General features: G+C 64.8%; 51 protein-coding genes and 2 pseudogenes (1 of these 53 cut by a window edge). 26 read left to right on the top strand and 27 right to left on the bottom strand.

Translation table 11 applies throughout. The annotated features are described in order from the left end of the window. Positions 1-198, bottom strand: partial view of a zinc-binding alcohol dehydrogenase family protein gene (locus LXM55_RS30605; RefSeq protein WP_233323843.1) — the start only. It extends 837 nt beyond the left edge of the window; 198 of the gene's 1,035 nt are visible here — the first part of the coding sequence; it begins with the start codon at positions 196-198; its stop codon lies beyond the left edge, outside the window. A 106-nt stretch (positions 199-304) separates the two neighbouring features. Between LXM55_RS30605 and LXM55_RS30600 the strand changes: the two genes are divergently transcribed. The 3 genes from LXM55_RS30600 to LXM55_RS30590 all read left to right on the top strand — a co-directional run bounded on the left by LXM55_RS30600 (position 305) and on the right by LXM55_RS30590 (position 2,656). Further along, positions 305-658: a winged helix-turn-helix transcriptional regulator gene (locus tag LXM55_RS30600; protein ID WP_233323842.1), complete on the top strand. Its 354-nt coding sequence runs from the start codon at positions 305-307 to the stop codon at positions 656-658. A 32-nt stretch (positions 659-690) separates the two neighbouring features. Continuing rightward, entirely contained in the window at positions 691-1,059 is a 369-nt protein-coding gene (locus tag LXM55_RS30595) for a hypothetical protein (RefSeq protein ID WP_233323841.1), read from the top strand. 130 nt (positions 1,060-1,189) lie between these two features. Then, entirely contained in the window at positions 1,190-2,656 is a 1,467-nt protein-coding gene (locus LXM55_RS30590; protein WP_233323840.1) for an ArnT family glycosyltransferase, read from the top strand. Positions 2,657-2,711: 55 nt separating this feature from the next. Here LXM55_RS30590 and LXM55_RS30585 read toward each other — a convergent pair whose 3' ends face one another. Beyond that, positions 2,712-3,047, bottom strand: a complete 336-nt coding sequence (locus LXM55_RS30585; protein ID WP_041115848.1) for a lipoprotein — start codon at positions 3,045-3,047, stop codon at positions 2,712-2,714. 213 nt (positions 3,048-3,260) lie between these two features. Here LXM55_RS30585 and LXM55_RS30580 point away from each other — a divergent pair, with 213 nt between their 5' ends. After that, positions 3,261-3,809: a hypothetical protein gene (locus tag LXM55_RS30580; protein ID WP_233323839.1), complete on the top strand. Its 549-nt coding sequence runs from the start codon at positions 3,261-3,263 to the stop codon at positions 3,807-3,809. Positions 3,810-3,896: 87 nt separating this feature from the next. Next, positions 3,897-4,355 (top strand): hypothetical protein, encoded by a 459-nt coding sequence (locus tag LXM55_RS30575; RefSeq protein ID WP_233323838.1) that lies wholly within the window; start codon positions 3,897-3,899, stop codon positions 4,353-4,355. A gap of 42 nt (positions 4,356-4,397) precedes the next feature. On the opposite strand, the gene LXM55_RS30570 is transcribed toward LXM55_RS30575, so the two are convergent. Beyond that, positions 4,398-4,955 carry a pesticin C-terminus-like muramidase gene (locus LXM55_RS30570; protein ID WP_233323837.1) on the bottom strand — a complete coding sequence of 186 codons (558 nt, stop codon included), beginning with the start codon at positions 4,953-4,955 and terminating at the stop codon, positions 4,398-4,400. 168 nt (positions 4,956-5,123) lie between these two features. Between LXM55_RS30570 and LXM55_RS30565 the strand changes: the two genes are divergently transcribed. From LXM55_RS30565 to LXM55_RS30555, 3 genes are all read left to right on the top strand, one after another. Continuing rightward, positions 5,124-5,507: a hypothetical protein gene (locus tag LXM55_RS30565; RefSeq protein ID WP_016965010.1), complete on the top strand. Its 384-nt coding sequence runs from the start codon at positions 5,124-5,126 to the stop codon at positions 5,505-5,507. Positions 5,508-5,590: 83 nt separating this feature from the next. Continuing rightward, positions 5,591-6,262, top strand: a complete 672-nt coding sequence (locus tag LXM55_RS30560; RefSeq protein WP_233323836.1) for a DUF2589 domain-containing protein — start codon at positions 5,591-5,593, stop codon at positions 6,260-6,262. Between the two features lie 75 nt (positions 6,263-6,337). Next, entirely contained in the window at positions 6,338-6,916 is a 579-nt protein-coding gene (locus tag LXM55_RS30555) for a DUF2589 domain-containing protein (protein WP_233323835.1), read from the top strand. A gap of 63 nt (positions 6,917-6,979) precedes the next feature. On the opposite strand, the gene LXM55_RS30550 is transcribed toward LXM55_RS30555, so the two are convergent. Continuing rightward, a complete protein-coding gene (locus LXM55_RS30550; RefSeq protein ID WP_233323834.1) occupies positions 6,980-7,600 on the bottom strand; it encodes a histidine phosphatase family protein in 621 nt (206 codons plus the stop codon). A 416-nt stretch (positions 7,601-8,016) separates the two neighbouring features. Between LXM55_RS30550 and LXM55_RS32865 the strand changes: the two are divergent. From LXM55_RS32865 to gliR, 3 genes and pseudogenes are all read left to right on the top strand, one after another. Next, positions 8,017-9,033, top strand: a pseudogene (locus tag LXM55_RS32865) (methyl-accepting chemotaxis protein); the annotation flags it as partial. Positions 9,034-9,075: 42 nt separating this feature from the next. After that, on the top strand, positions 9,076-9,939 hold the full coding sequence (locus LXM55_RS32860; protein ID WP_371920251.1) for a methyl-accepting chemotaxis protein: 864 nt from the start codon (positions 9,076-9,078) through the stop codon (positions 9,937-9,939). 628 nt (positions 9,940-10,567) lie between these two features. Next, positions 10,568-11,596: an AraC family transcriptional regulator GliR gene (gene gliR, locus LXM55_RS30540; protein WP_233323832.1), complete on the top strand. Its 1,029-nt coding sequence runs from the start codon at positions 10,568-10,570 to the stop codon at positions 11,594-11,596. Positions 11,597-11,602: 6 nt separating this feature from the next. Here the strand turns inward: gliR and LXM55_RS30535 are convergent, their stop codons facing one another. From LXM55_RS30535 to LXM55_RS30500, 8 genes are all read right to left on the bottom strand, one after another. After that, on the bottom strand, positions 11,603-11,971 hold the full coding sequence (locus LXM55_RS30535; RefSeq protein WP_233323831.1) for a glyoxalase superfamily protein: 369 nt from the start codon (positions 11,969-11,971) through the stop codon (positions 11,603-11,605). A 116-nt stretch (positions 11,972-12,087) separates the two neighbouring features. Beyond that, positions 12,088-13,554, bottom strand: coding sequence for an N-acyl-D-amino-acid deacylase family protein (locus LXM55_RS30530; RefSeq protein WP_233323830.1), 1,467 nt, complete (start codon positions 13,552-13,554; stop codon positions 12,088-12,090). Between the two features lies 1 nt (position 13,555). Next, entirely contained in the window at positions 13,556-14,416 is an 861-nt protein-coding gene (locus LXM55_RS30525) for a MurR/RpiR family transcriptional regulator (RefSeq protein WP_233323829.1), read from the bottom strand. Then, on the bottom strand, positions 14,417-15,766 hold the full coding sequence (locus LXM55_RS30520; protein WP_233323828.1) for a GntT/GntP/DsdX family permease: 1,350 nt from the start codon (positions 15,764-15,766) through the stop codon (positions 14,417-14,419). Positions 15,767-15,956: 190 nt separating this feature from the next. Continuing rightward, a complete protein-coding gene (locus LXM55_RS30515) occupies positions 15,957-17,402 on the bottom strand; it encodes a SulP family inorganic anion transporter (RefSeq protein WP_233323827.1) in 1,446 nt (481 codons plus the stop codon). A gap of 212 nt (positions 17,403-17,614) precedes the next feature. Beyond that, positions 17,615-19,282: a gamma-glutamyltransferase gene (gene ggt / locus LXM55_RS30510; protein ID WP_233323826.1), complete on the bottom strand. Its 1,668-nt coding sequence runs from the start codon at positions 19,280-19,282 to the stop codon at positions 17,615-17,617. A gap of 97 nt (positions 19,283-19,379) precedes the next feature. Beyond that, on the bottom strand, positions 19,380-20,291 hold the full coding sequence (locus tag LXM55_RS30505; protein ID WP_233323825.1) for a LysR substrate-binding domain-containing protein: 912 nt from the start codon (positions 20,289-20,291) through the stop codon (positions 19,380-19,382). Positions 20,292-20,366: 75 nt separating this feature from the next. Next, positions 20,367-20,957, bottom strand: a complete 591-nt coding sequence (locus LXM55_RS30500) for an NAD(P)H-dependent oxidoreductase (RefSeq protein ID WP_233323824.1) — start codon at positions 20,955-20,957, stop codon at positions 20,367-20,369. A gap of 204 nt (positions 20,958-21,161) precedes the next feature. Here LXM55_RS30500 and LXM55_RS30495 point away from each other — a divergent pair, with 204 nt between their 5' ends. Then, a complete protein-coding gene (locus LXM55_RS30495; protein ID WP_233323823.1) occupies positions 21,162-21,476 on the top strand; it encodes a putative quinol monooxygenase in 315 nt (104 codons plus the stop codon). Between the two features lie 9 nt (positions 21,477-21,485). Here LXM55_RS30495 and LXM55_RS30490 read toward each other — a convergent pair whose 3' ends face one another. Next, positions 21,486-22,250: a sulfite exporter TauE/SafE family protein gene (locus LXM55_RS30490; RefSeq protein ID WP_233323822.1), complete on the bottom strand. Its 765-nt coding sequence runs from the start codon at positions 22,248-22,250 to the stop codon at positions 21,486-21,488. A 137-nt stretch (positions 22,251-22,387) separates the two neighbouring features. Between LXM55_RS30490 and LXM55_RS30485 the strand changes: the two genes are divergently transcribed. From LXM55_RS30485 to LXM55_RS30475, 3 genes are all read left to right on the top strand, one after another. Further along, complete coding sequence (locus LXM55_RS30485; RefSeq protein WP_233323851.1) at positions 22,388-23,269, top strand: LysR substrate-binding domain-containing protein; 882 nt, start codon at positions 22,388-22,390, stop codon at positions 23,267-23,269. Positions 23,270-23,325: 56 nt separating this feature from the next. Beyond that, complete coding sequence (locus LXM55_RS30480; protein ID WP_233323821.1) at positions 23,326-23,901, top strand: NAD(P)H-dependent oxidoreductase; 576 nt, start codon at positions 23,326-23,328, stop codon at positions 23,899-23,901. 64 nt (positions 23,902-23,965) lie between these two features. Beyond that, entirely contained in the window at positions 23,966-24,337 is a 372-nt protein-coding gene (locus LXM55_RS30475) for a MerR family transcriptional regulator (RefSeq protein WP_233323820.1), read from the top strand. Here LXM55_RS30475 and LXM55_RS30470 read toward each other — a convergent pair. Further along, positions 24,334-25,762 (bottom strand): annotated as a pseudogene (locus tag LXM55_RS30470) (amino acid permease). The gene LXM55_RS30475 and the pseudogene LXM55_RS30470 sit on opposite strands and share 4 nt — an antisense overlap. Positions 25,763-25,872: 110 nt before the next feature. After that, positions 25,873-27,123, bottom strand: coding sequence for a kynureninase (gene kynU / locus LXM55_RS30465; RefSeq protein ID WP_233323819.1), 1,251 nt, complete (start codon positions 27,121-27,123; stop codon positions 25,873-25,875). Between the two features lie 188 nt (positions 27,124-27,311). On the opposite strand from kynU, the gene LXM55_RS30460 reads away from it, so the two are divergent. Next, positions 27,312-27,785 (top strand): Lrp/AsnC family transcriptional regulator, encoded by a 474-nt coding sequence (locus LXM55_RS30460; RefSeq protein ID WP_233323850.1) that lies wholly within the window; start codon positions 27,312-27,314, stop codon positions 27,783-27,785. Between the two features lie 30 nt (positions 27,786-27,815). Here LXM55_RS30460 and LXM55_RS30455 read toward each other — a convergent pair whose 3' ends face one another. Then, entirely contained in the window at positions 27,816-28,829 is a 1,014-nt protein-coding gene (locus tag LXM55_RS30455) for an AraC family transcriptional regulator (protein ID WP_233323818.1), read from the bottom strand. A 337-nt stretch (positions 28,830-29,166) separates the two neighbouring features. Between LXM55_RS30455 and antA the strand changes: the two genes are divergently transcribed. From antA to LXM55_RS30430, 5 genes are all read left to right on the top strand, one after another. After that, positions 29,167-30,555 carry an anthranilate 1,2-dioxygenase large subunit gene (gene antA / locus LXM55_RS30450; protein ID WP_233323817.1) on the top strand — a complete coding sequence of 463 codons (1,389 nt, stop codon included), beginning with the start codon at positions 29,167-29,169 and terminating at the stop codon, positions 30,553-30,555. Between the two features lie 2 nt (positions 30,556-30,557). Next, complete coding sequence (gene antB / locus LXM55_RS30445; protein ID WP_233323816.1) at positions 30,558-31,049, top strand: anthranilate 1,2-dioxygenase small subunit; 492 nt, start codon at positions 30,558-30,560, stop codon at positions 31,047-31,049. Positions 31,050-31,066: 17 nt separating this feature from the next. After that, positions 31,067-32,089: an anthranilate 1,2-dioxygenase electron transfer component AntC gene (gene antC, locus LXM55_RS30440; protein ID WP_233323815.1), complete on the top strand. Its 1,023-nt coding sequence runs from the start codon at positions 31,067-31,069 to the stop codon at positions 32,087-32,089. Between the two features lie 79 nt (positions 32,090-32,168). Further along, a complete protein-coding gene (locus tag LXM55_RS30435) occupies positions 32,169-33,569 on the top strand; it encodes an amino acid permease (RefSeq protein WP_233323814.1) in 1,401 nt (466 codons plus the stop codon). A 195-nt stretch (positions 33,570-33,764) separates the two neighbouring features. After that, on the top strand, positions 33,765-34,973 hold the full coding sequence (locus LXM55_RS30430; RefSeq protein ID WP_233323813.1) for a benzoate/H(+) symporter BenE family transporter: 1,209 nt from the start codon (positions 33,765-33,767) through the stop codon (positions 34,971-34,973). Positions 34,974-34,987: 14 nt separating this feature from the next. Here LXM55_RS30430 and pdxR read toward each other — a convergent pair whose 3' ends face one another. The 3 genes from pdxR to kynB all read right to left on the bottom strand — a co-directional run bounded on the left by pdxR (position 34,988) and on the right by kynB (position 38,277). Next, positions 34,988-36,487, bottom strand: coding sequence for a MocR-like pyridoxine biosynthesis transcription factor PdxR (gene pdxR / locus LXM55_RS30425; RefSeq protein ID WP_233323812.1), 1,500 nt, complete (start codon positions 36,485-36,487; stop codon positions 34,988-34,990). Between the two features lie 190 nt (positions 36,488-36,677). Continuing rightward, positions 36,678-37,529, bottom strand: coding sequence for a tryptophan 2,3-dioxygenase (gene kynA, locus LXM55_RS30420; protein ID WP_233323811.1), 852 nt, complete (start codon positions 37,527-37,529; stop codon positions 36,678-36,680). A gap of 106 nt (positions 37,530-37,635) precedes the next feature. Further along, positions 37,636-38,277, bottom strand: a complete 642-nt coding sequence (kynB, locus tag LXM55_RS30415; protein ID WP_233323810.1) for an arylformamidase — start codon at positions 38,275-38,277, stop codon at positions 37,636-37,638. A 286-nt stretch (positions 38,278-38,563) separates the two neighbouring features. On the opposite strand from kynB, the gene LXM55_RS30410 reads away from it, so the two are divergent. The 3 genes from LXM55_RS30410 (at position 38,564) to LXM55_RS30400 (ending at position 40,033) form a co-directional block, all read left to right on the top strand. Next, complete coding sequence (locus LXM55_RS30410; RefSeq protein ID WP_233323809.1) at positions 38,564-38,908, top strand: cupin domain-containing protein; 345 nt, start codon at positions 38,564-38,566, stop codon at positions 38,906-38,908. 124 nt (positions 38,909-39,032) lie between these two features. After that, positions 39,033-39,518 carry a type II RES/Xre toxin-antitoxin system antitoxin gene (gene parS / locus LXM55_RS30405; protein ID WP_233323808.1) on the top strand — a complete coding sequence of 162 codons (486 nt, stop codon included), beginning with the start codon at positions 39,033-39,035 and terminating at the stop codon, positions 39,516-39,518. Continuing rightward, a complete protein-coding gene (locus LXM55_RS30400) occupies positions 39,515-40,033 on the top strand; it encodes an RES family NAD+ phosphorylase (protein ID WP_233323807.1) in 519 nt (172 codons plus the stop codon). Before parS ends, LXM55_RS30400 begins: the two co-directional genes overlap by 4 nt. Positions 40,034-40,133: 100 nt before the next feature. Here the strand turns inward: LXM55_RS30400 and mmsB are convergent, their stop codons facing one another. Together mmsB and LXM55_RS30390 are read right to left on the bottom strand one after the other, a co-directional pair. Further along, entirely contained in the window at positions 40,134-41,021 is an 888-nt protein-coding gene (mmsB, locus tag LXM55_RS30395; protein ID WP_060837406.1) for a 3-hydroxyisobutyrate dehydrogenase, read from the bottom strand. A 10-nt stretch (positions 41,022-41,031) separates the two neighbouring features. After that, positions 41,032-42,558, bottom strand: a complete 1,527-nt coding sequence (locus LXM55_RS30390) for a CoA-acylating methylmalonate-semialdehyde dehydrogenase (protein ID WP_233323806.1) — start codon at positions 42,556-42,558, stop codon at positions 41,032-41,034. A gap of 148 nt (positions 42,559-42,706) precedes the next feature. On the opposite strand from LXM55_RS30390, the gene LXM55_RS30385 reads away from it, so the two are divergent. Together LXM55_RS30385 and LXM55_RS30380 are read left to right on the top strand one after the other, a co-directional pair. Then, positions 42,707-43,657, top strand: coding sequence for a LysR family transcriptional regulator (locus LXM55_RS30385; RefSeq protein ID WP_016965434.1), 951 nt, complete (start codon positions 42,707-42,709; stop codon positions 43,655-43,657). 38 nt (positions 43,658-43,695) lie between these two features. Beyond that, positions 43,696-44,133: a hypothetical protein gene (locus tag LXM55_RS30380; RefSeq protein WP_233323805.1), complete on the top strand. Its 438-nt coding sequence runs from the start codon at positions 43,696-43,698 to the stop codon at positions 44,131-44,133. A gap of 38 nt (positions 44,134-44,171) precedes the next feature. Here the strand turns inward: LXM55_RS30380 and LXM55_RS30375 are convergent, their stop codons facing one another. The 6 genes from LXM55_RS30375 to recC all read right to left on the bottom strand — a co-directional run bounded on the left by LXM55_RS30375 (position 44,172) and on the right by recC (position 55,878). Further along, positions 44,172-44,666, bottom strand: coding sequence for an OmpA family protein (locus LXM55_RS30375; protein WP_233323849.1), 495 nt, complete (start codon positions 44,664-44,666; stop codon positions 44,172-44,174). Positions 44,667-44,680: 14 nt separating this feature from the next. Then, positions 44,681-45,949: a diguanylate cyclase domain-containing protein gene (locus LXM55_RS30370; RefSeq protein ID WP_233323804.1), complete on the bottom strand. Its 1,269-nt coding sequence runs from the start codon at positions 45,947-45,949 to the stop codon at positions 44,681-44,683. Beyond that, positions 45,946-46,527, bottom strand: coding sequence for a YfiR family protein (locus LXM55_RS30365; protein WP_233323803.1), 582 nt, complete (start codon positions 46,525-46,527; stop codon positions 45,946-45,948). Before LXM55_RS30365 ends, LXM55_RS30370 begins: the two co-directional genes overlap by 4 nt. A gap of 116 nt (positions 46,528-46,643) precedes the next feature. Further along, on the bottom strand, positions 46,644-48,725 hold the full coding sequence (recD, locus tag LXM55_RS30360; RefSeq protein ID WP_233323802.1) for an exodeoxyribonuclease V subunit alpha: 2,082 nt from the start codon (positions 48,723-48,725) through the stop codon (positions 46,644-46,646). Then, positions 48,722-52,429: an exodeoxyribonuclease V subunit beta gene (gene recB, locus LXM55_RS30355; protein ID WP_233323801.1), complete on the bottom strand. Its 3,708-nt coding sequence runs from the start codon at positions 52,427-52,429 to the stop codon at positions 48,722-48,724. The genes recD and recB overlap by 4 nt, the downstream gene beginning before the upstream one ends. Continuing rightward, positions 52,426-55,878, bottom strand: a complete 3,453-nt coding sequence (recC, locus tag LXM55_RS30350; RefSeq protein ID WP_233323800.1) for an exodeoxyribonuclease V subunit gamma — start codon at positions 55,876-55,878, stop codon at positions 52,426-52,428. Before recC ends, recB begins: the two co-directional genes overlap by 4 nt. Positions 55,879-55,969 lie beyond the last annotated feature (91 nt).

The following is a 55,969-nucleotide window of genomic DNA, read 5'->3' as shown; positions in this document are numbered from 1 at the left end:
GTCCCAGCCCAGGGTGCGCACGTCGTCCGGCACCGCGACCTTGCCGGCGCGGACCTTGGTGTCCAGCGGGTTGACCGACACCGCCTCGACCGCCACCAGCAGGTCATGGGGTTCGAGTGACGGCTCGTCCCGATCCAGGTCGTAGAGGGCTTGGGGGGCGGACAGCGACGAGCCTTTGAGGTAGGCGATGGCCTTCATTGCAGAGCTTCCTTGGCGTTGGAAAGCGCACACTTAAATCCCTCATGCCCTCCTCGCACAAGTAGGGTACTTTTGCGTACCTGCTACGCAAAAGGACCGTCAGGCGATGAAAAACAAACACTACCAGGACATTCCAGGCTGCCCGGTGGAGGTCACCCTGGACCTGATCGACGGCCGCTGGAAAGGCGTGATCCTGCATCAGTTGCTGGCCAATGAGTTCCTCCGTTTCAACGAGCTGCAACGCCGCCTGCCGGGGATTTCCCAACGCCTTTTGACCAAGCAGTTGCGCGACCTGGAAGGCGCCGGGCTGGTCTCGCGCACGGTGTACGCCGAAGTGCCGCCACGGGTCGAATACCGCCTGACCGCCGAAGGCCGATCGCTGCAACCGGTGATCGAGGCGCTGTCCGCCTGGGGTCACGGGCGCATCCAGCGCCGCCAGCAGGAAGCCGCCCTCCACTAGCCGTCATTGTTCCCCTTACAGCAGGTCTCGCCATGCCAGCCCAAGCGGATGCTTATCCAAGGTTCAAGATCTACCAGGGCACGACCCTGCTCGGCGGGTCCGCGCTGGAATCGAACGACCCGCCGATGGGCGTGGCCTGGGGCCAATTCATCGCCGCCCCGGCCTACGCCGCGCTTCAGGAGCAGGTGCGGGCACTGACGGGGACCGCGGACCAAAGCTCGCTGCAACTGCAGGTGTATCACCTCGACCAGCCCGTGCCGGCCATGGGCGTGAGCCTCCAAGACTACTCCGCCGAGTGCGGTGCAGAGGCCATCGAGATCAGCGTGTTGGGCATTGGCTACCCCCTCTACGAGCAGCTGTTCCCGCACGCCGTGGCGGCCTACCTGAAAGCCCCGGGGTGATTCGGCCGCGCTCGGAAAAACCGACGATTTCCCCCAACTTGTTCACAATTTGTTAAGACTTGCCTCCGTATACTTGAGCGCTTGCCCGCAGCCTTCCGGCTGCGCCTCTTGATCTGCCGGCGCACAACTCATGTCCCGACCCGCTCCGCTGCTGTTCCTGCTGGCCTGCCTGCTGTTCTTCTTCGCCCTGGGTAATCACCAGTTGCAAGGCTCCACCGAAGCCCGGGTGGCCGGGATTGCCATGGAAATGCACCTGGACGATGACTGGGTCACGCCGCGCCTGTTCGGCACGCCATTCCTGGAAAAACCGCCGCTGAGCCTGTGGCTCGACGCCGGCGCCATCCGTGCCTTCGGCGGCACGCCCCTGGCGGTGCGCCTGGCCTCGGCCTTTGCCGGGCTGTTCAGCGTGATGCTGCTGTACGCCATGCTCCGCCGTTTTGGCCGCCCGGCCACCCTGGCGGCAGTGGCCGGGCTGATGCTGGCGACCATGGCCAGTTACTGGAGCAACGTGCGCGGCGTGGGTGAAGATGCCCTGCTCAGCCTCGGGGTGACCCTGGCCCTGCTGGCGTTCTTTCAGGCCCAGCGCCGTCAGGCCGAACAGCAACCGGCGTTGCTGGCCTGGCTGGCCTTCGCCGGCGGCATCGCCATCGCCACCCTGAGCAAGGGCGTGCTCGGTCTGGCCATGCCGGGTGTGGTGATCTTCGCCTACCTGCTGGCCGACAGCCTGATCGAAAAACGCTTCAGCTTCGGCCAGTGGCTGCGCCCCGGCTTGCTGACCCTGCTGGGGCTGGTGCCGCTGATGATCTGGCTGTGCATGCTCTATCAGCGCGGCGGCCTGCAAGCCCTGGGCGAAGTGCTGTGGACCAACAGCGTCGGACGCTTCGACGGCTCCTTTGTCGAAGCCGGGCACTACGAACCTTTCTATTACTACCTGGCCAAGCTGCCCCAGGCCTTCCTGCCGTGGAACATCCTGGTCTACCTGGGCCTGTGGCACTTTCGCAAAACCCTGGTGCAAAACCGCTACCTGCTGTTTTTCTGCATCTGGCTGCTGGCGCAGTTCACCCTGCTGTGCCTGGCCTCCAGCAAACGCACGGTGTACCTGATGTCCCTGACTCCGGCAGCGGCGGTGCTGGCGGCAGAATATGGCGCGGTGCTGTACCAGCGTCTCGCGCAGCGGGCCCAGGGGGCTGGGTTCTGGAGCGTGGTGGGGCGTCGGCGCCAGGGCCTGGCGATCGCCCTCATGAGCCTGATCATCGGCGGTTATCTGGTGAACGCCCAATGGGCCGCGCCCCGGGCCGACCGTGAGCTGTCCTTCGTCCCGGTCACCGACCAGATCATGGCGCTGCAGGCCAGCGGGCATCAGCTGGCCTTGTATCAGGCCAACGAACGCATTGCCGGCGCCAGCGTGTTCTACACCCAGAGCCTGCTCAAGGACCTGCAGACCGAAGCGCAGTTGCAGGCCTTTCTCGCCGAGTCGCCGCAGCATGTCGCCGTCATCGGCGGCGACCAGACGCCCAAACCGCCATTGCAGATCCTCAAGACCCTCATGGTCAGCCGCCAGGCCTACCACTTCGTCAGCCTCGCGCCGGGCCACTGACCCACCAACGAAAACGGCACCTGAATCAGGTGCCGTTTGTCTATCCAGGCGAGGCTTACTGAGGGTTCTTCAGCTTGACCACATCACCGGAGACCTTGGTGGTGTAGCCGCTCAGGACCCAAGCCCAGAACCAGTTTTCCTGGACCTGGGTGTTGATCAGAGCGTCGCCGCCCTTGGCCTTGATCGCCGCAGTCTGCGCGCGGACGAAACGGCTGTTCTGCTGGATCGGGATGACCCCGAACAACATGATGCCGGTGGCGGTCGCTTCGCTGTGACCGATCACGGTGTACTGGCTGCTGTCCAACTGCTGGGTTTTCATCGGGGTGCCGGTGCAGCCCGCAAGAACCAGACCGAGGCAGGCAGAGGCAACGACTTTGCTGATGTGCTTCACGACGTAACTCCATGGAAAAGCGTCCGGGATTCATTTCCCGGGCGCGGCACTTTACTCGTGGGAAATTGAAATGCCCATCCCCGTCGCCTCGCCATCCCTTGAGCTCCACCCCTTGAACGCTACCCCTTGAACCCTTTCCCGCTGATACCCGCTCACCGCCCTTGAAACCATGACTCCTGCCCATTGACGGGCATTTCCTCAAAGGAGTCAGTCATGACCATCACTGTTACCACCACGACCCTGGACCAGGCCGTCGCCCAGAAGCGCTTCGACGATGCCTGCCGCTATCTGCGCCAATCCGACCTGGCCAATTTCCTGCTCGACGAACTGATCGCCGTCAAGGAAGAGCTGATCGTGGAAGTCACCAACTCGTCGGCAGCGGACAAGACCGACCGCTGGATTCCTCCCGCCACCACCTCCACCACTTCCGCCGGGCGCGTGGTGTGGAACCTCAAGTCCCAGGTGTACGCCATCGAGAAAAAATACAAACAGCCGGGCCTGAGCAATTTCCAGAAATTCCTCGCGCTGTTCAGCAGCGACCGAGTCGAGCGCCTGTCCCCGGCCCTGGTGCTGATGCATGAACTGGGGCACGCCTGCCAGTTCCTCACCAACAAGGCCGAGTTCCGCAAGCAACTGGCGGACAAAAACATCCTTGAAGTGGAAAACATCAACGTCAATGCCATCGAGAACACCGTGGCCAAGGAACTGACCGCGAAAAACAACAAGGAAGGCCTGCGCTGGGATTACCTCGACGCCCGCTAAGCCTTGCTCCCCGGCGACAGCCTGTCGCCGGGGAGACTTCCCCGTATTCGTGTCGGGCCGTTGCGGCCTGGAAAAGGAGTTAATCCCATGTTGATTCTGCGTTCACTGATCATCGGCCTGAGCCTGCTGGCCAGCGCCGCCCACGCCCTGGAAACCACCCATGTGCCGCCCACTACCCTCAAGGCCTACGCCGCCACCCTGAGCACCGTCGCCGGCAACAGCCAGTGGCAGCAACTGTGGAAACGCTCCAGGGACCAGGGCGTGTTGAATCCCCAGGGCGAGCAGCCGCGCTTTACCGTCTCCCAGGACAAACTGCCGGACATGGCACGCAGCACCCTGACCAATGCCAGCAGCGTGTCCGCGCAAAACACCACCCAGGCGCTGTACCGCTACGAGTTTTCCAACCCCATCGGCCAGGCCAAGGGCATTTCCCTCAAGGCCATGTGCCTGTTGGTGGACTGGCGTTCGCTGCCCAACAATACGCAGCCCGATGACACCAGCCACATGGGCAATGCGAGCCTGCTGCACACCTACCCCTGCCCTTGAAACCGGCGAGCCGCCCAGGCCTTGAGCCTGGGCGGCAAGCGCTTACACGGTTAGCTGCGAGCCCAGCAGATCGGCCTCCTTGCGCCGGCGGGTGCCGTAGCTGTCACCAAAGTTGCGCAGGTTGGCCTGGGCACTCTTCCAGTCGCGGGCCACCACCTGGGCCCAGAACTTCGGCGTGCGGCTGGCCAGGTTGCCGTACTGAAAGGCCACCGAAGCGATCACAGTCTGCATCGGCGCCGGCAGCTGGGCGAAATCCACCCCGCTGGCCTGGGTGTAGGCCGCAGCCAGGCGATCGACAAAGGGCGCCTTGTACGCCTCGTCGATCAGCTCGGCCTCGGCGCTGCTGATGCTCAGCGGCTGGTCAGTGAGAAACTGCTTGGCCTTCAGCCCCGTCAGCCCCAGGTACGGCGTCAACCGCCGCAGCAGATCCGCCGGCAGGTTGAGCGCCTGCAGATCCTGGACCCCGCGCTGCCCCAGGTCGAACCCGGTGCCCACCGTGACCCCACTCTTGCTGTTGGCCGCGTCCGGCACGTAACCGCGAGTCATGGCGCCGCCTTCGAGGGCGGCGATAAAACTGAAATCAATCGCATAACGAGACATGGATATTTCCTCATCCAGTTGAAGAAAATCCAGTGCACCACCCGCGACCGATACAACATCAGGATGTAATAGTTCCCCTTAATAGGGGGGAAATTTCCCACTGAACAACGGACGAGGCACCTCCTTAGGATCGAACCAGCGTTATCCATAATTCCAAGGAGGTACCAAATGGACGTGAAAGACCTCAGTCTCATTGATGTTCGCCAGCTACCCCACTCGCTCCAGGCCCTCATCGACTGCATCGGCCTGGAGAACGCCTACCGCCTGACCCGAGAATACGGCGGCCGCCCCAAGTACATTCCCAAGCACGCCGAACGCACCTCGCTGGCCCTGATCCTGCCCCCCGACGCCCTCAACGCCCTGATCGAACGCTTCGCCGGCCTGGCCCTGGAAATCCCCAAGGCCGACCACTTCTGCCGGCAGATCCGCAACCAGCACATCCAGCTGGAGAGCCTGGGCGGCATCTCCCGCAGCGTGCTGGCGGACAAATACGGCCTGAGCCTGCGGCAGATCGGCAATATCCGTCGCCTGGAAGCCAACACTCACCGGTAATCGATTCCCGCTGAATCGGCCGTCACGGTTTTCTTAAGGTGCAGATGCGCATTTCGCGCAACGAAAAAACAAGGAGCTAGACCATGGCAGATATTGATAAGGGCTTGATCGGCGGCGTGATTGCCGCACTGCCCCTGGACAAGATGATCACCGGTCCGTTGATGGCGATGATTCAGGCGCAAGTCGCCGCGAGCAAAGCCTATGCGGACTTCCTGATGGGTGTGTGCATCAAGGACGGCCAGGCGGTATCGGTGCAGTTCGACTACGACGAAACCCTGGTGGATGAACAGGGCGTCTACAAGGGCACGGTGAAGAAGTCGATGCGCATTCCGCTGCTGGCGGCCATCAGTCACCCCAACATCACCATCGAGGAAGGCTCCATCGAGTTCGAGCTGACCATCAGCCAGATGGCCGAGGACACCAGTTCTACCGACGCTTCCGGCAGCTTCGAGGCGAAGATGGGCTGGGGCCCGTTCAGTGTCACGGTCAAGGGCGCGGCGAGCCACAAATCCACCCAGACCCGCAAGACCGACACCCGCGCGCGCTACGCCATCAACACCAAGATCGTCCGCCAGGACCCACCGGAAGCCCTGATGCGCGTCATCGACTTCCTCACCGACGCGGCCACCAAACCGATCATGTTGCCGGGAGCAAGCGCCAGCAAAGATACCGACAAGCTGTCACGGGATAACGCCTTGCCCAACCCGAGCAGCGCAGCTACTGGCACGAAGGGCAACGCCGGCACTCCGCCGTAACGTTGATCAGTCCCCCCTGCAACAGCCCCGCCGCCAAGGCGGGGCACCTCCCTCACCGAACAAGGAGCGTGATCCATGGCGTTTTTTTCCCGCAGCAAGGAGCCCATGTCGGCCAGCGACCTGAGCCATATCACCCGAGGCATGCACCAGGCCGCCGCGGCCACTCACAACCTGATCGCCCAGCAGTACATCAAGTTGTTCGACCAGTTCTTCGACTACAACGTCAACGACCTGGGTACGCCGATGAAGGCCAAGATGGTCGAGGTGGCGCTCAACGATGACCACATCATCAATGTGCCGCTGATTGCCCTGGTCTCGCCCAAGGGCCTGGCCCTGCACAAGATGACCGTCGACCTGTCGGTGCGCATGCAGGCCACCGAGCTGCAGAAGGCCAGCCACGACCTGGAGAATGGCGAGCTGCAAAGCGAGAAGTTTTTCGTCACCTTCGGCAGCGGCAAGCGTGATGGCCAGGAACGCGACCCGGACGAAGTCCAGATCAGCATGGAGTTTCGCGACTGCCAGCCGCCGGAAGCGATCCAGCGCCTGATCGAAGAGTTCACCAACCTGATCAGCCCGCAACGCATCAATGAAGGCCCGGCCCCGGCAGCCCCCGCCGGCAGTGCGCCTGCCGACCCGGACGTGCTCGCGCCTTGAGCGGCGGCAGATGACCGACCCGATGGCCCATGAGGGCCGGCCCCCCCCTGCGGCCGCCTGCCCTCAGGGCTTGAGATTCACCGAGCGCCAGTCGCTGGCCTCGATCATGCCGAGCATCTTCGGCGCGCCATTGAGGGTATCGGTGGAAACGAACAGGGAGGCGCCGTACCCCAGGGTCGGGGTCGCCAGCTTCAGCTCCTGCTCCAGTTCGTCCATGCATTCGCTGTGGGTCACCAACACCAGGTTGCGGCCGGCCACCTTATGCGCCAGCACGTCGCGCAGCATGCTGCCCTTGCAGTTGTACAGCCAGCCATCGCCACTGCTGACCTTGCTGAACATGTAGCCGGCGGTCTGCGCGGTGCGGGTCATGGGGCTGTTGTAGATGTCGGTGTGCGCAAGGCCCAACTGCTCGAACCGCGCGCCGATGGCCACCGCCACCTCGCGGGCACGATCGGTAATGCCATCGGCCGGCCCCAGGCACAGGGCGCTGGAACGGTCGCAACGCTCCACGTGCCGTACCAGGACAATCATGTCGCCCTTGGCCCAGCTGCTGGTCACCGCCTTGATCCCGGCCACATTGCCGTGAGCCAGGTCGGGCACCGCCGTCGGCTGCAACAGCAGCAGGCCAAGGGGAATCAGCAGAAAGGCCGCCAGCAGCAACACCAGGCGGTTCTTGTAGCGCATCAGGCGGCTCATCGCGAATGAGCGTTTGACCAGCGGAAAAGCAAGTCTTGTGGCCACTGTCCAGCCGCCCCTCTGAGAATGATTCGATGTGTTGAGCCGCTCGCGGCAAGGCTACAGCCTGCTGATGACAATCGAGCGCAGCCGCCTACCGTGGGTATCGACCCAGCGGACTCTAGGGCGGCAAGCGTGGGGCGCGGGTGAAATGAATGTGAAAAAAAGCTCAACGGACCGGCGGCTGATCCCGCAAAATAGCCGCTAAATCCTGAAACATTGTCCTGGCGCAATACCGACGAAATCGTTTCAGCTATGGCACATCCCGCCGATACACCCCCTAGAAAATACCTTGCTGGTCACCAACAACAACAATCTTCCAGCCAACTCAAGATCAAGAAGAGCTACGTTCCTGGAGGAATTCAATGAGTAGTTGGTTTGCCAACATCAGCGTCAACCTTAAGCTGGGCCTGGGTTTCGGCCTGGTCCTGGCCCTCACCACCGTCCTGGCACTGACCGGCTGGACCAGCCTGGGCAGCCTGATCGACCGCAGCAACTGGATGAGCGACATCACCCAGCTCAACAGCGGCCTGACCAAGCTGCGGGTCACCCGCCTGCAATACATGCTGGCCAACGGCGACGAAACCGCCGCCCAGGGCGTGCAGAACACCCTGGACGATTTCAGCGCCCAGCAGAAAAAGCTCCTGGCCTCGTTCCAGAGCCCGGACAACATCCAGCTCCTGCAAGGCCTGGGCGCGACCATCAGCGCCTACCAGGACTCGCTGAACAAGATGCGCAATGCCTACCGTACTGGCGATGCTGCACGCCTGGCGATGAACCAGAACGCCGAACGCGCCAACGACCTGATCAACGGGATCAACGCCTGGGTCAAGCAACTCCCTCTGAGCGACCAGCGTTTCGAGCAGTTCCAGGCCATCACCCAGGCCAAGGAAGCCTTCCAGCTGGCCCGCTATGAAGTGCGCGGCTACGTCACCACCACCAGCAACCCGGACACCGAACAGAAAGCCTTCAACGAGCTCAACGCGTCGATTGCCGAAATGGGTCAGCTCAAGAGCCATTTCAGCAGCACCCAAGGTGCTGCCCTGCAACAGCTGGATACGGCCCTGAACGGCTACCGCAGCTCGCTGCAGGCATTCAAGCTGGCCTACGCCGACGCCGTGCAGGCGCGCAAGGAAATGACCGACCAGGGTGCCGACATCGTCAACCGCAGCGACGCCCTGTACCAGATCCAGCTCGATCGCCGCGATATTGAAAGCGCCCAGGCCCGCAGCCTGCAACTGACCAGCACCCTGCTGGCACTGCTGGTGGGCGTACTGGCGGCCATCATCATCACCCGGCAGATCACCCGCCCGCTGCAGGAAACCCTGGTGGCGGTGGAACGCATCGCTTCCGGCGACCTGACCCAGGACCTGCGCGTCACCCGCCGCGACGAGCTGGGCGTGCTGCAACAGGGCATCGCCCGCATGGGCGTGACCCTGCGCGAGCTGATCGGCGGCATCCGCGACGGCGTGACCCAGATCGCCAGCGCCGCCGAAGAACTGTCGGCCGTGACCGAGGAAACCAGCGCCGGGGTCAACAGCCAGAAGGTCGAGACCGACCAGGTGGCCACCGCCATGCACGAGATGACCGCCACCGTGCAGGAAGTTGCGCGCAACGCCGAAGAAGCCTCCCAGGCCGCGGCCGCCGCCGACGGCGAAGCCCGCCAGGGCGACAAGGTGGTGGCCCAGGCCATCGAGCAGATCGAGCGCCTGGCCAGCGAAGTGGTGCGCTCCACCGACGCCATGACCGTGCTGCAACAGGAAAGCGACAAGATCGGCAGCGTCATGGACGTGATCAAGGCCGTGGCCGAACAGACCAACCTGCTGGCGCTGAACGCCGCCATCGAAGCCGCCCGTGCCGGTGAAGCCGGGCGTGGCTTTGCCGTGGTCGCCGACGAAGTACGAGCCCTGGCCCAGCGCACCCAGAAGTCCACCGAAGAGATCGAGGAACTGGTGGCCGGCCTGCAGAACGGCACCCAGCAAGTGGCCACCGTGATGAACAACAGCCGCAGCCTGACCGACAGCAGCGTCGAGCTGACCCGCAAGGCCGGCGCCTCGCTGGAAAGCATCACCCGCACCGTGTCCAACATCCAGTCGATGAACCAGCAGATCGCCGCCGCCGCCGAACAGCAGAGCGCCGTGGCCGAAGAGATCAGCCGCAGCATCATCAACGTGCGCGACGTGTCCGAACAGACCGCCGCCGCCAGCGATGAAACCGCCGCCTCCAGCGTCGAGCTGGCCCGCCTGGGCGGCCAGTTGCAGATGATGGTCAGCCACTTCCGCGTTTGATTTGCGCCCCGTCGCCGCCCCCCTTGAACCAGGGTGGCGGCCACACGCGGGTTGGTAGACCGGTACTCCAGACAACCGGCGCACGCAAGGTGCCCCGCGCATGGACGCCCTACCTCTGTAGCCGCTGCCGCAGGCTCAGCGGCTGCTTTTTATGAAAGCCGCCAGCATCACTTGCAGATGATGGGGGCGGCGACGTGCGAGCCTGCAAGACCGGGAAGAAGCAAACCCGGTAGACCCGAAGATCTCCCGCACGCTGCCACCATAAATCGAACTGAACAATCAGTAATCCTGAGTGGACGCAGACTAGCCCCGGACAAATGGAAAGTTCAAGCCACTCGGACGGCTGAAATGTAGCGGGAGAATTCTCGCGAAATCGCCCTACAAACCAAAACGAAAATCCGCCATCAGCGCTGGAAGTAATCCAGATGTAGCCGCTGCCGCAGGCTGCGACAAGGCCCGCAGGGCCTTCCGAGCCCCTCAAGGGCGGCGTCCCCTTCGGGGCCGATCGCAGCCTGCGGCAGCGGCTACAAGAAGCGGGGCACGGGCCATTTACAGCCCTTGGGGTTTGCCCTTACCTTTCCCGGTCTTCGTCCTGCTGTCCTAGGGATTAGTCACCAGGAACCCGTACATGCCCAGCCTCGGTTTTACTTCGGTCCCGCCCCTGCTGAAATACCTGCTCTATGCCGAGCAACTGGGTATTGCCACCGAGCCGGCGCTGGCGGCGGCCGGGCTGCAAGCCGCGCAGTTGAACGACACCAGCCTGCGCCTGCCCATGGAGGTCCATGAGCGGTTGCTGGACTATTTCTGCCAGCATTCCGGCGACCCGCTGTTCGGGCTGAATTCGGCGCGGTTCGTCAAACCCAACTCCTGGAATGTGCTGGGCTACATCACCATGAACTGCGCGACCCTCGGCGAAGCCATGGGCCGCATCATGCCGTTCGAAAAGCTGGTGGGGGACATGGGCACCAGCCGCGCCGAAGTCGCTGGCAACCAAGTGCGGCTGATCTGGAGTTGTCGCCATCAGCGCCCGGACATTCGCCGGCACCTGGTGGAAAACGTCCTGGCGTCCTGGCTGTTGTATGCGCGCTGGATCGCCGATTCGCAGTTGTCGCCCAGCGCGGTGTGGTTCGAGCACGCGCTGCCGGAACCCGCCGAGGCGGCGCAGTACGAGGCGCTGTTCGGCTGCCCGGTGCTGTTCCAGCAACCCTGCTCGGCCCTGGTGGCGCCGCTGGAGTACCTGCAAATGCCCCTGCGCCAGGCCGACGCGCGCCTGCTCAAGACCCTGGAGGAACATGCCCAGGCGATGATGGCGTCCCTGGGCGATGCGCCCCTGGCCTTGCAGGTGCACAACGTGCTGCGCCAGTTGCTCAAGGACGGCCTGCCGCGCAAGGAGCAGGTGGCGCAGCACTTGCACCTGTCGGTACGGACCCTGCAGCGCCAGCTGCAACAGGCCGGCACCTCATACCAGCAGATTCTCGACGACCTGCGCCAGGAGCTGGCCGAGCACTACCTGCGCCACAGCGAGCTGTCGATCCAGGGGATTGCCGACTGCCTGGGCTTCACCGAGCCGCGCTCCTTCCACCGCAGCTTCAAGACCCGCACCGGGCTTACTCCGGGGCAGTTCCGCCTGACCGCGCAGAGCCCCGGCAAGGCCTGAGCCCGTTCAGACGCAAATGGCGTTGGTGAACACCAGCCGATTGCCGAACGGATCGCTGATGGTCATGTCCTGGCTGCCCCAGGGCATGGCCTGGATCTGTGGATGGGAGAAACGGTACTGCTTGGCCAGCAATTGCTGCTGGAAGGCTTCCAGCTCGTCGGTCTCGATCCGCAGCGCCGCGCCTGGGGTGCAATCGCCATGATGCTCGGACAGATGCAACACGCATTCGCCACGGGACACCTGCATGTACAGCGGGAAGTTGTCCTCGAAGCGGTGCTGCCAATCGAGGTTGAAACCCAGGAAGTCGAGGTAAAACTCCCGGGCCTTGGCTTCATCGAAGATCCGCAGGATGGGGGTGGTTTTGCCAAAGCTCATTACGCGACTCCCTGACTGAACGATGCCGACTCTACCGAGGGCGATTATCAGCAGTTCGGCGCCACCCGGGGATTCTTTAATGGCACTGAGCCAGCACTGTGATGAAGATCAACAAATCAGCCGGCGGATGCAAACCCCGGACGCAGGTCGCCCTCCCGCGGCAGGAAGCGCCCCTGGCGTTCGCCATTGGCCCGGCCCTCGACGTAGCTGCGCACGCCATTGACCCAAACCCCATCGATGCCCTCTGCCGCGCGCTGCGGGTCCTTGAAATCCGCCACGTCGCGTACCCGCTTCGGGTCGAACAGCACCAGGTCGGCCCAGTGCCCTTCGCGGATCTCGCCGCGCTGGTGCAGGCCAAAACGCGCCGCGGAAAGCCCGGTCATCTTGTGCACCGCGGTGTGCAGCGGGAACAGGCCCAGGTCGCGGCTGAAGTGCCCCAGCACCCGGGGGAAGGCGCCCCACAGCCGGGGATGCGGGAAGGGGTCTTCCGGCAGGCCGTCGGAGCCGATCATCGACAGCGGATGGGCGAGGATGCGCCGCACATCGTTTTCATCCATGCCGTAGTACACCGCCCCCGCCGGTTGCAGGCGCTCGGCGGCGGCCAGCAGGCTGACGCCCCACTCGCGGGCAATTTCGCTCAGGTCCCGCCCGCCCTGTTCCGGATGCGGCGTCGACCAGGTGATGGTGATGCGGTAGGCATCAGTGACCTGCTTGAGGTCCAGGGTCGAGGAGCTGGCGGCATAGGGGTAGCAGTCGCAGCCCACCGGATGCTCCCTTGCGGCGTTTTCCAGGGCCGCCAGCAGTTGCGGGCTGCGCCCCCAGTTGCCGGCGCCGGCGCACTTGAGGTGCGAAACGATCACCGGCGCGCGGGCCGCGCGGCCAATCAGGAAGGCTTCGTCCATGGCTTCCAGCACCGGCTCGAACTCGCTGCGCAAGTGGGTGGTGTACACCGCGCCGAAAGCCGTCAGCTCCTGGGCCAGTTGCAGCACCTCGGCGGTCTCGGCGGAAAACGCGCTGGCGTAGGCCAGCCCGCTGGACAGGCCCAGGGCGCCGTCTTCCAGGCTTTCGCGCAGTTGCTCACGCATGGCCGCAATCTGCTCGGCGCTGGCCGTGCGATACAGGTCCGGCAGGTGATTGCTGCGCAACGCGGTGTGCCCCACCAACGCCGCCACGTTGATCGCCGGGCGCGCGGCCGACACTGCCGCGCGGTAGTCGCGAAAACGCGGGTAGACGAACATCGAGCGCTCGCCCAGCAGGTTCATCGGGTCCGGCGGGTCGCCCTTGAGGCTCACCGGCGCGGCACTGATCCCGCAGTTGCCGACGATCACCGTGGTCACCCCCTGGCTGAGCTTGGGCAACATCTGTGGCTGGCGGATCACCACCGTGTCGTCATGGGTGTGCACGTCGATGAAACCCGGGGCCAGCACGCGCCCGGCGGCGTCGATATCGACCTCGGCAGTGGCCGTGGACAGATCGCCGATACGGGCGATGCGGCCATCGCCAATCGCCAGGTCGGCGGGATAGCCCGGGCGATCGCTGCCGTCGATGATCAAGGCGTTGCGGATCAGCGTGTGGTAGCGCATGTCAGTCTCCCAGGGGCAGGCAATCATCGCCGCCACGGTAATGGTCCAGGGCCAGCTTGATCCGCCGCAGGCGTTCCTGGTTGTCGTCGGGCAGGGCCAGGGCCAGTTCGGTGGCCAGCACGTCGATGGCCAGCAGCATGCCGTAGCGGGCCGCGGTGGGTTTGTAGATGAACGAGGTCTCGGCGCTGTGCAGCGGCAGGAGCACATCCGCCAGTTGCGCCAGGGGCGAGTCGGGCAAGGTAATGGCCAGAATCCCGGCGCCGTAGGTACGGGCCAGGGCCACCGCCTCCAGCAATTCCGGGGTGATGCCGGTCAGCGAACAAGCGATCACCGCGTGCTGCGGCCCCAGGGCGGCGGCGGTGACCCGCATCATCACTGGGTCGTGGCAGGCGGCGATGGGGTAACCCAGGCGCACCAGACGCACCTGCAACTCGTCACTGCACAGGGTCGAACAGCCGCCCATGCCAAAGGCGTGAATCATCCGTGCCCGCCCCAGCAGGCGCGCCGCATCGGTGAACTGCGCCTCCTCGAAACCGGCCAGGTGCTGGTGCAGGGCGGCTTCGATATCGCCAACGATCTGCCGGTAGAACCCCGACTGCTCGGGGGGCCCCGCCGGGTCGAGGAAACGGCTGCCGACCCCGCTGGCCTGGGCCAGCTGCAGGCGCAACTGGCGCAGGTCGCGACAGCCGACGCTGCGGGCAAAGCGCGACAGCGTGGCGGCGCTGACGTCCGCGCGCTGGGCCAGCTGATCGAGGCTGGCGGAGGCGGCAAACCCCACGTCATCGAGCATCAGCCGGGCGATCCGCCCTTCTGCGGCACTGAGCAGATCCAGGCGCGAGCGGATCTGGTAAAGGATGTCCATCTACAAAAACTCCGCGAGTACCAGGGTCAGGCCGAAGGCGATCAACGAGATCAGGGTCTCCAGCACGGTCCAGGTCTTGAAGGTCTGAATGACGGTCATATTGAAGTATTCCTTCACCAGCCAGAAGCCGCCGTCGTTGACGTGGGACAGAATCACCGAGCCGGCGCCGGTGGCGATCACCAGCAACTCCGGGTGCGGGTAGCCCAAGCCGACGGCCACCGGCGCCACCACCCCGGAGGCGGTGGTCAGGGCCACGGTGGCGGAACCGGTGGCGACCCGCATCAGCACCGCGAACAGCCAGCCCATCCACAGCGGCGAGAGCTGGAACTCATGGGCCAGGCCGACGATCTGCTCGGTCACCCCGGAGTCGATGAGGATGCGGTTCAGACCGCCGCCGGCCCCCACCAGCAGGGTGATGCTGGCGGTGGGTGCCAGGCATTCGTTGGTGAACTTGAGGATCGACTCGCGGTTCATGCCCTGGGCCAGCCCCAGGGTCCAGAAACTCACCAGGGTGGCCACCAGCAGGGCAATCACCGAGTTGCCGATAAACAGCAGGAACTGGTTGAGGCCGGTGCCGGGCTCGGCCAGCAGGTTGGCCCAACCACCAATCAGCATCAGCACCACCGGCAACAGGATCGTGGCCATGGTCAGGCGGAAACTCGGCAGGCGCGGGCGCGCTTCCCGGGCGATGAACTGACGTTCCAGCGGGTTCTCGGCCGGCAGCTGGATGTGCGGCACGATGAACCGCGCATACAGCGGCCCGGCGATGATCGCCGTGGGCACGCCGATCAGGATCGCGTACAGCAGGGTCTGCCCCACCGAGGCCTGATAAGCCTGCACCGCCAGCATCGCCCCCGGGTGCGGCGGCACCAGGGCATGCACCACCGACAGCCCGGCGACCATCGGCAGCCCGACCATCAACAGCGACACCCCGACCCGCCGCGCCACGGTAAAGGCAATGGGCACCAGCAGCACGAAGCCCACTTCGAAGAACAGCGGCAGCCCCACCAGAAAGGCGATGCAGACCATGGCCCAGTGAGCGTTGCGCTCGCCGAAACGCTCGATCAAGGTCCGCGCCACCTGCTCGGCGCCGCCCGATTCGGCCATCAGCTTGCCGAGCATGGTGCCCAGGGCGACCACCAGGGCGATATGCCCCAGGGTCTTGCCGACCCCGGCCTCGTAGGCGCCCACCACTCCGGAAGGCGGCATGCCGGCCATCAATGCCAGGCCCACCGACACCAGGGTGATGACGATAAAGGGGTTGAGTCGGTAGCGAGCGATCAACACGATCAGCGCAATGATGGCGACTGCGGCGTAGCCCAGCAGCCAAGAACCCGTTGCGGGAGCCATGGCGTCCTCCTTGAAAACAGCGTCACTTTCGAATGGTTGTGAAATTCATTAATCACTTAAGCAAGTGATTTTCAAACCAGGTGAAACTAATTTTCGTAAAGAGGCAGGCCTTGTCGCGAACAGCTAAGTGAAGGCAGGGCTTATGAAAATCGGCAGTGGCTATTTTCAGCCACTGCCGCGGTCGTCGATCTCAGTCGTGCTGCTCCCGCGCACGCTTCAACAGCTTCTTGCAACGCTCCGACAGGTGCAGCACCCGCAGCTGCTTGCCGGCCTTGGCATAACGTTCGCGCAGGGTCTTCAGCGCGGCGATGGCCGAGTAATCAACGAAGCTCAGGTGGCGACAGTCGATGGTCACCTGCTGCGGGTCGCCCGCCGGGTCGAACTGGTTGAGAAACGGCGTGGTGGAGGCGAAGAACAAGGTGCCATGCAGCTGATAGCGCTTGCTGCCGTCGACCTCCAGGTGAGCGTCGGCGTACAGCTCGCGGGCCTGCTGCCAGGCGAAGTTGAGGGCGGCGATCACGATGCCGCAGAACACCGCCATGGCCAGGTCGGTGAACACCGTGATCACGCTCACCGCGAGGATCACCAGCACATCGTTGAGCGGCACCTTGTTGATCACCCGCAACGAGGCCCAGGCGAAGGTCTGCTGCGACACCACGAACATCACCCCCACCAGCGCCGCCAGGGGAATGCGTTCGATCAACGGCGAGAGGAACAGCACGAACAGCAGGATCAGCCCACCGGCCACCACCCCGGACAAACGCCCACGGCCACCGGAACTGAGGTTGATCACGGTCTGGCCGATCATCGCGCAGCCGCCCATGCCGCCGAACATCCCGGAGACCACATTGGCCGCGCCCAGGGCCACGCATTCGCGGTCCGGGTAGCCGCGGCTCTCGGTGATTTCATCGGTGAGGTTGAGGGTCAGCAGGGTTTCCAGCAGGCCGACCATGGCCATCAGGAACGCATAGGGCGCGATGATGCCCAGGGTTTCCAGGTTCCACGGCACCTGGGGCAGCGCCAGGCTCGGCAGGCCGCCGGCGATGTGGGCCATGTCGCCCAGGGTGCGGGTCGGCAGGCCCAGCAGGTAGACCAGCGCGCCAACCCCGAGGATCGCCACCAGCGCCGGCGGCACCGCCCGGGTCAGGCGTGGCAGCAGGTGAACGATGGCCATGGTCAGCGCCACCAGCCCGATCATCAGGTACAGCGGTTGGCCACTGAGCCAGTGTTCGCCGCTCTTGAAATGTTCCAGCTGGGCCAGGGCGATGACGATCGCCAGGCCGTTGACGAAGCCCAGCATCACCGGGTGCGGCACCATGCGCACCAGCTTGCCCAGACGCAGCAGGCCGAAGGCGACCATCACCAGCCCGCCCAGCAGCACCGTGGCCAGCAGGTACTGCACCCCGTGCTGCACCACCAGGGCGACGATCACCACCGCCATGGAGCCGGCCGCGCCGGAGACCATGCCCGGCCGGCCGCCGAACAGCGCGGTCAGGGTGCAGATGAAGAAGGCGCCATACAGGCCCATCAACGGATTGAGGTGCGCCACCAGGGCGAAGGCGATGCATTCGGGGAGCAAGGCAAAGGAGGTGGTGAGTCCGGCCAGGACATCGGCACGCAGACGTTTTGCTTTCATGGTTGACCTGATCGACGGACCGGCGGACGCGGTCCTGGGGAGAGCGGAAAAAGGGCGGGCAATGGTACGGAATCGAGCCGCCGCCGACCAGCCGGTCGTCGGCGCCTGCACAACGAAGGTAGGAGCTGGCTTGCCAGCGAAGTGGCGCTCGATCGGGCGCCAGGCTGACGGGCCCGTTCGCCGGCAAGCCGGCTCCTACAGCGGTTCAGCGGTTATTTGACGACCTTGCCGACGCCACGACCACGGGGGTCGGAAGCGGTTTCCAGCTGGGTGCCGTTGACCCGGATGGCCTGGATGTCGCCCATCTCCCAGCCCTGGTCCTCCAGGGTGTAGCCCATGCTTTTCAGCTCGTCGGCGACCTTGCCGGTGAGCGGCGCGTAGGCGTCGTAGTAGATCGTGTCCTTGGGCAGCAACTGGTGATGCACGCGCTGCGCCGCCACGGCTTTCTCCAGCGGCAGGTGGTAGTCGTAGAGGTTGTTCAGCACCTGGAAGATCGAGGTGAAGATCCGCGAGCCACCGGGGGTGCCCAGCACCAGGGTGACCTTGCCGTCACGGGTCACCAGGCTCGGGCTCATGGACGACAGCATGCGCTTGCCGGGAGCAATCGCGTTGGCGTCACCGCCGATCACGCCAAAGGCGTTGGCGACGCCAGGCTTGGCGCTGAAGTCGTCCATTTCGTCGTTGAGCAAAAAGCCCGCGCCCTTGACCACCACGCCGCTGCCGTAATCCCAGTTCAGGGTGTAGGTGTTGCTCACCGCGTTGCCCTGGGCATCGACGATGGAGAAGTGGGTGGTCTGGTGCCGCTCAAGCCCGGGACGCACCTTCTCGGTGGCCGAGATGGCATTCGGGTTGACCTCGGCGGCGCGTTTTTTCAGGTACGCCGGGTCGGTCAGCTGCTTGACCGGCACCTCGGAAAACGCCGGGTCGCCCAGGTAGTCGGCGCGGTCGGCGAACACGCGCTTTTCGATTTCCGCCAGCAGGTGGATGTACTTGGCCGAGTTCAACTCGACGCCCTTGAAGTCCGCAGCGCGTTCTTCCTTGATGCTGATCAGCTGCGCCAGGGCGACCCCGCCGGAGCTGGGCGGCGGCGCGGTGTACAGGGTGTTGCCACGGAAGGTCACCTGCAGCGGCTGGCGCCACTGGACCTTGTAGTCCTGCAGGTCCTGCTTGGTGATCAGGCCCTTGTCGGCCTGCATCTGGGCCACCAGCAAATCGGCGGTCTTGCCGCTGTAGAACTCCTTAGCGCCCTGGTCGGCGATGCGTTCCAGGGTCGCGGCCAGCTCCGGCTGACGGAAGGTTTCACCGGGTTTCATGCTACCGAAGTAGTCGCCGAAATTGGTGCTGCCGTTGAACAGCTTCAACGCATCTTCGCGGTACTGGTACTGCTTGTCGGCCACCTTGAAACCGTTTTTCGCGTAGCCCACGGCCGGGGTGATCAGCTCGCTCCACGGCAACTTGCCGAACTTCTGGTGGGCCTCCCACAGGCCCATCACGGTGCCCGGCACCCCGGCGGCGCGGGCGCCCACCAGGCTCAGGTTCTCGATCACCTCGCCCTTTTCATTCAGGTACATGTCCCGGGTCGCGGCCTTGGGCGCGGTTTCCCGGTAGTCGAGGAAGTACGGCTTGCCGTCGATGTACATCGTCATGAAGCCGCCGCCGCCGATGTTGCCGGCCTCGGGGTAGGTCACCGCCAGGGTGAACGCGGTGGCCACCGCGGCGTCCACCGCGTTGCCACCCTTCTTCAGGATCTGCGCTGCGACATCGGCGCCGTACTGGTTGGGCGCCGCCACCGCGCCGCCTTCCAGCGTCACGGCAAAGGCCGAACTGCTGGCGGCGATGGCGGCCGTCAGGGCCAGGGACTTGAACAACAGAATGCGCATAAGGTCCTTCCTTTTCTTGTTATGGAACGGCAAGAACATAGGCCCGGTATCGCATGTCGAGCAATCGCCAATCGCGGTACGTCCGTACCAACTGGGCTCAGCCCGGGAATTCGGGGTTGGCGTAATCGGCCAGCTTGCCCTGGATGAAATCCAGGAAACACTGGATGCGCAGAGCCAGTTGCGAGTTGCGGTAGTACACCGCGTTGATCGGCTGGCGATAGCCGCTGTTGAACGCGGCCAGCAGCGGTTGCAGGCGCCCGGCGCGGATGTCGTCGATGGTCATGAAATGCGACAGGCAGGCAATGCCCTGCCCTTCCAGCGCCAGGTGGCGCAAGGTCTCGCCGCTGGAGGCGCTGATGCCCGGCTGGATCTGCCAGCGGTCGCCGTGCACATGGCGCAACGGCCAGTGGTTGAGGGTTTCGGTCTGGGTAAAACCCAGCAGGGTGTGCCCGGCCAGTTCGGCCACGCTCTGCGGGGTGCCGTGGCGGGCCAGGTAGTCGGGGCTGGCGAGAATGTGCAACGGGCTGCAGCCCAGGGAGCGGGCATGCAGGGTCGAATCCGCCAGCACGCCGATGCGGATGGCGATGTCGGTGCTTTGCTCCAGCAGGTCGATGATCAGGTCGTTGCTGTTGAGCTCCAGCTGGATGTCCGGGTACAGGCGGCGGAACTCGGCCACATGGGGAACGATGGCGTGCAGCATGAAGGGCGACGCGGCGTTGATCCGCAAACGCCCCGACGGGGTGCGCTGGCGCGAGGACAGGCGCTCTTCGAGCTCGTCCATCTGATCGAGAATGTGCTTGGCCTGCTCGAAGAAGTAGCGCCCTTCTTCGGTCAGGTCCATGCGTCGAGTGGTGCGGTTGATCAGCGTGGTGTCGAGCTTGGCCTCCAGGCGCGACAAGCTGCGGCTGACCGCCGAAGGGGTCTGGGCCAATTGCTCGGCAGCGGCGGAAATCGAACCGCACTCGATGACGCACACGAAGACTTGCAACTCGTCGGATCGGGCTTTCACAGGAGTCCTTTATCGGCGCAGGTGGGCCCTGGATAAACCGCAGGCCCGCTTCAAGGCGCTCAATAGTAGCCGGATTCAGCCCCGGAGATTGAACACCGCCTTGAGGTGCTGCGCATAACGCTGCACATCGCCTTCGATGTTCGGGCGCTTCATCACGTCGACACAGAGGAAGGTCGGCAAACCGCTCATGCCGAGGAACTGGTTGGCCTTGTGGAACGGGAAGTAGACCGCGTCCACGCCCTTGGCTTCGAAGAAGTCGGTCGGGTCGTCGAAGGCCTGCTGCGGCGCGTTCCAGGTCAGCGAGAGCATGTACTGCTTGCCCTGGATCAGGCCGCCGCTGCCGTACTTCTGCGAGGCGTCGGAGCGGGTCCGGCCATCGCTGGCGTAGAGGCTGCCGTGGCCTTCGGTGAAGACTTCGTCGATGTACTTCTTGACGATCCACGGCGCGCCCATCCACCAGCCGGGCATCTGGTAGATGATCACGTCGGCCCAGAGAAACTTCGCCACTTCTTCCTGGATGTCATACCCCTCGTCGATATGGGTGACCTTGACCTCCAGGCCACCGCGATCCAGCACCGCCAGGGCGGTGTCGTGCAGGGTGGCGTTGTAGCGGCCATCGGAGTGGGCGAACTGTTTGGCGCCATTGAGCAGCAGTACTTTTTTCATGATCCGGCCTCATCGGGGAACAACCCATCGCGCATTGGCAGCGGCGGGCTGTGAAGGTTGCAAACGATGGCGGCAGGTTAATCAGGCAGGGGCCTGGGAATAAGCCCGGGATGCTCAAAATACATTTGACCAAAACGCACGAATCGACAGCCGATCTTTGCCTTAGGATTCTCAGCACCTTTCCTGTCAATGAGTGCTTTGTGCATGTCCACGCCCCAGGCCTTTATCCTCCACGCCAAGACCCGCGCCGAACGCGCCGACGCCTTCCAGGCGTTCTTCCTGAGCCATGTCGCCGCCAGCCGCGCCGAAGCCGGCTGCATCGAATACCACATGCTGCGGGACCGGGAAGACCCGAGCCTGTTCATCTTCTACGAGGTCTGGGCCTCCCAGGAGGCGCTGGATACCCACTCCGGCCTGCCGCACATGCAGCAGTTTCTCGACGCGCGCCTGGACTACCTGGAGCGCGACTTCGAGATCCGCGCCATCGACATGCTCAGCCCGGCCTCGGCTGGCCGCTGAGCACAAGGCCTAGCCGCTGATCAGCAAGTGCCCGCCCAACAGGGCCAGGCCGACAAAGAACACCCGCTTGAACAGCAAGGCGCTAATGCGCTGGCGCAGCCATTGCCCCAACCACATGCCCAGCAGCGCCGGCGCCAGGGTCAGCACGGACGCCCCCAGCTCGGCGCCGCCCAGGGCGCCGCGCCACAACAGGCCGGCGGCCAGGGCCAGGGTCGAGACGGTGAACGACAGGCCCAGGGCCTGCACCAGTGGGTCCCTGTTCAAGCCCAGGGCCTGTAGATAAGGCACCGCCGGAATCACGAACACCCCAGTGGCCGAAGTGATCACCCCGGTGACCAGCCCGCACAGCGGCGCCAGCCAGCGCTCCCGGGCCGCCGACACCCGCAACGCCGGCAGCAGCAGGCCGCTCAGGGCATACAGCAGCAGCGCCGCGCCCAACCCGCGCACCACCCAATGCCCGCCCTCGATGCCCAGCCACAGGGAACCGGCGGCCGTGCCGACGAAGATCGCCAGCAGCATCGGCCACAGGCGCTTGAGCAGCGCCGGCAGGTGCCCGCCAAAGGCCAGTTGCCAGAGATTGGTCAGGGTCGCCGGAATGATCAGCAAAGCCGCAGCCTGCGCCGGAGCCATAGCCAGCCCCAATAGCCCCATGGCGATGGTGGGCAAGCCGAGGCCGATCACGCCCTTGACCATGCCGGCCAGCAAGAATGTGCCGATGACCAGCAGTGAAAGGGCCATTCCAAGGTGCTGATAAAACGCGAGTGAGCTGTTCATGGGCCAATGCTGCACCCGCAGCGGCATGCTGAAAATCTGCCATATACTGAGCCAGCCTCTTGCCCTGCAATAGGCACATGCAAAAACCCCTTGCTCGCCACCGCCTGCGGCAGACCAAGCTCACCGAGGGATGCTCCATGCACTTCGACCTGATCGACCTGCGGCTGTACCTGAACATTCTGGAGGCCGGCAACATCACCGCCGGCGCCGCTCGCAGCCACTTGTCGCTGGCCGCCGCCAGCGCTCGAATCCGTGCCATGGAAGCCTCGCTGGGCATCGAGTTCCTCGAACGCGGGCGTCGCGGCATCCGCCCGACGGCCGCTGGCAAGGCCCTGGCCCAGCACGCGCGAACGCTGCTGCTGTACGCCGAGCACCTGCAACAGGACCTCGGTGAATACGCCAGGGGGGTCAAGGGCCAGGTGCGCCTGTTGTGCAACACCACCGCCCTCAGCGAGTACCTGCCGGAGCGGCTGGCGGACTTTCTGCACAGCCATCCGCAGGTCGATATCGAACTGCAGGAACTGCCCAGCCAGCGCATCACCCACGCCCTGCGCCAGGGCGCGGCGGACCTGGGAATCGTGTCTGACGCGGTCGACACCCAGGGCCTGATGACCCGGGCATTTCGCGACGACCCACTGGTGCTGGCGATGCCCCCGGGCCACCCCTTGAGCGCCCAGCCGGCCCCCAGCTTCAGCGACAGCCTGGCCCACGACTATGTCGGCCTGGCCAGCCACAGCGCCCTGGCGGTGTACCTGGAGGAACAGGCCCTGCACCTGGGCCGGCGCATGCCATTGCGCATCCGCGCCGAGGGTTTCGACGCGCTGCTGCGCATGGTCGCCCGTGGCGCCGGGCTGGCGCTGGTGCCCCTGGCCGCCCTGCAGCGCAACCCGCATCTGCAACTGCACAGCCGCCCACTGGACGAGGCCTGGGCACGGCGCCGGCTGCTGCTGTGCGCCCGTGACTTCGAGGCCCTGCCGCTGTACGCACAGGGCTTGTGTCGCGCGCTGCTGGAACCTTGACTCTCCCCTTAGGGGCAGACTTTAGCCTTGGGGTTTATTCCTCAAGGACCACGGCAATGAGCAAACGCATCCTGGTGATTCTCGGCCACCCATCACGCCACAGCCTGTGCGCGGCATTGAGCGAGCGCTACGTGAAGGCGGCGCAGGAGGCCGGGCATGAGGTGCGCCAGCTCAGTCTCGGCGACCTGCACTTCGACCCGGTGCTGCGTGAAGGCTACCGGCTGATCCAGCCCCTGGAAGACGACCTGCGCCAAGCCCAGGCCGACATCCTCTGGGCCGAGCACCTGACCTGGGTCTTCCCCATCTGGTGGGGCGGGATTCCGGCGTTGATGAAAGGTTTTCTCGACCGTGTGCTGCTGCCGGGCTTCGCCTTCAAGTACCGCCCCGGCAAGGCCTTTCCCGAGCAACTGCTCAAGGGCCGCACCGCCCACCTGATGGTGACCATGGACACCCCGCCCTGGTATTTCCGCTGGTTCTACCGCATGCCCGGTTTGCAGCAGATGCGCCGCACCACCCTGGCTTTCTGCGGCATCAAGCCGTTGCGCACCCTGACCTTTGGCCCGGTGCTGGACGCCAGCGAAGAACGCAAGGCCGATTGGCTGATGCAGGCGCAGTACCTTGCCAGGCAGTGAAAGCGCCGGATAATGCGCAACGCCGTCCACCGCCGGACGGCCCGGTACTGGAAAAGGAGCCTTCATGTACATCGGCCAAGCCGCGCAACTGTCCGGAACCACGGTCAAGAGCATCCGCCATTACGAAGCCATCGGCCTGTTGCCCGAAGCCCCGCGCCAGGGTCGCTACCGCCTGTATGACGCGCAGAGCGTCGAGCAACTGATGTTCATCAAGTGCGCGCAGCAGTTGGGTTTCAAGCTCAAGGAGCTGCAGCAGGTGTTCGCCACGCACCAGGGCCAGGCCTTTCCCTGGGACCGCGCGCAGGCCGCCCTGGCGCAAAAGAGGCGCGAGCTGCAACAGCAGATCGATGACTTGCAGGAGTTGCAGGGCCGGCTCGATATCTTCGAGACCAGCCTGCAACAGGCCCGCCAGGAGTGCCCCCTGGGCAGCCTCTAGGGCGCCCCGGGAGGCGTGGCCTCAGACCTCGGACAACCCGGCGACCGTCCTCGGCTTACGGAAGCACAGGTAGTAGACCAGGGTCAGCAACAGCAGGAACGGCACCCCGAACACCAGGGTCATCTTGAACGCCTCGGTGAAGAAGGTGGTGATCATCACCGCCCCCATCAGCACCAGCCCCAGCAGGGTGCTGTAGGGAAACAGGCGCATGCGGAACGACAGCTGCTGCTCGCCGTGGCGCTGGTGATAGCGGCGGAAGCAGTAGTGGGTGAGGAAGATCATGAACCAGGTGAAGATCGCGCCGAACATCGAGATCGCCATCATCAGGGTGAATGAGCTTTCCGGGTACAGCACGTTGACCAGGGTCGCCAGGGCGATGCCGGAGCTGGACAGCAGCAAGGCATTGAGCGGAATCCCGTTCTTGCTCAAGGCTCCCATGGACTTGGGCGCGTAACCGGCGCGGGACAGGCTGAACATCATCCGCGTGGTGATGTAGAGCTGGCTGTTCATCGCCGACAGCGCAGCGATCAGGATCACGAAGTTCATCACCCCGGTGGCCCCGGGAATACCGATGGTCTGCATCACCGTGACGAACGGGCTCTGGGCCTTGCCGGCCTGGACCCAGGGCACGATGGCCAGCATCAGCGCCAGGGTCAGCAGGTAGAACACCACCAGGCGCACGATGGTCGCGCGAAAGGCCTGCTTCACCGCGCGCTGCGGGTCCTTGGCCTCCCCCGCCGCCACCGCGATCATCTCCACGCTCAGGTAGCTGAAGATCGACACGATCACCGCGATCCACATGCCCTCGAAACCGTTGGGGAAGAAGCCGCCGTGGGCACTGTAGTTGTGCAGCCCGTAGTCGGGGTTGCCGGAACCGAACACCACGTACACCGCGAGGATGATGAAGCCGACGATGGCGGCGATCTTGATGGTGGAGAACCAGTATTCGAAGTTGCCGAAGGTCTTCACGCTGATGCCGTTGAGCACGATCAGCACGCTGGAGAAGGAGATGATCCACACCCATTCCGGAACGTTGGCAAACCAGTACTTCATGTACATGGCGATGGCCGTGACTTCGGCGCCCACCGCCAGGACGATGGCCGCCCAGTAGGCGTAGCGCACCAGGAAACCGGCCAGCGGGCTGACGTAGAACTCGGCGTAGGCGCCGAAGGAGCCGGAGGTGGAATGGGCCACGGTCATTTCCGCCAGGCAGCCCATCAGGATCAGGGTGATCAAGGCCCCGATGGCGTAGCTCAGCAGCACGCTGGGGCCGGCATAACCGATGGCATAGGCGCTGCCCATGAACAGGCCGGTGCCGATGGCCCCGCCGATGGCGATCATGCTCATCTGGCCGGCGGTCAGCTGGCGCCTGAGGCCGTGCTCGCGATTGGAAATCGCTTCGAAACCCTTGTTGGAGGTGGTCACTTTGAGTGCCTCTTTATTGTTGTGTGCACGTATGAATCGATGTGACGGCCCGTCCTTGTGCCGCTTGCCTGGTCGCCGCGGGCGGCGGCGACCAGGAGGTGAGGCGCGTCTCAGGTCACGCTGTGACGCACCTGGAACTGCGCCTGGGCCCAGGTTTTCTGATCGAGGATTTCACCGAGGATCTGCACCGCATCCCAGACTTCGCTGAAGCGGGTGTAGAGCGGGGTGAAACCGAAACGCATGATCCGCGGTTCGCGGTAGTCGCCGATCACGCCGCGGGCGATCAGGGCCTGGATCACCGCGTAGCCTTCGGGGTGCTCGAAGCTCACGTGGCTGCCGCGCTTGGCGTGGTCACGCGGGGTCACCAGCTCCAGGTCGTGGCCGGCGCAGCGCTGCTCCACCAGTTCGATGAACAGGTCGGTCAGGGCCAGGGACTTGCGCCGCAGGCTCTGCATGTCGGTCTGCTCGAAGACCTCCAGGCCGCATTCGACCATGGCCAGGGAGGTGATCGGCTGGGTGCCGCACAGGTAGCGCGCGATACCGCTGGCGGGTTCGTACCGGGTGGCCATGTCGAACTGCCGGGCATGGCCGAACCAGCCGGACAACGGCTGGGTCACCAGGTTGCACAGGGCCGGTGCGACCCAGGCGAAGGCTTGCGAACCCGGGCCGCCATTGAGGTATTTGTAGGTGCAGCCGATGGCGTAGTCGGCGCCGCTGCGGTTCAGCTCCACCGGCACCGCGCCGGCCGAGTGGGCCAGGTCCCAGAGGCTCAGGGCGCCGGCTTCGTGGATCAGCCCGGTGACGGCCTGCATGTCGTGCATGTAGCCGGTCTTGTAGTTGACGTGGGTGAGCATCACCACCGCCACGTCCTGGTCGATTGCCGCCGGCAGTTGTTCCGGGCTGTCCACCAGGCGCAGGGAATAGCCCTGCTCAAGCATCTGGGTCAGGCCCTCGGCGATGTACAGGTCGGTGGGAAAGTTGCTGCTCTCGGAAACGATCACCCGCCGCTCGGGGGCGCGTTCGGCCTGCACCCGCAAGGCCGCGCTGAGCACCTTGAACAGGTTGATGGACGTGGTGTCGGTGATCACCACTTCGCCACTGCCGGCGCCGATCAGCGAGGCCAGGCGGTCACCCAGGCGCTGCGGCAGGTCACGCCAGCCGGCGCTGTTCCAGCTGCGGATCAGGCCGTCGCCCCACTCCTGCTCGATCACTTGCCGGGCCCGCTCCAGGGACGCCACGGGGCGGGCACCCAGGGAGTTGCCATCGAGGTAGATCACCCCCTCGGGCAAGGCGAACTGTTGGCGCAGCGGCGCCAGGGGGTCCTGTTCATCGAGACGCAGGCAGTGGTTTTTATCGATCATTGGCAGTCCTGTCTTGGTCAAGGTCATGCCCGCCTGGAACAGGCCGGGCACGGGGTCTGGACGACCCGCAAACTCAGGAAATAATGGACGAAGCCCGCTAGAATTTTCGTGCAAAGTGCAGCGCGTTACCGTACTACTCTCGAATAAAATTCTAATCCTCCCACAAAAAACGCGGATTTATGCCAGCCATGACCCTCGACTCCACCGACCTGCGCATCCTCTACTTCCTGCAACAGGACGGGCGTATCAGCAACCAGGAACTGGCGGAGAAAGTGGCCCTTTCGCCCTCGGCCTGCCTGCGTCGCCTGCGCATGCTCGAAGGCGACGGGATCATCAGCGGCTACCGTGCCCAGCTCAATGCCGAGCGCCTGGGCATCGAGCTGGAAGCCATCGTCCATCTGTCCCTGCGCCAGGACGTGGAAGGCTGGCACGAGACGTTCATCGGCAAGGTCCAGCAGTGGCCGGAAGTGGTCGCCGCCTACGTGATCACCGGCGCCAGCAACTACGTGCTGCGGGTGCAGGCGCGCAACCTCAAGCACTTCTCGGATTTCATCGTCAATCACCTGAACCGCGCTTCGGGCGTCACCGACATCCGCTCGGAAATCGTCCTGCAGAAGATCAAGGAACAGAACAGCCTGCTGGACCTGGTGCTGCGCAAGTAAGCCGGCCTAGATACCCGTCTAGAAACCTGCCTAGAAACCTGCCGGGCGGCGCGCCGGGTGACGCTGGGCGGTGACGCTCGGCGCCTCGTCGAACAGCTTGCGGTACTCCGCGGAAAACCGCCCCAGGTGAGTGAAGCCCCAGCCCAGGGCTATCTCCGAGATGTTGCGCGCCGCGCCGTGTTCGAGAATTTCCTGGCGCACGCCATTGAGCCGATAGCGCTTGAGATAGGCCATGGGCGACAGGGCGAAATACTTGCGAAAGGCCTCGAACAGCTTGAAGCGCGAAACCCCGGCCGCGGCCTCCAGGTCTTCGAGGTGCACGGTCTCGCGGGCATGCTCGTGCAGGTGCTGGCGGGCACGCACCAGGTAATGCGGCAGCTTGACCCCGAGCATCGCCTGCAGCTCAGTGGAGTAGTTGTTGGGCTGGGCCAGGATCAGGCCCTTGATCAATGAGCTTTCGATTTCCCGGGTAAAGGCCAGCTGTTCATAGAGCTCGTTGCCCTGGGCCAGTTCGCCGATGAAGTGCTGCGCCATGCGCCACCAGGCCGCGGCGGCGCCGTGCAGCGCATCCATGGCGGGCTCGAAGCGCAGCGGCAGCTCCACCGGGCGTTGCAGCAGGGCCTCCAGGGCCTCGCTCATGGCCGGCCGGGAAATCACCACCTGCAACTTGCGGCAGTCACCGGAAATGGCCAGCACCTGGCTTTCATTGGGCGCAATGATCACCCCCTGGCCACTGTCCGAACGCAACAGGCGCCCGTCCTTGCTCAGTTCCTGCTCGCCGCACAGCGGCAGGCTCAGGCTGTAGCTGCTGAAGCGCTCGGTGTCCTCGATATCCACCACCACATCGGTGCCGTACTCGATGATGCCCAGGGTCGTGGAGCGCGACCTGAGCACGTTGGCACTGTGGTGGAAACGGATGCGTTCGGGGTTCGCGGTTTCCAGGCGGTGCGGCCCACAGATGCCGGCCATCCAGCTCCTGGCCCCTTCGAGGTCATAGCGATCGATACGGATCTCGCGAAACAGCCCATCAGCCTTGCTATTCATCACGGCGCACCCACGGCAATTTTTATTCAGCGCGCTCTGACGGCGCGTCTTGTGTGACAGGGCAAGTTTTGCGCCAGTCGGCAACGCTGCCAACCCAGTGGATAGCATTCGCCCACTAAGTGGATAAACCGGCTCTCTTGTCCTCTGCGGCAGGACTCACAGTAGCCGATCAGCGCCCCGCGAGGCAGCCGTCGATCGCTTACCCGGACGATGATGGGTAGAGGCTACCCAGGCAATTTTGTGGATGGCCTTGGCCGACTAAGCGGATAGCCACCTGTGCCCCGCACTCTCTCTAATGACGGCACCCGATTGGCCCGAATAAAAAAGGTACCGACTCATGAGTGGTGCAAGAAGCGTCGAGCAGTGGCAAGACTTCATCCACAGCTGCCTGGATTTTCGCCCCGTGGACGGGGTGTTCCGGATCGCCCGGGAGATGTTCACCGAACCCGAGTTGTTCGACCTGGAGATGGAACTGATCTTCGAGAAGAACTGGATCTACGCCTGTCACGAAAGCGAACTGCCCAACAACCACGACTTCATCACGATGCGCGCCGGGCGCCAGCCGATGATCATCACCCGCGACGGCGAGGGCCGGCTCAATGCCCTGATCAACGCCTGCCAGCACCGCGGCACCACCCTGACCCGGGTCGGCAAGGGCAACCAGTCGACCTTCACCTGCCCGTTCCATGCCTGGTGCTACAAGAGCGACGGGCGCCTGGTGAAGGTCAAGGCCCCGGGCGAATACGACGAGGGTTTCGACAAGGCCACCCGCGGCCTGAAGAAGGCCCGCATCGACAGCTACAAGGGGTTTGTCTTCATCAGCCTGGACGTGAGCGCCGACAACAGCCTGGAAGACTTCCTCGGCGATGCGCGGATCTTCTTCGACATGATGGTCGCCCAGTCCCCCAACGGTGAGCTGGAAGTGCTGCCGGGCAAGTCCGCCTACACCTACGACGGCAACTGGAAGCTGCAGAACGAGAACGGCCTGGACGGTTATCACGTCAGCACCGTGCACTACAACTACGTGGCCACGGTGCAGCACCGCCAGCAGGTCAACCGCGACAACGGCGCCGGCAACAGCGCCACCCTGGACTACAGCAAGCTCGGCGCCGGCGACGCCAGCACCGACGACGGCTGGTTCGCCTTCAACAACGGCCACAGCGTGCTGTTCAGCGAGATGCCCAACCCGGCGGTGCGCTCCGGCTACGCCAGCATCATGCCGCGCCTGGTGGCCGAACACGGCCAGGCCAAGGCCGAGTGGATGATGCACCGCCTGCGCAACCTGAACATCTACCCCAGCCTGTTCTTCCTCGACCAGATCAGCTCGCAGCTGCGGATCATCCGCCCCATCGCCTGGAACAAGACCGAGATCATCAGCCAGTGCATCGGGGTCAAGGGCGAGAGCGACGCCGACCGGGAAAACCGCATCCGCCAGTTCGAGGATTTCTTCAACGTCTCGGGCATGGGCACGCCGGACGACCTGGTGGAATTCCGCGAGGCCCAGCGCGGCTTCCAGGGGCGCCTGGAACGCTGGAGCGATGTCTCGCGCGGCCATCACCGCTGGGCCACCGGCCCCACCGCCAACAGCGAGAACCTGGGCATCCAGCCGGCCATGACCGGCACCGAGATCACCCATGAAGGGCTGTACGTCAACCAGCACCGCAACTGGCAGAAATTCCTCCTCGACGGCCTGCAGCGCCAGCCCCTGAAACTGCGTGAGGTATGAACATGAATGCGCAACTGCAGTACCAGATCGAGCAATTCTTCTATCGCAAGTCCGAGCTGTGCGACGCCCAGGACTGGGACGCCTACCTGCAACTGTTTGCCGTGGACAGCGAGTTCCACCTGCCGCAGTGGGACTCGGAACACGTCTACACCCAGGACCCGAAACGCGAGATGTCGCTGATCTACTACGCCAACCGTTCGGGGCTGGAAGACCGGGTGTTCCGCCTGCGCACCGGCAAGGCGGCATCGACCATTCCCATGCCGCGCACCCTGCACCTGGTCAGCAACCTGCGCATCGCCGAGGGCGACAACGGGCTGCTGCACGTGCGCCTGAACTGGCACACGCTGTTCTACCGCCTGGCCACCTCCGAGGAGTTCTACGGTCACGCCACCTACGACCTCAAGCCCCATGGCGACAGCTGGCTGATCCAGCGCAAGCACGTGCTGCTGCTCAACGACACGATCAACTCGGTGCTCGATTTCTACCACCTCTGACCCACGGAAGTTCTCCCATGACGCACAAGGTCGCGTTCAGCTTTGCCGACGGCAAGACCCTGTTCTTCCCGGTCAAGGCCAATGAAATATTGCTCGACGCCGCCCTGCGCAACGGCATCAAGATCCCCCTGGACTGCCGCGAAGGGGTCTGCGGCACCTGCCAGGGCCGTTGCGAGTCGGGCCAGTACAGCCAGGACTATGTGGACGAGGAAGCCCTTTCGCCCCAGGACCTGGAGCAGCGCAAGATGCTCACTTGCCAGACCCGGGTGCAGTCGGATGCGGCGTTCTACTTCGACTTCGACTCCAGCCTGTGCCACAGCGCCGATCCGGTGCAACGCACAGGCTCGGTGATCGACGTGCGCCAGGTGTCGGACAGCACCGCGATCCTGCACCTGGACCTGGGCAGCAGCCAGGCGCCGCTGGACTTTCTCCCCGGCCAGTACGCGCGCCTGCGGATTCCCGGCACCGACAGCAGCCGGGCCTACTCCTTCGCCAACCGGCCGGGGGCGGACAACCAGTTGCAGTTCCTGATCCGCCTGCTGCCCGACGGAGTGATGAGCAACTACATCCGCGAGCGCTGCCTGGTGGGCGACAGCATCGAGCTGGAGGCGCCGCTGGGGGCTTTCTACCTGCGCCAGATCAGCCGGCCGCTGCTGCTGGTGGCCGGCGGCACCGGGCTGTCGGCGCTGTTGGCGATGCTCGAACAGATCGTCGAGCAGGGCTGCCAGCAACCGGTGCAGCTGTACTACGGCGTGCGCCAGAGTGCCGACCTGTGCGAACTGGCGCGGATCCAGGCGCTGGGCGAGCGTTTGCCGGCGTTCCGCTTCACCCCGGTGATCAGCGACGCCGACCCGCAGTGGTCGGGCAAACGCGGCTACATCACCGAGCACCTGGACAGCAGCGAGCTGCGTGACCACGACAGCGACCTGTATGTCTGCGGACCGCCACCGATGGTCGACTCGATCCGGATCTGGCTGCAAGAACAGCAACTTAACCGCGTCCAGCTGTATTACGAGCGGTTTACCGAGAGTAATATCTGATCCCGTCAGCATTCAGCCGCGATCGCTCCCGTTCACCCTGGGATCGGTCCTGATAACAACTAGAAGAGAGCGCAAGTTAGTGGATCAAACCTTGAAGCAAGGGGAACTCAAGCGTGGCTTGAAGAACCGCCATATTCAGCTGATCGCCCTGGGCGGGGCGATCGGCACCGGGCTCTTCCTCGGCTCGGCCGGGGTGCTCAAATCCGCCGGCCCGTCGATGATCCTCGGCTATGCGATTGCCGGGTTCATTGCCTTCCTGATCATGCGCCAGCTGGGCGAAATGATCGTCGAGGAGCCGGTGGCCGGTTCCTTCAGCCACTTCGCCCACAAGTACTGGGGCGGCTATTTCGGCTTTCTCGCCGGCTGGAACTACTGGGTGCTGTATGTCCTGGTGGGCATGGCCGAGCTCACGGCGGTGGGCAAGTACGTGCAGTTCTGGTGGCCGGAAATCCCCACCTGGGTCAGTGCGGCGGTGTTCTTCGTGCTGGTCAACCTGATCAACATGATGAACGTGAAGTTCTTCGGTGAAGCCGAATTCTGGTTCGCCATCATCAAGGTGGTGGCCATCGTCGGCATGATCGTCCTCGGCTGCTACATGCTGTTCAGCGGCAGCGGCGGCAGCCAGGCGTCGGTGAGCAACCTGTGGTCCCACGGCGGCTTCTTCCCCAATGGCGGCACCGGCCTGCTGATGGCCATGGCCTTCATCATGTTTTCCTTCGGCGGCCTGGAGCTGGTGGGCATCACTGCCGCCGAAGCCGCCGAGCCGCGCAAGGTGATTCCCAAGGCGATCAACCAGGTGGTCTACCGGGTGCTGATCTTCTACGTCGGCGCCCTGGCGGTGCTGTTGTCGCTGTACCCGTGGGACGAACTGCTGGTAAGCCTGAATGCCGGCGGCGACGCCTACAGCAGCAGCCCCTTCGTGAAGATCTTCTCGCTGATCGGCAGTGATGCGGCGGCGCAGATCCTCAACTTCGTGGTCCTGACCGCGGCGCTGTCGGTGTACAACAGCGGCGTGTACTGCAACAGCCGCATGCTCTACGGCCTGGCCGAACAGGGCGATGCGCCCAAGGCGCTGATGAAGCTCAACAAGCAAGGCGTGCCGATTCTGGCCCTGGGCATTTCCGCGCTGATCACCCTGCTCTGCGTGCTGGTCAACTACCTGGCCCCCCACGAAGCACTGGAATTGCTGTTCGCCCTGGTGGTGGCCGCATTGATGATCAACTGGGCGCTGATCAGCCTGACCCACCTGCGCTTTCGCAAAGCCATGGCCGAACAAGGCGTGGTGCCTTCGTTCAAGGCCTTCTGGTCGCCGCTGAGCAACTACCTGTGCCTGGCGTTCATGGTGATGATCGTCGGCGTGATGTGGATGATTCCGGGCATTCGCGCCTCGGTGTATGCGATTCCGGTGTGGGTCCTGGTGATCTGGGGCTTCTACCGCCTGAGCCATGCACGCAAGGCCGGGCAGCCAGCCCTGCACTAAGCCCTGCACTAAGCCTCGCGCTTGCCACACCCCGAAGCCCGGCCTGGATCAAGGCCGGGCTTTTTTGTCGGCGGCCGCAAAGCGGTCTGCCAACAATGGCAAATGCGGCCTGAAACAACAGTCCGCCCTCTCCCTAGAATCGACTCCCTCCCGGCACTTGCGCCTGGGAGCCTGTTCCTCGATGGAGAGCGGCTTATGAACAGAACGGCGACACGCCTGCGCTGGACCGATGTTTTCTCGCCCACCGTGGCGGCGCTGATTTCAGTGCTGGTGAACTACGGCGGGACCTTCGTCCTGGTGTTCCAGGCCGCCGAACTGGCGCGGCTGTCACCGGCCCAGACCGCGTCCTGGGTCTGGGCGGTGTCGGTGGGCGTGGGCCTGACCGGCCTGTGGCTGAGCCTGCGCTACAAGGCGCCGATCATCACCGCCTGGTCCACCCCCGGCGCGGCCTTTCTGGCCACGGTGATGCCGTTCACGCCCTACGCCGAGGTGATCGGCGCCTACCTGGTCTCGGCCCTGGGTTTCATGCTGCTGGGCGCATCCGGGGCGTTCGACAAACTGGTGCGGATGATCCCCAAGGGCATTGCCGCCGGCCTGCTGGCGGGCATTCTGCTGCAGTTCGGGATCAACGCCTTTGGCGGCGCCAGCGCCGACCCGCTGCTGGTGATCGTGCTGCTGGTGTCCTACGCCTTGCTGCGGCGTTTCACTTCGCGCTTTGCCGTGGTCGGCATCCTGGTAATCGGCCTGGCACTGCTGCTCGCTCAACAGCGGATCGATTTTTCCGCGCTGCAACTGAGCCTCGCCGTACCGGTCTTCACCGCGCCGCAGTTCTCCCTGCAGGCCTTGCTGGGGGTGGCGCTGCCGCTGTTCGTCATCACCCTCACCGGCCAGTACATGCCCGGGATGCTGGTGCTGCGCAATGACGGCTACAACACCAGCGCCAACCCGCTGCTCGCGGTCACCGGGCTGGGTTCGCTGCTGATGGCGCCGTTCGGTGCCCACGCCTTCAACGTGGCGGCGATTACCGCGGCGATCTGTACCGGCAAGGACGCGCACCCGGACCCGAAAAAACGCTACATCGCCGGCATTGCCTGCGGGGTGTTCTACATCCTCGTGGGCACCTTCGGCGTGACCCTGGCCAGCCTGTTCATGGTGCTGCCCAAGGCCTTTGTCACCACCCTGGCGGGCCTGGCGCTATTGGGTGCCATCGGCGGCAGCCTGGCCAATGCCATGGCCGATGCGGCCACCCGGGAAACGGCGCTGATCACCTTCCTCGCCACTGCGGCCAACGTCACCCTGCTCGGGGTCGGCGGCGCCTTCTGGGGGCTGGTGGCCGGCTTGACCGTGCACCTGCTGATCCATGGCCGGGCCAATCTGTTGACCGCCCGTACCGCCAAACCCTGAAGGCCAGTGCCTGGCTAGGCCTTTCTCAGGGCCTGGGCCAGGCGCGCCATGCTCGCTTCGATTTCATGAGCGCTGAGCGAGGCGTAGCCGAGCAACCAGCCTGCCTGCTTCTGCGCGCCGGCATAGAGCCGGCTGAGCCCCGGCAACTGGATGCCGGCCCTGGCCGCACGTTGCTGGGTCAACGCTTCGCTCCAGCCGGGCTCCAGCAGGCAAGGAATCTGCAACCCGCCCGGCGGCGGCAAGGCCACGGCAATGCCCTGCAAATGCCGCCCGATGGCATCGAGCATGGCTTGCCGACGCCCGGCGTAGAGCTTGCGCATGGCCCGTACATGGGCGTTGTAGTGCCCCTCTTCCATGAACCGCGCCAGAGTCAGTTGGAGGATCTGCGGCGTGTGCCCGTCGATGATGCTGCGGGCAGCGCTGAAGGCGCTCACCAGCTCGCTGGGCAGGGCCATGTACCCCATGCGCAGCCCGGGGTACAGGGTCTTGCTGAAGGTGCCGATGTAAAGGGTGCGCTGATACGGGTCCAGGCCCTGGACACAGGCGGTGGGCAAACCGTCGTAGTGGAACTCGCTGTCGTAGTCGTCCTCGATGATCCATTTCTCCTGCTCGGCGGCCCAGCGGGTCAGTTCCAGCCGGCGCTCCAGGGACAGGGTGGCGCCCGTGGGGTACTGATGGGACGGCGTCACGTAGACACAGCGGGCACCACTGCGGTCGGCCCGCAGCAGGTCGGTACGAATGCCCTGGCTGTCGACATCGATGGGCACGATCCGCGCCTCGGCAGCCTCGAATGCCTTGCGCGCGCCGAAGTAGCCCGGGTTCTCCAGCAGGATCGGCTTGCCCGCGTCCACCAGCAGTTGCGCACACAGAAACAACGCCTGGCGGGTACTGCTCAGCACCAGGATCTGCTCGGGCTGCACCTTGGCTCCGCGCTCCAGGTTCAGGTAGGCGGCAATCGCCTTGCGCAGGGGCAAGGCGCCCTGGGGATCGCCATGCAGCAACACATTGCCACGGTAATCCTTCAACGCCTGGCGTTGCAGGCGCTCCCAGACGTCGAGCGGGAAGCTGCGGGTTTCCGGCAACCCGGTAGCGAACGCGGTGACGGCCTGCTGATCGCTGACGCCGCCCCTTTGCAACAGCTGCGCGCCGCGCCGGCTCAAGCCCGCTCCGGGCTCTCGGCCGTGCCCCGAAGCCCCCTGCAAAGGTTGGCCACGGCGGGCCGAGCCGCGCAACTGGGCGCCGATGGTTTCACAGACATAGCTCCCCGAACCTTCGCGGCGCTGGATAAAACCGTCGCGCTGCAGCTGCACATAGGCGTTTTCCACGGTGTCCCGGGATACCGCGAGCGACTTGGCCAGGGCCCGGCTCGCCGGCAGCTTGACCCCAGGCCCCAGGGCGCCATCGAGGATCAGCCCACGCAATGCACGCTGGATACGCTGGTGCAGGTCCAGGGGGAGAAACTCAGGGTCGCTGAGCCGCATCTTCAGGGTCTCAAGCTCGAAGGTCCGGGACATGTGGTCTGCCTGATCAAGTGAAAATAATGCACAAGGGACGACCACTTTAGCCGCACAACGGCCCCGCGTCAGCTGTTGCAACCTTCGCAACCGGCGAACGAGGAATGTGGCGAGGGCAATCGGCAAACCCTACAAAAACGGCGCGTCCCCAGGTGAGGACGCGCCGTTTCTTGTTGAGTGAACAGGGCGATCAGAGCGAGGAACGGACCCGCCACAGTTCAGGGAACAGCACGGTGTCGAGCATCTTGCGCAAGTAGCCGACGCCTTCGGTGCCGCCGGTGCCGGGCTGGAAGCCGATGATCCGCTCCACGGTGGTCACGTGGCGAAAGCGCCACTGGCGGAAGGAGTCTTCCAGGTCGATGAATTTCTCCGCCAGCTGGTACAGGTCCCAATAGGCCGAAGGGTTGGCGTACACCTCGCGCCAGGCGGCTTCCACCGACGGGTCGTGCTGGGTCGTGGTGGTGCTGTTCAACGCCAGGCGCTCGGGGGCGATACTCAAACCGCTACGGGCCATCAGGGCGATCGCCTCGTCATACATCGACGGGGTGGCAATCGACTCCTCCAGGGATTGCAGCAACTCGGGACGGTGGGCGTGAGGCCGCAGCAGGGCCGCGCTCTTGTTGCCGAGGATGAATTCGATTTCCCGGTACTGGAACGACTGGAAGCCCGAGGACTGGCCCAGGTACGGGCGGATCGACTTGTATTCGGACGGCGTCATGGTCGCCAGCACGGCCCAGGCGTGCACCAGTTGGTCGAAGATCCGCGAGACCCGCGCCAGCATCTTGAACGCCGGGGGCAACTGGCCCTGACGCACCTGTTCGCGAGCGGCCTTGAGCTCGTGCAGCATCAGCTTCATCCACAGCTCCGAGGTCTGGTGCTGGATGATGAAGAGCATCTCGTTGTGGTCCGGCGACAGCGGGTGCTGGGCACTGAGGATGCGCCCCAGGTCCAGGTAGTCGCCATAGCTCATGGAGTCGGAAAAGTTCAGCTCGGCGTTATGCCATTCAGCCGGCGGATTGCTTGAAAAGGGACATTGGCTCATCGCGTGGGCTCCTCGCCTCAGGCAGCGGTTGCCACCCGCAGGCTGCGCAACCCGGACCCGGGAAGCACAACGGCGCGGACGGCCAGCTGTGTATTTATTGTAGGAATCAATCGGCCAGGGCGCGCAGGATCGCCCGCACCGGACTGGCGTCCAGGTGAGCGAAGCGCAGTGGCAGGGCAATCAGTTCGTAGTCGCCTTCGGCAACCTCATCCAGCACCACGCCTTCGAGGATCGCCATGCCGTGGCGGGCCACGGCGTTGTGGGCATCCATGGTCTTGGACTGTTGCGGATCGAGAGACGGCGTGTCGATGCCGATCAGGCGCACGCCGAGGCTGGCCAGCAGCTCGATGGTGGCCGGGGCGACGGCGGTGAAGTCCGGGTCCCACGTGCTCAGCGGCGCCTGTGGATAAGTGCGCAGCAAGACGCGCCGGGGCAGGTTGTCCAGGCGCCCGAGCAAGGCTTCGGGCTGCACCAGGGCGCCGCTGTCCAGGCAATGCAGGACCCGGCACGGCCCCATGTAGACATCCAGCGGCACTTCGCCGATGGGCAGGCCGTCCGGCCGGTAATGCAGGGGCGCATCGACATGGGCGCCGGTGTGGGGCGACAGGGTTACCCGCCCGACATTCACCGGGCACTCGGGGCCGAACTGCCAGACGCGCTCCTCCTGGAACGGCGTGTCCCCCGGCCAGGTCGGGGTTGCGGTACTCAACGGCGGGCTGATATCCCACCAGCGTGGTGTCTTTTCCATTCGTGCGGCTCTCGGTCACTCCGAGCTGAATGATACGAGCGATACCGGTAAAGATTCTTGCGAAATAACTCAGGCAGTCTCAGATATTTCGCAATTACTGCTAACAAAGCCGTATTTGCCGAACGAATCTTGCAACCGCCAAACGCCTCCCCTGCCCTCCCGCCAGCCTCATCACTCAGTGACCGCCACTGCGCTCCTGGATACCCCGAGGTCGAGAACAGACAACCCCGGCCACCCAGAGCGCTATAGGGTGCGGCTTCAGTTCTCTGCCCGCTAGGAGCACAGCATGTCGCAACCCATTACCGTTCTGCGCGATACCCATCCACTGCCGGTGCTCGACGCCTGCAAGTGGGAAAAGCTCGCGGGTGATCCGCACACCGTCAACCTCAACGCCTACACCAGCGAGGATGGCAGCAAGATCATGGGCACCTGGATCTGCACCCCGGGCAAATGGCGGGTGGCCTATGAAAAGTGGGAGTACTGCCATTTCCAGGAAGGCTATTGCGTGATCACCCCGGACGGCCGTGACCCGATCCACCTGCGCGCCGGCGATATCTTCGTGGTGGAGCCGGGGATGAAAGGCACCTGGGAAGTGCTGGAGACCGTGCGCAAGTACTTCGTCTTCGCCTGACCGCACCTGCCCCACGGGAGCCCGCACCCACGCGGCTCCCGTCGCACGGCGACGATTCAATCCGACGCCGGCTGCCAAATGTCTATATAATCACTGCCAATTGGCAAAGACAGGAGCAGCATCCATGGTTGCGCTGACAGGCACCGCCCAGCCCCCCAAGCGGCGAGGCAAGCTGGTATTGAAAGAGCAGTCCTCGGACATCCTTCTGGGTGGCCGGGCACGCTTTGACGACCGCATCTCGATCTATCGACTGACCGAGGAAGGTATTCCGCTGACGGCGATCATCAAGTTCGTCTCCTCGGTGCCCATGCTCAAGGACGAACAGGTCCTGGCCAAGATCATCGGCCTCTCCGAACGGACCCTGCACCGCCGCCTGAAAACCCCTGACGAACCCCTGAACCCGGAGCAGAGCGCCCGCGCCGTACGCTTTGCCCAGGTGCTGAGCAAGGCCGAGGAAATCTTCGGCAGCAGTGAACAGGCCCAGGACTGGATGGCCAAGCCGGTGATGGGCCTCGACGGCCACAAACCGGTGGACCTGCTGACCAACCCCATCGGCTTCGAACTGGTGGACGAGTTCCTCACCCGCCTGGAATACGGGGTCTATCAGTGATCAGTCTTCCGGGCAGCAGCGAGATTCATTTCTGGCGACTGGACGCCGCCCGGCACGCCGACAGCTGGGACAGCGGCATCGGTGCCGAGCTGTGCGGCGGTCGCTGGAACTCCAAAGGGGTCAAAGCGGTGTATGGCAGCGCCGACCCGGCCACGGCGATTCTCGAAGTGGCGGTGCACAAGGGCTTTGCCGCCCTGGACAGCGTGCCCCATGTGCTGACCGGCGCCCTGATCCAGGACCCGTCGGCCATCTACCGGATCGATGAACACAGCATTCCCAATCCCAACTGGCTGGTGCCGGGCATTCCCAGCGCCGGCCAGCAGAAGTTCGCCGACCAGTTGCTGGCCGACCATCCGTTCGTGCTGGTGCCCTCATCGGTGTCGCGCCACAGCTGGAACATTCTGATCAATCCGTTGCTGGCCAAAGGGCTGTACCAGGTGGTGGTCCAGGAACGCTTCGGCCTCGACACGCGCCTCAATCCTCCCCCTCGCCCCGCAGCCGGCCGCCCGAACTGAGGCGGCAAAAAAAGCGGGAACCTGCCCGACGCAGGTTCCCGCAAATGCCCCGGCTGAAGGGGCTGCGTTCAATGAGACAGGGCTACCTGAAGGCGACGCCTTACTGCGGCTTGCGGTAGCTGTTGACGATGGCCGAGAAGTCCTTGCCACCTTCCCCGCGCAGGCTCATGGCCTGGTACAGCTGCTGGGCCACGGCGCCGAGCACCACCGGCTGATGCGCCTGGCGAGCGGCCTCGGTGGCCAGCCCCAGGTCCTTGAGCATCAACTCGGCACCAAAGCCGCCGGTGTAACCGCGGGATGCCGGAGCGGTTTCAATCACTCCCGGCCACGGGTTGTAGGTATCGGAACTCCAGCAACGGCCGGTGGAGCTGTTGATGATCCCCGCCAGCACCTGGGTGTCGATGCCCAGGGCATCGCCCAGGGCCATGGCTTCGCTGACGCCGATCATCGAGATGCCCAGCAGCAGGTTGTTGCAGATCTTGGCGATCTGCCCGGTGCCCACTTCGCCGCAATGCACGATGTTGCGCCCCATCTGCGCCAGCACCGGTTGCAGGGTGGCGAACAGCTCGGCGCTGGCGCCGACCATGAAGGTCAGGGTGCCGGCCTGGGCGCCACCGGTGCCGCCGGACACTGGCGCATCGGCCATGGCCACGCCTTGCCTGGCGGCAGCGGCGGCCACTTCGCGGGCGGTCTGCGGGTCGATGGTGCTGCAGTCTACTGCCGGCACGCCACTGGCGATCCCCGCCAGCACCCCGTCTTCACCCAGCCACACACTGCGCACATGGGCCGCGGCGGGGAGCATGGTGATCACCAGTTCGGCGCCTTCGGCGGCGGCCTTGGGCGAGGCACTGATACGCCCGCCCAGTTGCGCCAGCTCCGCCAGCACGCTCTGGTTGAGGTCGAACAGGTTCAGCTGATGGCCGGCCTTGATCAGGTTGCGGGCCATGGGCGCGCCCATGTTGCCCAGGCCGATAAATGCAATGTTCATGTCAGGCTCCTCAACGCAGGCTGATGGTGGTGTTCACACCGTCGTTGACGCTGTCGTCGTCGAACCAGCGGCTGGTGACGGTCTTGGTCTGAGTGTAGAACTGCACCACTTGCTTGCCGTACGGGCCCAGGTCGCCGAGCTTGGAGCCGCGGGAACCGGTGAAGCTGAAGAAGGGTACCGGCACCGGAATCGGGATGTTGATGCCGACCTGGCCGACGTCGATTTCGCTCTGGAACTTGCGCGCCGCCGCACCGCTCTGGGTGAACAGGCCGGTGCCGTTGCCGAAGGGGTTGGCGTTGACCAGGGCAATGGCCTGATCCAGCGTGTCGACCTCCAGCACCACCAGCACCGGGCCGAAGATTTCCTGGGTGTAGATCTGCATGGAGGGGGTCACCCCGGAGAACAGGGTCGGGCCGATGAAGTTGCCCTGCTCGTACCCCGGGACCTTGATGCCGCGGCCATCGAGCTCCAGCTTGGCGCCTTCTTTCACGCCGCTTTCGATCAGCTCCAGAATCCGCGCCTTGGCGCGCTTGGACACGACCGGGCCCACATCGGTGCCCGGCTCGCTGCCGGCGTTGACCTTGAGCTTCTGCGCCAGCGCCTTGAGGTCCGGCAGCCATTGTTTCGAGGCGCCCACCAGCACCACCACCGAGGTGGCCATGCAACGCTGACCGGCCGCGCCGAAGCCGGCGCCCACCAGGGCATTGAGGGTCTGTTCGCGGTTGGCGTCGGGCAGGACCACGGCGTGGTTCTTCGCGCCCATCATCGATTGCACGCGCTTGCCGTGCTTGCCCGCCAGGTCATAGACGTGAGTGCCGACCGCGGTCGAACCGACGAAGGACACCGCCTTGATGTCCTTGTGGGTGCACAGCGCATCCACCACGTCCTTGCCGCCGTGCACCACGTTGAGCACGCCGGCCGGTACCCCGGCTTCCACCGCCAACTCCACCAGCAGCATGGTGGACAGCGGGTCCTGCTCGGAAGGCTTGAGCACGAAGGTGTTGCCGCAGGCGATGGCCATCGGGAACATCCACAGCGGAATCATCGCCGGGAAGTTGAAGGGGGTGATCCCGGCGCACACGCCGATCGGCTGGCGCAGGGTGTAGGTGTCGACACCGCCGGCAACGTTCTCGGCGAATTCGCCCATCTGTAGGGTGCCGATGGAGCAGGCGTGTTCCACCACTTCCAGGCCGCGGAAGATGTCGCCCTCGGCGTCGGCGATGGTCTTGCCCTGCTCGGCGCTGAGGACCACGGCGATGCGCTTGGAATGCTCGCGGATCAAGGCCTGGAGCTTGAGCATGATGCGCATCCGCGCGCCGATCGGGGTCAGTTTCCAGGTCTGGAAGGCGCGCTGGGCCGCGGCGATCGCGGCGTCGACTTCAGCGGCGGTGGCAAAGGGCACCTTGGCCAGCACTTCCTGGGTCGCCGGGTTGACGATGTCGTGCCATTCCTGGCTCTGGGACTGGACCCATTCACCGTCGATCAGCAATTTGACCTGTTGCAGGGTGGTGCCGTCGGGCTTGAGGGATGCGTTCATGGGGTCTCCTGACTTCTTGAGTTCTTATGCAGGGAACCAAGGCGGGCAAGCGCCTTGAAAGAGGGGCTGTCGCGAGTTGGTGTCGGACGGTTTTTGGAGTATAGATGTGCAAATTACTAATAAGAACGCACATAAAATCCGGTCCATCATGCAAAAAAACATCACCTCGCTAAGCACCCTGAACTGGGACGACCTGAAGTTTTTCCTCGAAGTGGCGCGCACCCGCAAGGCCAGCAGCGCGGCCAAGCGCCTGGCGGTGGACTACACCACGGTGTCGCGGCGCATCGGTTCGCTGGAAACCGCCCTGGGCACCCTGCTGTTCGAAAAGTCCCGCACCAACGGCTTCGTCCTCACCGCCGAGGGCCAGCGCCTGCTGGGTTATGCCGAGTCCATCGAAAGCACCCTGCACATGGCCTGCGAGCAGGTCTCGGGCTCCGGGGTGGCGTTGTCCGGGCATGTGCGCATGGGCTGCACCGAAGGCTTCGGCAGCTTCTTCGTCACCCCGCAGTTGAGCCATTTCCTCGATGCCTACCCGGCGATCTCGGTGGATATCCTGCCGCTGCCGCACTTCATCAGCCTGTCCAAGCGTGAGGCGGACATCGTCATTGCCCTGGAGCGCCCGGAGCACGGCCCCTACGTGTGCTGCAAGCTATGCGACTACCGCCTGCAGCTGTACGCCACCCAGGAATACCTCGACCGCCACCCACCGATCCGCCGCCCGAGCGACCTGGGGGAGCATCAATTCATCAGCTACGTGGACGACCTGGCGTTCAGCTCCGAGCTGCTGTACCTGGCCAATGTGGTGCCCGGGGCCAGCGCCAACCTGCGCAGCACCAGCGTCATTGCCCAATACGTGGCGGCGCAGCAGGGCCGCTCGCTGGCGATCCTGCCGTGCTTCCTGGCGGCCCAGGACCCGCGGCTGCTGCCAGTGCTGCCCAAGGAGATCAACCTGACCCGGCAATTCTGGATGTACTGCCGTGAAGACCTGCGCAAATTGAAGCGCATCACCCTGTTGTGGGATTACATCCGCGAGGTAACCGAGCAGAATCGCCCGCTGCTCATGGGGGACAGTCGCAGCATGCTGTTCGCCGCCCCCTGACGCTTTACCTGCTCATGGATCGATCTGGATACCCGAAGATGAAAAAGCTCAGCCGGCGCGGCTCGCTCACCCTTGGCGCAGTGGTTCTCGGCGCCTCGCTGTGGCCCGCTTCGCAATGGTGGGAAAAGGGCCTGGCGACGGCCCGCGGCGCCCCCCGCATCAGCCCCAACGGGTGCTACAGGGTTCAGGTATTCAGGCCGTTCTGGGTCCTGCCCGGCAGATTCCACACCCAGTACCACCCGGACCCGGAACAGGCTCCCAACGAGAACCCGCACTGGGAGCTGCCGGCGTTTTTCCGTTTGTATGACCAACGCAATGGCCAATGGCTTGGCGACAGCCAGATCTATGACCTGGCCGTCGACGGGGGCCCCTTGCAGTGGGGCATGAAAGGAGACCCGCGGGTGTCCGCGGCCATGATCGACATCGGCCCCAACGTGCCGGATTGCATCGGCGACCAGCCGGCCAAAGGGCGCTAGCGGCTGCCGGGGGGTAGCCGCCAGCCGGGCAATGCCGATCAGTCGGCGATCACCACGATCGACACCCGGCGGTTCTCGGTGCGCCCGGCCACGGTGCTGTTGGAGGCCACCGGCTCGCTGCTGCCCAGGCCACGCAGCTGGATATTCTCTTCACGCATGCCAACCTGGGTCAGCACCTTGACCACGCTCTTGGCCCGGCGCACGGACAACTGCACGTTGTAGGCTTCCTTACCCGAAGCATCGGTGTGGCCGTCGACCCGGACCTTCTGGATATCGACGCTGAGCAGGGCCTTGCCGATGCGCTGGACGATCTCGGTGCTGGCCTGGTTCAAGCTTTCCACATCGCTGCCAAACAGCACCTTGCCCGACAGGCCGAAGGCCCAGCCGTCATCCGTCAGTTCGAAGCCCTCCTGTTTCAGTACCGCGATCTGTTTCGGGGTCAGACCTTTGGGCGGCACGCTCTGGCAGCCGGCCAGGGCCAGCAGGGCCATGAACACCAGGGTGCTGAACAGTCGAACCGAACGTTGCGTCATTGAGAACAAGGGAATTAGCTCCTGTTTTGAACCTGAACGATTGGGGGCTCCGCCCCCACTGTGTGTTGCCCGCCTCGCGAACCGCGCTTGGCCTGGTACATGGCCTCATCGGCAGCGTTCAACAGGCTGCCGGGGGTGACGCCATGATCCGGATACACGGCAATGCCGATGCTCAGCGACGTCATGATCGACAGGCTGCCGGGCAGCTGGATCGGCACTTCCATGCTGCTGATGATCTTGTCGGCGATACGCTGGGCATCTTCGACTCGGTGCAGAGGGCTGAGCAGCACGGCGAACTCGTCGCCCCCCAGGCGGGCCACCAGGTCGCCTTCGCGCAACTGCGCACGAATCCGCGTGGCCACTGCCACCAGCACGGCATCGCCGGCGGCGTGGCCGAAGTTGTCGTTGATCTCCTTGAACCGGTCGCTGTCGAGAAACAGCACCGCCATGCGCTCGTTGAGCTTGTTGGCGCTGCGCAGGGCGCGGATCAGCCGCCCTTCGAAGAACGCCCGGTTGGGCAAGCCGGTCAGGCTGTCATGGCTGGCCTGGTGGGCCAGGGTTTCATTTTCGCTCTGCAGGTGGGTCTGCCAGGCTTCCAGCTCATCGAGCAGGGCATTGAAGTCGTTGCCCAGGTTGTCCAGCTCGGCGATCTGCGCCGGCGGCACTCGCTGGTCGAAGGCCCGTTCGCGCCGGGCCGCGTGAGCCACGTCCGCCAGGCTGCGCAATGGCCCGGTGATGCCGCGCAGTTGCCGCCGCGCCAGGTACAGCGCCACCCAGGCGCTGAGGGCGATGCACAGCACGATGCCCACCAGGCCACTGAGGAGAAACCGCAGCAGGCTGCCGCCATGACCGGTGACATTGACACTGCCGACTTCCCGGCCCTGGTGCAGGATCGGCAGGCTGATGGGCTTTTCCAGGAAGGCGCTGGCGACGTGCATTTCCAGGTTGGTCAAGAAGCCACTGTCCGGGCGCCGCCAACTGGCCAGCAATTGGCCCTGAAGGTCATACACCTTGGCGTCGGCCACCTCTTCGGTGGAAGCGATCAAGGCCAGGGCTTCGGTGGCCACCACAGTGTCGTTGAACACCACCGCGGCTTCCACGGTGTAGCTGATGGAGCGGGCGATCAGGTGCAGGTTGTGATCGGCATACACGCGCAAGGCCAGCACCCCGAGAAAGGTCAGGGACAGGCTGGCCATGGAAATCGCCAGCAGGGCAACGATCAGGTGACCGCGACCGATGACCGACCGCAGCGTGGGACGGGCGTTGGGCTTGAACAGTTTCATGGGGCCGCCGGGCGACGACGCGAGAGTTGCAGCACGCTGGGGTGAATCTTCACCCCGCTGCGGGCCACGGAATCCAGGTTGACCTCGAACGACACCTGGCTGTCGCTGACCCGCAGGCAGAACAGGCTGCCCACGGTGCACTGGTCACCGCCCTCGCTGATGCTCAGCACCGGCTGGCCGGTCAGCGAGCTGAACAGCCGGGTGCGTTCATCGTTACCCAGTTTGCCGACGTAGACGGAATCGCACTCGCTGGCCAGGGCCGGGTTGCTGGCCAGCAGGCGCCGCACCACCACCGGTCGCCCCGTGGCCTGCGTCGTGCCCTTGAGCAAGTCATCGGTGTATTCGGTGGGGCCGACCACACACAGGCGCAGTTGCGCAGGTTCCACGGGCCAGCGAGCGTAGCTGAGAATGCCCAGCACCACTTGAGTCACCGCCTTGGCCCGTTGCTCGGCCAGGCTGGCAGTCGCCGCGGGCTCCGACTGCGCGGTGGCCAACAAGCTGAACAGGCAGAGAATGGTCGACAGCACACACTGTCTCCACCCCAAAATGCGTTCTGTCCTCAAGACAGCCACGTCCATGCAGGGATTCTCGTTGATTTTCACGGAAATGATGCCGCAACGATAGCACAGCCCGGGAAAACTCAGCGAGACCAGCGCCCTGTCACGACGCCTGAGAAAAGCCGGAAACATGGGTGTCAGTCCAACTCCAGCATCAGCCCACTGAGGCGCTTGACCTTGCGCCGCACCGCTTCCTCGAAGACTCCGGCGCGGGGCTCGATCAGGCTGAACCAATCCTTGGCCCGGGTGATGCCGGTGTAGATCAGCTCCTTGGTCAGCACCGGGTTCAAGGCGTCGGGCAGGATCAATGCCGTATGGGCGAACTCCGAGCCCTGGGACTTGTGCACGGTCATGGCGTAGACGGTTTCCACATCATTGAGCCGGCTGGGCAGCACCAGGCGTACTCCGCCCTGGCCGTCGTTGCGCGGAAAGGCCACGCGCAGCACCTGCCGCCCCGCCTCCGGGCCTTCCTGCTCCGGCAGTTTCAGGGCGATGCCGATATCGCCATTCATCAGCCCCAGGCCGTAATCGTTACGGGTCATCAGCACCGGGCGGCCTTCGTACCATTGCTGGTCACTGTCGATCAGCCGGGCCTTGAACAGCGCCTGGGTGATCCGCAGGTTCAGGCCTTCGACGCCCCAGGGCCCCTTGCGCACCGCGCACAGCAGCTGGAAGCGGTCGAACGCCTGCAGAACATCGCGCGCCCAGTCGGTCCAGCGCCGATCCTCCAGCACGGTGCCCAGCGGCGGACGCTGGGTGCGCAGCACATTCAAGTAGTGCCGGTAACCTTGCGGCCCCTCGCCGTGGCCCTCCAGCAGCAAGCGCTCCAGAGCCCGGTCCTGCTCGCCCTTGAGGCTCAGGCCATACAGGTCGGCGTGGCTGCGGGCCGCCAGCAGGCGCCGGGCCTCGTCGGCCTGCTGCTGGTTGACCCAGCGCGCCAGCTGGCCAATGCCGCTGCCTTCGCCGAAGCGCCGGGAATGGCGCAGCATCACCACCTGCTGCGCCAGCGGATGCTGGTGAGCGCTGTCTTGCTGCAGACCACTGGCCCCCAGGTCCTCGCCACTGACCGCCTCCAGCCAGGCCCGGGTCTGCGGGTTGTACCAGCCGGCTTCGGCATCCCGGCACAGGTCGCCCAGCACCGCGCCGGCTTCCACCGAGGCCAACTGGTCCTTGTCCCCCAGCAGCACCAGGCGCGCATGGATGGGCAGCGCGTCCAGCAGGTTGGCCATCATTTCCAGGTCGATCATCGAGGCTTCGTCCACCACCAGGACATCCAAGGGCAGGCGATTGCCGGCGTGGTGGCGAAAATGCCGGGTGCCCGGGCGATTGCCCAGCAAGCGGTGCACGGTGGTCACCTCGCTGGGGATCATTTCCCGCACGTCGTCCGGCACCGCCAGGGAGCGCACTTGCAGGCTGATGGACTCGGTCAGGCGCGCCGCGGCCTTGCCGGTGGGCGCCGCCAGACGAATGCGCAGCGGCTTGCGGGCCTCCACCGCCGGGCCCTGGAGCAAGGCCAAAAGACGCACCACGGTGGTGGTCTTGCCGGTGCCGGGGCCGCCCGTGATGATGCTGAAGGCGCCGCGAGTGGCCAGGGCACAGGCGAGTTTCTGCCAGTCGATGCGGCCGCTGGCCCGGGCCACACCGAACAGCCCGTCGAGGCGCTGGGACAGGTTTTCCGGGGTGGCCTCGGTGACCGCCAGGCGTTGACGCAGGGCATTGTCGATGCGCCGCTCATAGGCCCAGTAGCGGCGCAGGTACAGGCGTTTGCCGGACAGCACCAGCGGCCGTTGCCGGGATACATCACCGTGATCGGCCGCCAGGGCCACCAGGCGGCTACCGGCCAGGACCTTGCACCAATGAGCCCCTTCCAGCCCCGCCAGCACCTGGGACGGCAGCACCGGGGCGCCGCTTTGTGCGTCGCCTTCGGGGGGCAACGAGAGGGCGAAGTCCGGCTCCTTGAGGGTTTCGAACAGGTCCAGGCAGACATGCCCGTGCCCCAGTTGATGGCTGGTCAGGGCCGCGGCCATCAGCACCAGCGGGTCGCAGCCCGGGTCCAGCTCATGCAGGAAGCCGACAAAGGCCCGATCCAGGGAGCGCAGCCAGCCGCGCTCGACCCAGCGTTCGAGCAACAGCAGCAGGTCGTCGGCGCGGTTCAGGGGCGCCAGGTCGAAGGCCGGTTGCACGGCCTCGTCCTGGGCAGCAAACAGGTCTTGGGTCATAACAGCACTCCCTGCTCCCAGGCGGGCTCGGGCTTGGGCGGTTCGGGCTTATGCGGCTCAGGCTGGCCCTGGAACATTCGGTCCAGGCGCTCGATCAACTGCCGTGGCGGCCGGGCGAAGTAGGCGCCCAGGCTGGCAGCACGGGTGCCCCGCAGGAACAGGTACAGGGCGCCACCAACATGGCGGTCGTAGTCGTAATCGGCCAGCCGTGCCTTGAGCTGACGATGCAGGGCCAGCAGGTACAGCACGTATTGCAGGTCGTAGCGGTTGTCGAGAATCGATTGTTCCATGGCCTGCTCGGTGTAGGCCGCGTCGTCCGCGCCCAGCCAGTTGGATTTGTAGTCGGCCACGTAATAGCGGCCCTGATGTTCGAAGGTCAGGTCGATAAAGCCCTTGAACATGCCGTTGAGCAATACCGCTTCGGCGGTGACCCGGGGCGCGCCCTGGTGAGTCTGCTGGCGTACCAGTTCATCAAGCTTGAGCACCTCGACCTTGTGGCTGGCAAACCAGAACTCCATCTCGACCCGATACTGGGTCAGTTGCCCGAGCACCACCGGCGCCTGCCCCTCGCCCAGGGGCAGCGGCGCTTGCAGCAGGTGCTGCAGCCAGTCGCTCAGGGTCGGGATCCAGCCCTGCCAGCCACGGCGGTTGCAGCGCCGGGCAATGGCGTCCTCGATCGCCTCGGGCGTGGCGCTAAAGCCTTCTTCCCCGGCCCATTCCAACAGGCCGTGCAGGAAGGTCCCAGGGTTCGGACCACGCGGAAAACGATGAATATCGCCGCCGCTGGCGAGGGTTTCGCGAGGCGCCTCGGGGTCCAGCCGCTCGTCGTCGAAGAGTTTCTGCGCTTGCGGGTTTTCCGGCGCCTCGGTACTGCCGGCGCCCAGCGTGTCGCTGATGCGCAGGGCGCTGTAGGAGGCAATCCACCAGTTCTCCGCGGCGCGGCGCGCAGGCGTCAGCGGCGCCAGCAAGCTGGCCTCGTTGCGTGGGGGTTGATACCGCTGGTCATCGGCGGCGGGCAACTCGGCCACGCCAATCGCCGCGCAACCTTGCTGCAAGTCCAGCAGCCAGCGCAGCAAGCCGCTGGATTCAGCCAGCACATTGCCGCCCCCCAGCAGGTACCCCAGCGCCGACAGATGCAGCACTGAACGGCTGTGATTGCCACGTTTAAGATCGGCAACTCCCAGCCAGCAGGCGTGCTGGGCCCGGGTCAGGGCTACGTAGAGCAGCCGCAGGTCTTCCGCCAAGCGCTCTTCATCGGCCAGGGCAATCAGTTCCGGAGTCGGCCGCAGGCTGACCTGAGGCTTGCCGGCGGCATCGTGGTAATGCAGGGGCAAACGGCTGCCGTCCACCGGCTTGGTGGAACAGATGAAGGGCAGGAACACCAAGGGGTATTCCAGGCCTTTGGACTTGTGGATGGTCACCACCTTGACCAGCTGTTCATCGCTTTCCAGGCGCAGGATCTGTTCTTCTCCCGCCTGCCCGGACAAGGCCAGATGCTCGGCCAGGTGGCGGATCAGGGCCTGCTCGCCATCCAGTTCGGCGGCGCTTTGCTGCAGCAGCTCCGACAGGTGCAAGAGGTTGGTCAGCACCCGTTCGCCATCGCTGCGAGCCATCAGCGCCTGGGGCAGCTGGAAATCATGCAGCAGGCGCCGCAGCATCGGCAGCACGCCCTGGCTGCGCCAGATCGCCCGGTAACCGCGGAACTGCATGACCCGCGCTTCCCAGGCCAATTCGTCCTGGTTGAGCCGTTCCAGCTCCCACAGCGGCAGGTTCAGGGTCAGGGACGCCAGGGCGGCGCGCAGCGGCCGTTCCACATCGGGCTCGGCGCAGGCCTTGAGCCAGACCAGCAGGTCCCGGGCTTCCTGGGCGGCAAACACCGAGTCCTTGTCCGAGAGGTACACGCTACGCACCCCACGGGCGGCCAACTCGCCACGCACGGCCTGGGCCTCCTTGCCATCGCGCACCAGGATCGCGATGTCCGCCGGCAGCAAGCCCTGGAGGGCCTGCGCTTCACGAACAAAGCCGCTGCGCCCCTGCTGGCCACCATTGAGCAACTCGACAATCGCACTGGCACAGGCCGCGGCCTGATGCTGACGGTACTGCGCCCCGGACAACGGCTGCTCCAAAGGCAATTGCCAGAAGTTCAGCGCCGGCACTGGCTGGCCATCGACCTGCAGCTGCTCCTTGCGACCCTGGGCGGCCACGGCCAGAAACGGCACCGGGTTCTCGCCGTCGGCCTCGCGAAACAGAAAGGCGCCCTGCCCCTGCGGCCGCTGTTCGGCTTGCAGGAACACATGGTTGACCGCGCTGACCATGGCCTGGCTGGAGCGGAAGTTGGTACCCAGGGTGTGCAGGCGCCCACGGGTGGCCTGGCGCGCCCGCAGGTAGGTGTAGATGTCGGCGCCACGGAAGGCGTAGATCGCCTGCTTGGGGTCGCCGATCAGGAACAGACCGGTGTCGGGGTCATTGGCCTCGATGCGGTAGATGCTTTCGAAGATCCGGTACTGCACCGGGTCGGTGTCCTGGAATTCATCGATCAGGGCCACCGGGAACTGCTCGCGAATCAAGGTCGCCAGGCGTTCGCCGCCGTCGCTCTGCAGGGCGCCGTCGAGACGCAGCAGCATGTCGTCGAAACCCATTTCGGCGCGGCGCCGTTTCTCTTCTTCGAAGCGCTCACCCACCCAGTGCGCAGCGTGCAGTAGCACGGCCGCGTCGGGGCTGGGCAAGGCATCGAGGCTGGCCTTGAGCTCGGCCATCGCGTCGAGCCCGGGGTGATCGGGGGCTGCGCCCTTCCAGGCCTCGCTCATGCCTTCAGGGGTCAGGCGGGTGAAACCAGTGCCAATGTCCAGTTGCTCGACGGACTCGTCCTCCGCCCAGGCGGTGATCTTTTCGAACCAGGGCTCGAAGAAGCGCGCCTGCATCTTGCGCCCGTCGACGCTTTTGCTGGCCACGCCTTGCAGGCAGATCTCCCGCAGCTCCACTGCCCATTGGCGCCAGGGCGCCTTGATCTGGACCAGGGCCGCACGCCGCTCCTGCAGGCAGGCTTCGATCAACTCACCGGGCGTCTGCTCGGAGGTGTCCCGGCGCTCGCTACCGAACATCGCGCGCACCCGGGGCATGAGTTCCGCCGGGCCCACCCAGTTGCTGCGCACCCAGTTCAGCGCGTCGCCCTGCAGCGGGTAGCAGAACAGCCGCCAGTAATCACGCAGGACCTGGCCCAGCAAGTCGCTGTGATCGGTTTCCAGGGTCTGGGTGAACAGGCTGCCGCTGTCGAAGGCGTGCTCGCGCAACATACGCTGGCACCAACTGTGGATGGTCGAAACCGCTGCTTCGTCCATCCATTGCGCGGCGATGTCGAGGCGGTTGGCACAGGCGGCCCACTGCTCGGCGGGGTATTGCTCGCGCAGCTCGACAATCAGCCCATCGGGGGCGCTGGTTTCATCGCGAAAGAAGCGTGCGGCTTCCGCCAGCCGGGTACGAATGCGCTCGCGCAGCTCCTTGGTGGCAGCATCGGTAAAGGTCACGACCAGGATCTGTGGCGGCAGCAATTCACGCCCGAAGCCGGCAGCATCGCCGCCATGGCCCAGTACCAGGCGCAGGTAGAGCGCGGAGATGGTGAAGGTCTTGCCGGTACCGGCGCTGGCCTCGATCAGTTGGCTGCCACGCAGGGGAAAAGCCAGGGCCAGGGGAGCTTGTCGAGTCATGCGCCGGCCTCCTCGCCGAGGGCCGAACGCCAGGGGGCGCTCAACAGGGGTCGATAGAGTGTCTCGGCCCAACCGCTGAAGGTTTCATCAGCGATCAGGGCGTTGTAATCGGCGAACTGGCGGGCCAGGGCCGGGCTTTGCCGGCGCTCGCCCTCGCTGTTCTGGCCGTCGCCGTCGTAGGCCTTGCGGGCGGCGGCCGAGGCTTTGTCCGGATCGCTCTGGCCGAGCCAGGCAAAGGCGGTCTTGATCGCCACCGGCAGGGGCTGGCGCATGCCGGCCTGCCAGGCCTGCAGCAGGTTGCCGAGAATCTGCCGGGCCACGTCCTGTTCCAGCGGCGGCAGCAACAGGCTGTCATCGCTGGCCACCAGTGCGGTGGTCAGGGAGTAACCACTGGCACAGGCCAGCAGGTGATTGACCCACGGTTTGATCAGCCGGTGCCATTTACGGGTCTTGGTCGAGCCGATGCCATTGGGAATCGCGCTCACGGCCAACAACCCGCCATCCGCCCGCTGGTGCAGGCCACTCAACCAACCTTCCAGGCGCACGCCCTGCAGCTCCAGGCTGACCGGCAGCGCACTGGTGACCGGGGTCGGCCACAGGTCGAGCAATTGCCGGTAACGCTGCAGCAGACCGGGCAGGGGCTCCATCAATTCGCGTTGCAGGCACTCACCAAAACCGGCCATGGGCAACAGGCCGCTGGCTTGCAGCCGCTGAGCCTGAGCCTGCAAGGCTTGCTCCGGCTGCCCGGCATCGCTCAACGCCGCTTCCAGCAGGCTGTCGCTGAGGCTGTAGCGTTGCAGGGCATCGAGCACGAACGGCTCTTCGTCGGCCAGCGGAGCTTCCATGGCTTCGAAGAACACCTTGAGCCGCTGGCTGAAGAAGTGCCGCACCGGGTTGCGCAGGAAATCCTGCAACTGGGCCAGGCTCAGGGGCTCGTCCTGGACATAGGGTTCCAGGCGCTCGACTTCGCCCTGTTCGTCTCGGACCTGGTGCAGCACCTGCCATTCACGGGCATAGCTGAACAGCCCATCGCTGTCATGGAAGTAGCGGGCACTGAAGGGTTGCAGCGGGTGCTCCTGGGTCAGGGCGTCCAGCAACGCATCTTGTTCATCGGGCAGCCGCCAGCCGCTGGCCAGGTGATCGCGCAGTTGGCCGATCAGCACCGAGGCAGGGCGTTCGCTGTTGTCGCGAATGCTGCGGCCAACCCAGCTGACGTACAGTTGGTCGCGAGCCGACAGCAGTGCTTCGAGCAGCAGGTAACGGTCGTCCTCACGCCGCGAACGGTCGCCGGGGCGGTAGTCGCTGCCCATCAGGTCGAAATCCAGGGGCGGCTGCGCCCTTGGGTAATCGCCGTCGTTCATGCCCAGCAGGCACACCAGTTTGAAGGGGATGGCGCGCATCGGCATCAAGGTGCAGAAGTTCACCGCTCCGGCGAGGAAACGTTGGGACAGGCGGCCCTGATCGAGCCCGGCCAGCCAGGCTTCACGAACCACGGTCAACGGCAGCGGGTCTTGCAGGCCCACCGACTCGCAGGTTTCCAGCCAGGTTTCGCGCAGGTCGTCGAGCTGCCCCAGCAGGTAGTCGTCGTGCTCGGTACTGGCGAGGAAAAACTGTTCCAGCACGTCATGCAGGCGCTCTCCCCACTCCGCTGGAGGCGCAGGCTGAGTGAGCTGTTGGTAGGCGACCTGCAGGGCATCGAGCAGGGCGACCAACGGGCCGATCAGGGCCGCATCCAAGCCACCGATTTCATCATAGGGTTCGATCCCGTCACAGGCGTCGGAGCGGCCGACGGCGTACCCCAGGAGCATGCGCCGCAGGCCGAAACGCCAGCTGTTCTGCTCCAGCTCCGGAGGCAGCCCCAGTTCGGCACGCTGTTCGGCATTCATTCCCCAGCGGATACCGGCGCCTTCAATCCAGCGATGCAGGGTCGGCAGGTCGGCTTCGTCGACGCCGAAACGCGCACGCAAGGCGGGAACATCCAGCAGGTCGAGGATTTCACTGACTGGAAAGCGGCTGTCCGGAAGTTTCAACAGGTGTTCAACGGCGATCAGCAGCGGATCGCGACCCCGCTGGCCCTGGTCGGTGAGGGTGAAGGGAATGAAGCGCCGGTCATCACGCTCCAACTGGCCGAACACCGCACGAATATGCGGGGCGTAGCTGTCGATATCCGGGACCATGACGATCACATCCCGGGGCCGCAGATCAGGCTCGGCACTGAAACGCGCGAGGAGCTGGTCGTGGAGGATCTCCACTTCTCGCTGGGCGCTATGGGCAATGTGAAAACGGATCGACAGGTCGTGCTGGATATCGACTGGCGGCCACAGTTCGCGGGTTTCATTCAGTGGGCGCAGTTCGAGAATATCGTCCTGCAATTGCTGGAGCATGCTGGCCGGCGGGCTCTCGCTGAACAGGTCGATCCGGCCATCACGAAAGGCGCTGCGATAGCTGTTGGGGTCATCGTAACTGTCCAGCAGGTTGATGTAGTCACGGCCCTGCTTGCCCCACGCGGCCAGCAGTGGATGGGCGTGCTGGTGCAGGGTTTGCGGGTCCAGGGCCAGGGGCATTCCGGCCTTGCGGGCCTGGCGCTTGTACTGGTGGCGCAGCAGGTCCTTGTCGGCAACGATATCGGCCCAGTGATGGCGACAAGGGTTGTGCACACAAAGCAGCACCTGGCTGAAGCGGGCCAATCCGGCCAGTGCTTCCAGTGCCTGGGCTGGCAACGAGGAAATACCAAAAACAATCACTCGGGAAGGCAGGCCGCTGGGCGCGACCGTCAAGTGGTTGATCCGCTCGATAAAGCGCTGGTGAACGCCGGCGCGACTCTGGGCCATGCCTTCGGTGCCGACATCCAGCAACAGCGCGCGCCACAGTTCGGCCTGCCAGCAGTTGGCTGGAGTCAGCGCCTTGGTTTCACCGCGGCCATTGCGCAGTTGGTGGCGGCCGGCGGCCCAGTCTTCCAGCCAGTCGGCCCGATATACCTGGTATTGGTCGAACAAGTCGGCCAGGCGCTCCGCCAGCTGATAGCGCTTGCGCAGATCGCTGTCGTGGGTCAGGAAACGTTGCAGGGGTTCGAAATGCGGCTCATCGATCAATTCCGGCAGCAGGCGCATCAGACGCCAGGTCAGCGGGGCTTTATCCAGCAGGGATTTGGGCGGGATCTCGTCTCGTCCCAATACCAGGCGATACAACTGCCACATGAAGCTGCCTGGCAATTGCACGTCGATGGCTGCGGCGATTCCGCAGCCTCCGCTGTCATCCACTTCGGGGTCTTCGGCCAGGGCCAGCTTCAGCCATTGAGCGATGCCGTTGCTCTGTACCAGGGCAATTTCATTTTCCAGAGGCGCCAGGGGGTAACGCCGCATCCAGCTGACCACCAGGCTGCGCAACTCGTCCAGGCGGTTACCGTGAACCACCATGAAACCAGGGTTGAGGGACGAGGCGTCCGGCATAAAGGCTTCCTTGGAGAATGCAAAAAGCTAGGGCGGAACCTTAGCACTGTCACAGAGCGGTGGCAGCCTGGCTGAGCAGACTGCAGCAGAG

Origin of the sequence: Pseudomonas sp. Au-Pse12 (genome assembly GCF_021341665.1) — a bacterium.
Taxonomy (GTDB): Bacteria; Pseudomonadota; Gammaproteobacteria; order Pseudomonadales; family Pseudomonadaceae; genus Aquipseudomonas.
The sequence above is the reverse complement of the archived record's forward strand: the minus strand, read 5'-3'. Positions and strand labels throughout refer to the sequence as shown.

Excerpts from the sequence above, each read along its gene's own strand:
- LXM55_RS30600 (WP_233323842.1), top strand. The coding sequence starts at position 305 with ATGAAAAACAAACACTACCAGGACATTCCAGGCTGCCCGGTGGAGGTC.
- LXM55_RS30595 (WP_233323841.1), top strand. The coding sequence starts at position 691 with ATGCCAGCCCAAGCGGATGCTTATCCAAGGTTCAAGATCTACCAGGGC.
- LXM55_RS30590 (WP_233323840.1), top strand. The coding sequence starts at position 1,190 with ATGTCCCGACCCGCTCCGCTGCTGTTCCTGCTGGCCTGCCTGCTGTTC.
- LXM55_RS30580 (WP_233323839.1), top strand. The coding sequence starts at position 3,261 with ATGACCATCACTGTTACCACCACGACCCTGGACCAGGCCGTCGCCCAG.
- LXM55_RS30575 (WP_233323838.1), top strand. The coding sequence starts at position 3,897 with ATGTTGATTCTGCGTTCACTGATCATCGGCCTGAGCCTGCTGGCCAGC.
- LXM55_RS30570 (WP_233323837.1), bottom strand. The coding sequence starts at position 4,955 with ATGTCTCGTTATGCGATTGATTTCAGTTTTATCGCCGCCCTCGAAGGC.
- LXM55_RS30565 (WP_016965010.1), top strand. The coding sequence starts at position 5,124 with ATGGACGTGAAAGACCTCAGTCTCATTGATGTTCGCCAGCTACCCCAC.
- LXM55_RS30560 (WP_233323836.1), top strand. The coding sequence starts at position 5,591 with ATGGCAGATATTGATAAGGGCTTGATCGGCGGCGTGATTGCCGCACTG.
- LXM55_RS30555 (WP_233323835.1), top strand. The coding sequence starts at position 6,338 with ATGGCGTTTTTTTCCCGCAGCAAGGAGCCCATGTCGGCCAGCGACCTG.
- LXM55_RS30550 (WP_233323834.1), bottom strand. The coding sequence starts at position 7,600 with ATGCGCTACAAGAACCGCCTGGTGTTGCTGCTGGCGGCCTTTCTGCTG.
- LXM55_RS32860 (WP_371920251.1), top strand. The coding sequence starts at position 9,076 with ATGGGCGTGACCCTGCGCGAGCTGATCGGCGGCATCCGCGACGGCGTG.
- gliR (WP_233323832.1), top strand. The coding sequence starts at position 10,568 with ATGCCCAGCCTCGGTTTTACTTCGGTCCCGCCCCTGCTGAAATACCTG.
- LXM55_RS30535 (WP_233323831.1), bottom strand. The coding sequence starts at position 11,971 with ATGAGCTTTGGCAAAACCACCCCCATCCTGCGGATCTTCGATGAAGCC.
- LXM55_RS30530 (WP_233323830.1), bottom strand. The coding sequence starts at position 13,554 with ATGCGCTACCACACGCTGATCCGCAACGCCTTGATCATCGACGGCAGC.
- LXM55_RS30525 (WP_233323829.1), bottom strand. The coding sequence starts at position 14,416 with ATGGACATCCTTTACCAGATCCGCTCGCGCCTGGATCTGCTCAGTGCC.
- LXM55_RS30520 (WP_233323828.1), bottom strand. The coding sequence starts at position 15,766 with ATGGCTCCCGCAACGGGTTCTTGGCTGCTGGGCTACGCCGCAGTCGCC.
- LXM55_RS30515 (WP_233323827.1), bottom strand. The coding sequence starts at position 17,402 with ATGAAAGCAAAACGTCTGCGTGCCGATGTCCTGGCCGGACTCACCACC.
- ggt (WP_233323826.1), bottom strand. The coding sequence starts at position 19,282 with ATGCGCATTCTGTTGTTCAAGTCCCTGGCCCTGACGGCCGCCATCGCC.
- LXM55_RS30500 (WP_233323824.1), bottom strand. The coding sequence starts at position 20,957 with ATGAAAAAAGTACTGCTGCTCAATGGCGCCAAACAGTTCGCCCACTCC.
- LXM55_RS30495 (WP_233323823.1), top strand. The coding sequence starts at position 21,162 with ATGTCCACGCCCCAGGCCTTTATCCTCCACGCCAAGACCCGCGCCGAA.
- LXM55_RS30490 (WP_233323822.1), bottom strand. The coding sequence starts at position 22,250 with ATGAACAGCTCACTCGCGTTTTATCAGCACCTTGGAATGGCCCTTTCA.
- LXM55_RS30485 (WP_233323851.1), top strand. The coding sequence starts at position 22,388 with ATGCACTTCGACCTGATCGACCTGCGGCTGTACCTGAACATTCTGGAG.
- LXM55_RS30480 (WP_233323821.1), top strand. The coding sequence starts at position 23,326 with ATGAGCAAACGCATCCTGGTGATTCTCGGCCACCCATCACGCCACAGC.
- LXM55_RS30475 (WP_233323820.1), top strand. The coding sequence starts at position 23,966 with ATGTACATCGGCCAAGCCGCGCAACTGTCCGGAACCACGGTCAAGAGC.
- kynU (WP_233323819.1), bottom strand. The coding sequence starts at position 27,123 with ATGATCGATAAAAACCACTGCCTGCGTCTCGATGAACAGGACCCCCTG.
- LXM55_RS30460 (WP_233323850.1), top strand. The coding sequence starts at position 27,312 with ATGACCCTCGACTCCACCGACCTGCGCATCCTCTACTTCCTGCAACAG.
- LXM55_RS30455 (WP_233323818.1), bottom strand. The coding sequence starts at position 28,829 with ATGAATAGCAAGGCTGATGGGCTGTTTCGCGAGATCCGTATCGATCGC.
- antA (WP_233323817.1), top strand. The coding sequence starts at position 29,167 with ATGAGTGGTGCAAGAAGCGTCGAGCAGTGGCAAGACTTCATCCACAGC.
- antB (WP_233323816.1), top strand. The coding sequence starts at position 30,558 with ATGAATGCGCAACTGCAGTACCAGATCGAGCAATTCTTCTATCGCAAG.
- antC (WP_233323815.1), top strand. The coding sequence starts at position 31,067 with ATGACGCACAAGGTCGCGTTCAGCTTTGCCGACGGCAAGACCCTGTTC.
- LXM55_RS30430 (WP_233323813.1), top strand. The coding sequence starts at position 33,765 with ATGAACAGAACGGCGACACGCCTGCGCTGGACCGATGTTTTCTCGCCC.
- pdxR (WP_233323812.1), bottom strand. The coding sequence starts at position 36,487 with ATGTCCCGGACCTTCGAGCTTGAGACCCTGAAGATGCGGCTCAGCGAC.
- kynA (WP_233323811.1), bottom strand. The coding sequence starts at position 37,529 with ATGAGCCAATGTCCCTTTTCAAGCAATCCGCCGGCTGAATGGCATAAC.
- kynB (WP_233323810.1), bottom strand. The coding sequence starts at position 38,277 with ATGGAAAAGACACCACGCTGGTGGGATATCAGCCCGCCGTTGAGTACC.
- LXM55_RS30410 (WP_233323809.1), top strand. The coding sequence starts at position 38,564 with ATGTCGCAACCCATTACCGTTCTGCGCGATACCCATCCACTGCCGGTG.
- parS (WP_233323808.1), top strand. The coding sequence starts at position 39,033 with ATGGTTGCGCTGACAGGCACCGCCCAGCCCCCCAAGCGGCGAGGCAAG.
- mmsB (WP_060837406.1), bottom strand. The coding sequence starts at position 41,021 with ATGAACATTGCATTTATCGGCCTGGGCAACATGGGCGCGCCCATGGCC.
- LXM55_RS30390 (WP_233323806.1), bottom strand. The coding sequence starts at position 42,558 with ATGAACGCATCCCTCAAGCCCGACGGCACCACCCTGCAACAGGTCAAA.
- LXM55_RS30385 (WP_016965434.1), top strand. The coding sequence starts at position 42,707 with ATGCAAAAAAACATCACCTCGCTAAGCACCCTGAACTGGGACGACCTG.
- LXM55_RS30380 (WP_233323805.1), top strand. The coding sequence starts at position 43,696 with ATGAAAAAGCTCAGCCGGCGCGGCTCGCTCACCCTTGGCGCAGTGGTT.
- LXM55_RS30375 (WP_233323849.1), bottom strand. The coding sequence starts at position 44,666 with ATGACGCAACGTTCGGTTCGACTGTTCAGCACCCTGGTGTTCATGGCC.
- LXM55_RS30370 (WP_233323804.1), bottom strand. The coding sequence starts at position 45,949 with ATGAAACTGTTCAAGCCCAACGCCCGTCCCACGCTGCGGTCGGTCATC.
- LXM55_RS30365 (WP_233323803.1), bottom strand. The coding sequence starts at position 46,527 with ATGGACGTGGCTGTCTTGAGGACAGAACGCATTTTGGGGTGGAGACAG.
- recD (WP_233323802.1), bottom strand. The coding sequence starts at position 48,725 with ATGACCCAAGACCTGTTTGCTGCCCAGGACGAGGCCGTGCAACCGGCC.
- recB (WP_233323801.1), bottom strand. The coding sequence starts at position 52,429 with ATGACTCGACAAGCTCCCCTGGCCCTGGCTTTTCCCCTGCGTGGCAGC.
- recC (WP_233323800.1), bottom strand. The coding sequence starts at position 55,878 with ATGCCGGACGCCTCGTCCCTCAACCCTGGTTTCATGGTGGTTCACGGT.